Source organism: Streptomyces neyagawaensis, from assembly GCF_023516595.1.
GTDB lineage: Bacteria > Actinomycetota > Actinomycetes > Streptomycetales > Streptomycetaceae > Streptomyces > Streptomyces neyagawaensis.
This window is the reverse complement of record NZ_JAMGBG010000013.1, coordinates 226,489-283,781: the sequence shown is the minus strand read 5'-3', so window position 1 is coordinate 283,781 and position 57,293 is coordinate 226,489. Positions and strand designations below refer to the sequence as shown.

The following is a 57,293-nucleotide window of genomic DNA, read 5'->3' as shown; positions in this document are numbered from 1 at the left end:
CGCGGAGTTCCTGCTGGATGGTGCCGACAGGGGGCGGTTGCCCGGCGGGTGTGCCCGTAGGGCGCGAGGGCTCTCCCAGGGGCCGGCGACGGTGGCCGTCGGGTCGGCATGAGCCCAGGTCAGGACGTCGATGCGGGGCCGGACGCCGAAGCCGGCGGTGCCGCGAGCCCGAGCTGACCGCAGCACGGCCGGGGGCGGTCCACCCTCGGCCCGGACCTCGCCGGCGGCGCCTGGCGGGCGCCGGACGCCGGACGCCGGCTCAGCCCGGCCGCGGCGGGCTCTCCCCGCAGTCCGAGCACCGCCCTTGGCGTGGCGCAGCCCGTCGCGCCTCCCCCCGGCCACCCGTCGGGACTCGCGCGTCGCCCCGCGGAGCCCCGAGCACCGCCCGCCGGCCCTGCGCGCCGCCCCGCCCCACCTCCGCGCACCCGCCGTGAAGCCTCCCCGCGCACCCGCCACGAGCCCTCGCGCGCTCCGCCGTGAAGCCCCCCGCGCACCCGCCACGAAGCCCCCTGCCCGGACCCCGAGGCCCTGCGGGCCCACCCCGAAGCCCCCCACGCACTCGCCCCCCAAAAACCCGTGAGCGCCCCCCAACGGCACCCGGTGCCAGCCCCGATTCCGGTGCCCGGGGCGGCCCTTGAGGGTCCCCGAGCCGGGTCTCGTGGGCTCGGCGATGGTGTCGCGAACACCCCCGTGGTGCTTGTCCACGGCGGTGGTCCGAGGGGGCCGCGGCGGTGGTGGGGAAGCGGGGGGTCGTGGTGTCAACACCGCAGGACCTGGGCCTTTTTCATGGGCGTAACGTGCGTCCGGGAGGGGGCCCGGCGTGACCCCGGCGGGAGGTCGCGTTATTCAACCGTGACGACTTCCCTGACGCAGCCCTCTTGACCCGCAGGAATTGTTAGCGCTCACAATGACCTCCGCATTCACCAGTCGGTTCCCGACGGCACCCGAGGAGGTACGAGCGTCGTGCCAGCAGTACTCCAACCCGTTTTCCCCGCCGGTGCCATGGGAACGTCCGGAACCCCCGCGTGAAGCCGACGACGCGGAGCGCTCCGCCCGCAGCAGAGGTCTTATCCGCCGACGACCGCCGAGGAGGTGCGGCCGTGACCCACTCACCGCTCCGGCCGCCCACCATGGCGGACGTCGCCCGCCTCGCGGGGGTGTCCCACCAGACCGTCTCCCGGGTCCTGGGGGACCACCCCAACGTCCGGGACGAGACCCGCGCCAGGGTGCAGCGCGCGATCGAGGAGATGGGCTACCGTCGCAACTCCTCCGCGCGGGCCCTGGCCACCCGGCGCACCCGGACCCTGGGTGTGGTGGCCTCCAACACCACGCTCTACGGACCGGCCAGCACCCTGTTCGCGCTGGAGGAGGCGGCCCGGGCCGAGGGGTATCTGGTCTCGACGGTCAGTGTGCGCAAGCTGACCGTGGAGACCCTCTCCGAGGCCCTGGACCACCTCAGCGACGGCGGGGTGGAGGGTGTGATCGCCATCGCCCCGCAGCGGTCGGCGGTCGAGGCCCTCGCCGAACTCCGCCGCCCCTTCCCGGTGGTGGCCGTGGGCACGGGCTCCGCCTCCACGGTTCCGAGCGCCAACGTCGACCAGTACCTCGGCGCCCGGCTCGCCACCGGCCACCTGCTGGCCGCCGGTCACCGCACGGTCTGGCACCTCGCCGGACCCGAGGACTGGCAGGAGGCCGCGGACCGGGTCGCCGGCTGGCGGGACACCCTCGAAGAGGCAGGCGTGGAACCGCCGATGCCCCTGAGGGGTGACTGGAGCCCGCTCTCGGGTTACCGTGCGGGCCAGGAACTCGCCGGCTGGGTGGGCCGCGGTCTGACCGCCGTCTTCGTCGCCAACGACCAGATGGCGCTGGGGGTCTTGCGGGCCCTGCGTGAAGCAGGGGTACGCACTCCCCAGGACGTCGCGGTGGTCGGCTACGACGACATCCCCGAGTCGGAGTTCTTCGCACCGCCGCTCACCACGGTCCGACAGGACTTCTCCGCGGTGGGCCAACGGAGCATCGCCCTGCTCCTGGACCTGATCGAGGGCAGGACCCCCTCGGGTCCGACCCGCATCGCCATCGAACCCCAACTCGTCGTCCGGGCCAGCACCTACCCGTACGCGTCCCCGCCGGGGACCGCACCACCCGGCTGACCCGGCACCCCCAGATCGACCACAAGACCCTCAACCGTCACAAGCCACCAGCGTGGCCGACATTTCGAACGATGATCGACAGGCTGGACACAGTACGGCCGGTCCATCGAGTACCAGCAGGTCCGTCCCCGGATCGGCTCTTCAAAGGAGAAGACACATGCTCAACAGACGGAACTTCCTCACCGCGGCGGTCGGCGTGGCGGCAGCGGCGGGCCTGTCCGCCTGCGCCAAGGAGGACGAGGGCGGCTCCGGCGGCTCCTCCGGTGGCGGCAGCAAGAAGATCACCCTCGGCTTCTCCCAGGTCGGCTCCGAGAGCGGCTGGCGCAGCGCCAACACCGACTCCGTCAAGTCGGCGGCCAAGGAGGCGGGCTTCAACCTGAAGTTCTCCGACGCGCAGCAGAAGCAGGAGAACCAGATCTCCGCCATCCGCAGCTTCATCGCGCAGAAGGTGGACGTCATCGCCTTCTCGCCGGTGAAGGTCACCGGCTGGGACGCGGTGCTCCAGGAGGCCAAGGCCGCGAAGATCCCTGTGGTCCTCACCGACCGCTCCGTGGAGACCAAGGACGAGTCCCTCTTCGTGACCCTGGTCGGCTCCGACTTCACCGATGAGGGCCGGCGCGCGGCCAAGATCCTGGAGAAGGTCCTGGAGAAGGCCGGCCACAAGGGCAAGGTGAAGATCGCCCAGCTGGAGGGCACGACCGGTTCCGCCCCCGCGATCGAGCGCGCCAAGGGCTTCAAGGAGGTCATGGAAGCGGAGCACAAGGACGACTGGAAGATCGTCGTCACGCAGACCGGTGACTTCACCCGCGCCGGCGGCAAGCAGGTCATGGCCGCCTTCCTGCAGTCCAACCCGGACATCGACGTGCTCTACGCGCACAACGACGACATGGCCATCGGCGCCATCCAGGCCATCGAGGCGGCCGGCAAGAAGCCCGGCAAGGACATCCTCATCGTCTCGGTCGACGGCGTGAAGGACGGCTTCATCGCGATGTCCGAAGGCAAGATCAACGCCATCGTCGAGTGCAACCCGCTGCTCGGCCCCCAGCTGATGGAGGTCGTGCAGACGGTCAAGGACGGCGGCTCGGTCGAGCGCTGGATCAAGACCAAGGAGAGCGACTTCATGCAGGACCAGGCCAAGGACGCCCTCCCCACCCGCAAGTACTGACCCGCACCTTCCGGCAGGGAGCCTCCGGCCGACCGACCCCTCGGTCCCGGGGCTCCCTGCGGGCCTGAACGAAATCCAAGAGGAGCGCTGCCATGGCAGAGCCACGGCCCGTCCTGGAGATGACGGGCATAGTCAAGGAGTTTCCGGGGGTACGGGCTCTGTCGGGCGTCGACTTCCGGCTCTTCCCCGGCGAGATCCACGCCCTCATGGGCGAGAACGGCGCCGGCAAGTCCACCCTGATCAAGGTGCTGACCGGGGTCTACTCCCTGGACGGCGGCACGATCACCCTCGACGGGAAGTCCGTTCGGTTCGCCAGCCCCCTCCAGGCGCAGCAGGCCGGGATCAACACGGTCTACCAGGAGGTCAACCTCTGCGCCAACCTGTCGGTGGCGGAGAACATCTTCATCGGCCGTGAGCCCACCCGCTTCGGCCGCATCCAGTGGAAGCGGATGCGCAAGGAGGCCGCGGAGCTCGTCGACCGGCTCGGCCTCGACATCGACGTCTCCGCGCCGTTGTCCGCGTACCCGCTGGCCGTGCAGCAACTGGTCGCGATCGTACGGTCGGTGAGCACCGGCGACGGCGAGGGCCAGGGCACCAAGGTGCTCGTCCTCGACGAGCCGACGTCCAGCCTCGACCGCGACGAGGTCCTCGAACTCTTCCGCCTGATGCGGCGGTTGAAGGACGACGGCGTGGCGATCCTCTTCGTCTCCCACTTCCTCGACCAGATCTACGAGATCTGCGACCGCATGACCGTCCTGCGCAACGGCACCCTCGTCGGCGAGCACATGGTGAGCGACCTCGACCAGGTCGGACTCATCCAGCTCATGATCGGCAAGGAGCTGGACAAGCTGGAGGAGCTCCACGAGCACCAGCTGCGCGCGGACGTCGGCGAGACCCTGCTGCACGCCGAGGGACTCGGCCGCACCGGTGGTATCGCCCCCTTCGACCTGGAGATCAAGAAGGGCGAGGTCGTGGGCCTCGCCGGACTGCTCGGCTCCGGACGCACCGAACTCGCCCGGCTGCTCTTCGGCGCCGACCAGCCCGACAGCGGCAAGGTCACCGTGGGCGGCAAGCCGGTCCCGATGAACGCCCCCAACGACGCCATCGGCGCCGGGGTCGCCTTCTGCTCGGAGAACCGCAAGGCCGAGGGCCTCGTACCGGACCTGACGGTGCGGGAGAACATCATCCTCGCCCTCCAGGCGGCCCGCGGCTGGACCCGGCCCATCCCGGCAGCGCAGCGCGACGAACTCGTGGCCAAGTACATCAAGGCCCTCGACATCCGCCCCGCCAACCCCGAGGCCCGCGTCGGCCAGCTCAGCGGCGGCAACCAGCAGAAGGTGCTGCTGGCCCGCTGGCTGATCACCCAGCCCAGGCTGCTGATCCTCGACGAGCCCACGCGCGGCATCGACATCGGCGCCAAGGCGGAGATCCAGAAGCTCGTGGTGTCCCTCTCCGAGGACGGCATGTCCGTGCTCTACATCGCGGCCGAGCTGGAGGAGGTCCTCCGCCTCAGCCACACCATCGGCGTGCTGCGCGACCGCAAGCTGGTGGCGCGACTGACCAACGGGCCGGAGATCACCCCCAGCAAGATCCTGGAGACCATCGCGAGCGGAGAACACCAGTGAGCACCCCATCCGCAGCCACGACGTCCCGCTGGCGGGCGCTGACACACCACCACCTGTTCTGGCCGGTCGCGGTCCTGGTAGCCCTGCTGCTCGTCAACGTGCCCTTCACCCCCGACTTCTTCTCGATCAAGATGACGGACGGCCACCTCTACGGCAGCCTCGTCTCGATCGTGCTGTTCGGCTCGCCGCTGATCCTGGTGGCGGTCGGCATGACCCTGGTCATCGCCACCGGCGGCATCGACCTCTCCGTGGGCGCGGTCGTCGCCATCACCGGCGCCCTGACCTGCTCGTACATCAGTGACCAGGCCGACCAGAACGCGCTGTCCGGGGTGTTCCTGGCCATGGGCATCGGCCTCGTCGCGGCGGTGGTCTGCGGCCTGTGGAACGGCTTCCTGGTCGCCCGCATGGGCATCCAGCCGATCATCGCCACACTGATCATCATGGTCGCCGGGCGCGGTGTGGCCCAGCTGATCACCGACGGCCAGATCATCACCATCAACAGCGAGCCGTACAAGCTGATCGGTGGCGGCTACTGGCTGACGCTGCCGTTCTCCATCTTCGTCGTGGCGGTGGTCGTCGCCGTCACGGTCGCGTTGACCCGCCGCACCGCCCTCGGTCTGCTCGTCGAGTCCGTCGGCGGCAACGCCGAGGCCAGCCGCCTGGTCGGCATCCGCTCCCGCCGCATCAAGATCATGGTGTACGTCTTCTGCGCCCTGTGCGCGGGCATCGCCGGCCTGATGATCAGCTCCAACACCTCGGCCGCGGACGGCAACAACGCGGGCCTGTGGATCGAGCTGGACGCCATCCTCGCCGTCGTCATCGGCGGTACGTCGCTGCTGGGCGGCCGGTTCTCCATCGGCGGCACGGTGATCGGCGCCCTGGTCATCCAGACCCTCACGACCACGATCTACACGATCGGCGTCCCGACCCAGACGAACCTGGTCTTCAAGGCCGTCGTCGTCATCATCGTGTGCCTGCTCCAGTCCCCGAAGTTCCGCGCGAAGGTCTTCGGCGCCAAGTTCGGGCCCAAGTCCGGTGCGGCGAGCGGCGGCAGCGCCGCCACCGAGCCGGCGAAGACCGTCACGACCGCCGAGGCCGCCCCCAAGATGGAGGTGTCGTGATGAGCGCGACCACCCAGACCCCGACGGCCCCGGACAGCCGTACGACGCCGCCGTCCAAGCTCGCCACGCTGCTGGGCGACCGCCGACTGCCGGTCCTGGTGACCGCCACGCTCTTCCTCGCGATGTACATCGCGGGCCTGAGCCGTTACCAGAACTACGGCTTCGGCGAACCGCAGGTCTTCCTCAACCTGTTCATCGACAACGGCTATCTGCTGGTGGCCGCCGTCGGCGCGACCTTCGTCATCCTGTCCGGCGGCATCGACCTCTCCGTCGGCTCCGTCATCGGCTTCACGACGATGTTCACGGCCTGGATGGTGGAGCGCCAGGGGGTGCCGCTGCTGCTCGCCGTCCTCCTCGCCCTGGGTGTCGGAGCGTTCGGCGGCTTCCTGATGGGCTATGTGATCCAGAACTTCGAGATCCAGCCGTTCATCGTGACGCTCGCCGGGCTCTTCCTCTTCCGCGGACTGTGCCTGGTCATCACCGAGGAGTCGATCTCGATCAGTGACTCCTCGGTGAGCAGCCTGGCCCAGACGCGGGTGTCGCTGGGCCTCGGGGAGCTGTCGATCGGTGCGATCGCGGCCCTCGTGGTCATCGCCGTCGCGTTCTACGTGCTGCACTACACGCGCTTCGGACGCCGTGTGTACGCCATCGGCGGCAACGAGCAGTCGGCCATGCTGATGGGTCTTCCGCAGGGCCGCACCAAGATCGCCGTGTACACGGTGAGCGGCTTCTGCTCGGCCCTGGCCGGCCTGCTGTTCATGCTGTACATCCAGTCCGGCGACCCGCTGCACGCCGTCGGCATGGAGCTCGACGCGATCGCCGCGACCGTCATCGGCGGCACCCTGCTGACCGGCGGCTCGGGCTATGTGATCGGCACGCTGTTCGGCGTCCTCGTCCTCGGCCTCATCAAGAGCATCATCCAGTTCGAGGGCACCCTCAGCTCCTGGTGGACGAAGATCGCCACGGGCGTCCTCCTGTGCGCGTTCATCTTGATCCAGCGCGCGATGACGACCCGCAAGCAGACCTGACCGACAGCGAGAGCCGTCCTCGACACCGGAGCGGCCCGGCCCACGAACCCCGTGCGCCGGGCCGCTCCCGTTGTCGTCCCTCCCGGGGTCACGGCCGAGCCCCGACCGCACTCCCGGGCGAAGACGACAAGGCGCAGGACCGCGAAGCGGCCCACTCCGGCGAGTGCCGAGGCGGACAGGTAGACGGCCTGCTCCAGCAGGGCGCCCGGTGTCTCCACGACGTGCCGCAGGACCAGCATCGCCGCACAGGTCACCGCGTACGCCGCAGCCGCCGACCCGGCCGACTGCGCGTGCTGGCGCCAGGTCGCCCGCCCGCCCGCACCGAACGCGAAGCGCGCGTGCAGCTCGGTGGAGACGAGTGTGGACACCACGGTGATCAGCGCGTTGGCCAGGCCCCACGGCAGCAGGGCGGCGAGCGCCGCCACGGCGAAGCTGGAGGCGACCCCCACTCCACCGCCGCAGACCACGAAGCGGACGAAGGCACCGAAGGCCCCGGGTGCCGTCCCCCGCCGACTCTGTGCCGTCTCCATGGCCCGCCCCCCCGATCGCCCGCACCCATCGTTTCTGATGATGGAAACGCTACGTTGCGTTCGCTAGTCGGGCAATGAGGTTGTTGCGTGCGGCAGTTATGAGTGCAGGTCAGTGCTGATAAATCGTTGCAACGAGGTTGAACTTAACGCAATGGTCGGCCCATGCTTCATTGCAATGGATGTGAGTGAAGGCTACGGGTGCGCTACGCCTCCAGCATGCGCTGGAGCAGGTCCCGCAGGGACTCCCGCTCCTTCGTCGACAGGCCCGCCAGTGGCTCCCGGGCGAAGTTCAGGGACTCGCGCAGGCCGCGGGCGACCTGGCGGCCCTCCGTCGTCGCGGCGGCCAGCTTCACCCGGCGGTCCTTGGGGTCGGGGCGGCGCTCGACCAGGCCCCGGGCCTCCAGTCGGTCCACTATGCCGGTCACGTTCGACGGCTCGCAGCGCAACTTCTGGGCCAGCTGACGCATGGGGAGCGGTTCGAGGGAAAGGAGGCCGAGGAGGCGGGCCTGCGCTCCGGTGAGGGCGTGCTCGGCCGCGGCGTCCTCGTACTCCGCGTGGTAGCGGGCCACGACGGTGCCGATGAGTTCGACGACCTCGATGGTCAGGGGGTCGGCGCGGGGGGTCGTCCTCTGTGTGGCCATGCTCTCCAGGCTACCTCTTTACTTGACAGCATGAAATATTCAGGAGCATGGTTGTTTCACGTACTGAAGTAACCGCACGGTATGTACGGACGGCCCCGACGATCCGTACGCCGCACGCACCCGCAGGAAGGCCCCCCATGTCCGACACCTCCGCCCTCCCCGCCACCAGCCGCGAATGGCACCTGCTCAGCCGCCCCGTCGGCTGGCCGAAGTCCGAGGACTTCGCCCTGGTCGAGGCGGAGATCCGGCAGCCCGCCGCCGGTGAGGTCCTGGTCAGGAACAAGTTCCTCTCCGTGGACCCGTACATGCGCGGCCGCATGAGCGCCGCCAAGTCGTACGTCGCCCCCTTCGAACTGGGCAAGGCCATGCAGGGCGGCGCCGTGGGCGAGGTCGTCGCCTCCGCGGCGGACGGCATCGCCGTCGGTGACCACGTGCTGCACTTCGGCGGCTGGCGCGAGTACGCCACCTTCGACGCCAAGCAGGCCGTCAAGGTCGACCCCGACGCCGCGCCCCTGTCCACGTACCTCGGTGTCCTCGGCATGACCGGCCTCACCGCCTACGCCGGTCTGCTGCGCACCGCCTCCTTCAAGGAGGGCGACTCCGTCTTCGTCTCCGGCGCCGCCGGTGCCGTCGGCAGCCAGGTCGGCCAGATCGCCAAGCTCAAGGGCGCCTCCCGCGTCATCGGCTCGGCCGGCTCCGACGACAAGGTCAAGCTCCTCGTCGAGGAGTACGGCTTCGACGCGGCCTTCAACTACAAGAACGGCTCCGTCGCCGAGCAGCTGCGCGAGGCGGCGCCCGACGGCGTCGACGTCTACTTCGACAACGTGGGTGGCGACCACCTGGAGGCCGCCATCGGACAGCTCAACCGCGACGGCCGGATCGCCGTCTGCGGCGCGATCTCCGTCTACAACAACACCGAGCCCGCCCCCGGCCCGAAGAACCTCGCCCGCCTCATCCAGACCCGCGGCCGCATCGAGGGCTTCCTCGTCGGCGACCACTACGACCTCCAGCCGCAGTTCGTCCAGGAGGTCGGCCCCTGGGTCGCCTCGGGCGCCCTCAAGTACCGCGAGACCGTCGTCGAGGGCATCGAGAACAACCTGGAGGCCTTCCTCGGCGTCCTGCGCGGCGACAACACGGGCAAGATGATCGTCAAGCTCTGAGCCCGGCGTTCGTCCGACGAGCGGGTCAGCCGCCGAGCGTGCGGCCGAACTTGGCGTCCTTCTCGGGGGCGCCGAGCTTCACGGGGCTGAGCGTGCCGGCGCCCGTCGTGGTCAGGCCGCTCGCGGAGCCGTAGAGGTTCCACAGGGCACCCGAGTCGGCGAAGGCACCGTCCTCGCCGGGGGCCGTCGTGGTCAGGTCCGCCTTGCCGTCCTTGTTCAGGTCGGAGAGGCTCACCCGGCGGCCGAAGTCGTCGCCCGACTCGGAGACGCCCGGCACGCCCGCGGTGGACTGGTTGTAGGCGATCGCGCCCTTGCCGGTCATGCCACCGGCGGTCTTCGACGCGCCCTTGAGCAGGATCACCGCGCCGGTACCGGTGGCGGCGCCGAGGCTCTCCCCGGGGACGCCGACCGCGACCTCGGCCTTGCCGTCGCCGTTCACGTCACCGGCGCTGAGGGACGCGCCGAAGGCGTCGTGCGCCTCGCTTGCCCCGGGAACCCCCGCGGTGGCCTGGGTGATGACCTTCTTGCGCGTGTTGCTCGGTCCGGTGGAGCCGCCGTACTGGATGATGATGCGGCCCGGGGCGTCGTCGATGACCTCGCTGACGGAGCCGATGTCGCGGGTGATCAGGTCGCCGTAGCCGTCGCCGTCGACATCGCCGACGGTGCCGCTGTACGCCGTGCCGAGGGCCTTGGAGGTGTGGCCGACGCCCGACCGCGACCCCTTCCAGAAGCGGGCCTCGTGCTGCATCTCCTCGAAGCCGTGCGTGGTGACGATGTCGTCGACACCGTCGCCCGTGAGGTCACCGGTGATGAAGGAGCGCAGACCCGAGGAGCCGTCATCCGTGGTGATGCTGTCCCGGGTGCGCGTCCTGCCGTCGCGGGTGAACGGGCCGTACTGGATCGTCATACCGGAGATGTCCGGGTCGTCGCTGTGGGCGGAGTTCACGACGAGGTCGCGCTTGCCGTCGCCGTTGAAGTCACCGAGGGCGAACTCGGAGTACCGGTACGGCAGAACGGTGTTCTGGCCGGTGAGGCCGTCCTTGGAGCCCCAGAGCACGGTCGGCTCGCCGCCGTCGCCGCCGCCCGCCACGAGCAGGTCGGTGTAGGAGTCGCCGTCGAGGTCACCGGGGAGCGTCTGGACACCGAAGGCGAAGGTGTCCTGGAGGTCGCCGGGGACGCCGGGAGTGGCCCGGCTGATCATCTGGTGGCGCGCCGTTCCGGGTCCGGAGGCGCTGCCGTACACGACCGAGACGTAACCGGCATTCTCCACACCGCCGACGGTGCCGAAGGGCGCCGCGACCGCGAGGTCGGCGTGTCCGTCGTGGTCGAAGTCGGTCATCGGCGTGCGGGGCGGCATTGGCGCGGCCGACGCCGTGCCGGAGGTGGCGAAGAGCGCGAGGGGGGTCGCGAGCGCGGTGACGGCGATCGCGGCGGTGAGAGTGCGGCGGGGCACTGTGCCTCCTGTGCGGAACGGGTGTGACGCAACGGGAGACGGGCCACGTCGAGTGAAGGTTGTACACCGCAGGAACTCCGTTGCGAGACGCGGACGTCTCCTCGACCACGGCGGCCGTTCACCTCGCGACCGCCGGCCGACGTGGAGCACGGCGAGTCCCGCCACCGGGAGTGGGCTCCCCCGTGACGCGCCCCGGTCGCGTTCGTTGCACACGACGGAGTCCGCACCCCTGGACGTGGGGTGCGGACTCCGTCGCGTTCCGGCGGCTCGGTTTGTGCCGTTCGTCCGAGGCCGTTCGTCCGCGGTCGTTCGCTTCGTGCCGCCCGGGTCAGACCTTCAGGGCCGCCGCGTGGGCCGCCCGCACCAGACCCGCGTTCTCCGGCGCCGCCCCGCCCGGGTAGGCCATGCGGCGGCGGGTGTAGCCGTAGGCGAGGCCGCTGCGGGGGTCGGCGAAGGCCTGGGAGCCGCCGGCGCCGCTGTGCCCGAAGGCGCCGGCGCCGAGGAACGGGTAGGCGTTCTCGGCGGTCGCCTGGAAGCCCAGCCCGAACGCCTTGTGGGCGCGGGCGACCAGGTCGTGGCCGACGGAGTGGATCTGGCCGAACTCGGCGACCGTGTCCGGCTTCAGCAGCGGCGGACGGCCGTTCAGCCCGTCAACGGCCGCCGCGTACATTCCGGCGAGACCGCGGGCCGACGCCGTGCCGCCCGCCGACGACTGGCCCTTCTCCCGCACGAGACGGGAGTTGGGGAAGGAGGTCAGGTCGTCGGCCCCGGGGATGTGCGTGTTGAAGGCGATCGCCGCCAGCGTGTGCGGGCCCTGCTCCACCGCGTCCAGTTCCGCCTGCTGGGCGGGCGTCGGCAGCATCGGCTGGACGGAGCGGAAGCGCGGCTCCTCCTCGGCCGGCAGCCCCAGATGGAAGTCCAGCTCGTACGGGGCGCGGATCCGCTCCTCGTACACCTCCTGGAGCGAACGCCCCGTGGCGCGGCGCACGACCTCCCCCGTCAGGGCGCCGATGACGAGCGCGTGGTAGCCGAAGGCCACGCCGGGACGCCAGAACGGGCGCTGCCCGGCGAGGCGTTCGGCGATGACCCGGTCGTCGGCCAGCTCCTCGGCCGTGAACCCGGTGTCCGGGCCGAGGAGGCCCGCCCGGTGCGCCAGCAGCAGCCGCAGCGTCACCGCCCCTTTGCCTTCGGCCGCGAACTCCGGCCAGTAGTGGGCGACTTCGCGGTCCAGGTCGAGGACACCGTCCTGGACGAGGAGCGCGACCACGAGATGGGCGGCCCCCTTGGTGGAGGAGAACACCCCGTGCAGCGCGTCCGCGGACGCCTCACCGTCGGGGCCGACCCACAGGTCCACGACCCGCCGCCCGCGCACATGGGCACACAACTGGCCCTCGTAGTCGGGGCGTTCTCCCGCCACGAACGCGGTGAAGCGCTCCCGCACTTCCTCGAATCCGGCGGCCACCGTGCCATGGACGGTGACCGTCCGGTTCGCCTCGGTCATACCTGTGCTCTCCTTGCTCGGCCGACGACGGTCGGCTGCTGCCGCACTACCTCAGGACACCGTCAGCAACGCCCGCCCCACCTGCGGGAATTCCCCCTTCGGGTGGGCGCGGAAGAGCGGCTCGGTGCCGAAGAGGACCGCGTGCGGGCCGCGGACCACGGACGCCTGCCCCGCCGCGGCTGCCGGGCCCCCGCTCCCGTCGTCCCGGGGCCGCCAGTGCCCGGACACGAGGAGGTCACCCGTGCCGTACGACTGCTCCACGGTGACGTCGGGGCCGAGGCCGGTGAACCAGACGGGCGCGTAGACGAAGCCGTGGTCGGGGGCGCCGCCCGTCACCGGTCCGCCCGCGTTCACCGTGCGCACCACGCCGTTGGCGTCCCCGTTGCCCTCGACCGCCGTCGCCTTCAGCAGCCCGGTGGCGTTGCTCAGCGCGGCTCCGGCCGCGCCCCCGCCGACGAGGCCGTGACCGGCGAGGAAGCCGGTCAGCGCCGTCCGCGCGGACGCGTTCAGGCCGTCGTACGACAGACCCGACGACACGAACAGCACATCGGCCCGCGACCAGTCGAAGCCCGCGTTGAGGACCGCGGTCGACACGGGGACCACGTCGAAGCCCATCTCCCGCAGCGCGAACAGCTCGCCCGCCGAGACCGCCGCCGCGACCCGGACGGGCCGCAGCAGCGTGCCGCCGCTCGCCCTCGTCGACGCGAACACCACGTCGTGCGAGCGGGCGAGAGCCGCCGCCTTCCGGCGGGCCGAGGCCGGCACGAGGGCGCTGCCGTCGGCCGCCTGCCGGACCCGGACGCCGTCCCTCAGCAGGGAGTTGAGTGCGGCGATCTCCTGCGGGGAGTCGAGACGCAGACGGAGCGTCCCGCGCGGCGCCACCCGGCCGACGGGAGCCGCGGACCGCACCGGGCGCACCGGCAGCGCCGACACCCGGCCGCTCTGCGCCGCCACGACGGTCGCGCCCCACAGCCGGCCGAGACTCCAGCCGGAGATGTCGTACATCACCGACACCTTGTCGCTGATGTCCCGCCCGTCCGCCAGCAGCGCGTTGGCCATCCCGCGCTTGGCCTGGCGCATGTCGACGACGTACGACCCCTTCGCGTACGCCCGTCCGCCGAGCCGGAAGCCGGCCGTGGCGCGGGTGACGCGTATGTCGTTGGCGATCAGATGGTCGACGAGGCGCGCGGCGGCCGTGGCGGAACGCTGGGTACGGCCCGCCGGAACGACGTACGCGCGCGGGAACTCGGCGATGTAGACGTCCTCCGGGCCGATGCCGGGCACACCGGGCACGGTCTCCTCGGACACCGGCACCTGGGCGGCGCCCGCGGCACCGCGCCGGAACACCTCGATCTGGTCGGCGAGGAGCGAGGACCGCTTCTCCCGTACGAAGCCGAGGGTGGCCTCCATGGCCGCGCCCGCCACGTCCACGTTGATCGCGGACCGGCGGCGCAGCTCGGCGACCGGCAGCGACTCGTACGCCGCGTTGTTGACCTGGAGCGGTATCTCCACGGTGTGCGCGGCGACCGTGCCGTGGAAGGCCGCGTACTGCGGGGTGAAGACCGGCGGCCAGTCGTCCCAGCCCTCCTCCGAGTCGCGGAAGGGGATCTGGGCGGGGTCCACGCCGTCCTTGTCGTGGGTGTAGCCGAGGCCGTTGACGGCGGCCTCCATGCGCAGGGCGTTGGCGTAGGAGTTCTTCAGGAAGAGGTCGTACTCGTAGTTCTCGCCGTGCGGGGGAGTGGTCGGCTCGATGAGGGTGCCGTTGACGTAGCCGTGCAGGTCGAGCATGACGGCGGGCTGCTTGCCGATCTGGATCCGCCGCATCGCCCGCACCTCGGGCTGCGAGGCGGTCACGAAGTCACGGTTCATGTCGAAGCCGCTCGCGTTGGTCCGGGTGCCGGTGATCCGGCCGTCCGGGTTCGCCGTGATGTTGAAGTACAGCCGGCTGTGGGCCAGCAGGTCCTTCGTCCGGGTGTCCTTCGCCTTCGCGAGCCGCTCGATGAGCCGCAGGGCCGCGTCGGTGCCCTCCCACTCGTTGCCGTGGATGTTGTTGTTGAAGAAGACGGGCGTCTTGTACGTCTTCTTCAGGGTCCGGTCCTTGGCCGCGAGGCGGGGCGCGTTCTCGATGCGTTCGCGCATCCGGGCCTGGGCGCGGGCCTGCCGTGCGGTCTCCGGGGCGGTCACGGTGACCAGGTAGAGGCGGTGGCCGCCGGCCGAGCGCCCGGCGATCTCGACGCTCACCCGGTCGCCGAGCCTCTGGAGCGCGTTCAGCTTCGGGGCGATGGCGTGGTACGGGGTGAGGCCCAGCTTGATGGACTTGTCGGCGGGGTTCTCCGGGTCCGGGGCGAGGACCTGCTCGCGGGGGTAGCCGCGGACGGCGCGCCCGGCGTCGTCCGCCAGGTCGGTCTCGGGAGCGGTGAGGGCCCGTCGTGCCGCGCTCGCGGGGGCGTCGGACGCGCCCTTGGGGAGCGGGCTGCCTTCACGGACCGTCGGCCGGGGGTCGGCGCCCGCGGGATACGGGGCGATGAGCAGCGCGCCGGCGGTGACGGCGACGACGGCGGCACTGAACAGCGTGGATCTCGGACCGGGTCGGGGCGGACGCACACTACCTCCTGGAGTGGGGGATCCTTGACGGCCGGTGAGCGGGTGCCGACCACAGGTGGTCTACATGTTCGACTCCCGCGCAACAAGAGGGCCCCTGCGTCACGCACGTCTCGAACAGGGTTGTGGCGTAGGCGTGTTGGGGGTGCGGGACGGGCAGGACGGCACGGTGAGCGGACGTCATGGGGAAGTGCCGGACGGCGGGGGACTCGGGGATGCGACGATGCGGGTGCCGTCGCACGACGTACGAACCCGTTCGAGAGGTCCCTGGATGTCTGGTGAGGCGCGGAAGCACCGCGAAGTGGGCGCTGTGATAAGGCCGTTGGGCGCGCGGGCGGAGGGCGGGCGATGGTGAACCGCCGAGAAGACGTCTGGCTGCGCCGCTTACCGCAGGCGTGGAGCACCCCCACGGACCCCGGTAACGGCCCCGGCGCCGGCGCCGAATGCGAACTGGTCTGCTTCCCGCACGCGGGCGGCTCAGCCTCCTACTGGCGGCCCCTGGCCGTCGCCCTCGCCCCGGCCGTGGACGTGGCGGCCGTGCAGTACCCGGGTCGGCTCGACCGGCTGTCCGAGGCGCCGGTCGAGGATCTGCACCGGCTGGCCGATCTGATCGCCGAGGCGCTGGGCCCGCCGGGCGACCGGTCCCGCGCGCTGCTCGGCCACAGCATGGGGGCCTCCCTGGCGTACGAGGTGGCCGTACGGCTCGCCCGGCTGCCCGGGGGTGAGCCGCGGCTGCTCGTCGTGTCGGGCCGCCGCGCGCCCTCCGCGGCCCGGCGCCGGAAACGCAACCTGAACTGGCCGGTGGACGACGCCGAACTCGTCAGCCGCATCCGGGGGATGGGCGGCACCGACGCCATGATCCTCGACGACCCGGAGCTGCTGGAGCTGATCCTTCCGGCGCTGCGCAGCGACTACCGGGCCCTCGCCTCCTACGAGGACACCCCCGGCCGCCCCCTGTCCTGCCCCGTGATCGCCCTGGCCGGCGACCGGGACCCGCATGCGACCGTCGAGGAGGTCGGGGGCTGGGGCGAGCAGACCTCGGGCGACTTCCGCACCTGCGTGTTCGAGGGCGGCCACTTCTTCCTCAACGACCACCCCGAGGACATCGTCGCCCTGATCCGCGGACTGCTGCCGACCCGCGCCGGCTGACGGCATCCGGCAGACGGCCTCAGGTGGACCGCCTCCGGCTCCCCTCGGCCGTCACGCCGGTACGAGGGTCAAGGCCGGACTGCCGCACGCCCACGCAACCTAAAACCCATGCCTGCTTGCCTAATGCCTTTAGGCAACTCCATAATCGATTCCACTCGGTGGGAGGAAGACCATGGCGCGCGTGGGGCTCACCCCGGAACGTCTCGTCCGGGCGGGCGCGGAGCTGGCCGACGAGGTCGGCTTCGACGAGGTGACCGTCTCGGCGCTGGCCCGGCGGTTCGACGTCAAGGTGGCCAGCCTGTACTCGCACGTGCGGAACTCCCACGACCTGCGGACCCGTATCGCCCTGCTCGCCCTGGAGGAACTCGCCGACCGGGGCGCCGCCGCGCTCGCCGGACGCGCCGGGAAGGACGCCCTGGCCGCCATGGCGAACGTGTACCGCGACTACGCCCGCGAACACCCCGGCCGCGCCACCGCCGCCCGGATGCGGCTCGACCCCGAGACGGCCGCCGCCGGCGCGGGCGTCCGGCACGCCCGGATGACCCGGGCGATCCTGCGCGGCTACGACCTGGAGGAACCGGACCAGACCCACGCCGTCCGGCTGCTCGGCAGCTTCTTCCACGGCTATGTCAGCCTCGAACTCGGCGGTGGGTTCAGCCACAGCCTCCCCGACTCCGAGGAGACCTGGACCCGGCTGCTCGACGCCCTCGACGCGCTGCTGCGCAACTGGCCCGCCCCGTCCGCCCCTTGACCCCAGGTGAGGCATGCACACCGACGACCACTGGATCAGCACCCCCCTCACGGCCGACCTGCTGCGCGGCGCCCTCGACCTGGAGCGCACCGAGCACGGCCTGCTCCCGCACCGGCTCCCGGCACGCGCCCGCGCCCAGTGCGCCGACCCCCAGCTGGCCATGGCGGAGGCCCAGCCCTCCGGCGTACGCCTGGTGTTCCGTACCCGCGCGACCGCCGTCGAGCTCGACACCCTGCCCACCAAGCGGAACTACGTCGGCGTCCCGCCCCGCCCGGACGGCGTCTACGAACTGCTCGTGGACGGCGTTCCGACGGGCCGGGGGAGCGTCACCTCGGGCCACACCCTCACCATCGACATGACGGCCGGAACCACCGAGCGTGAACCGGGAGCCCCGGGCACCGTCCGCTTCACGGACCTCCCGGACGCCGACAAGACCGTCGAGATCTGGCTCCCGCACAACGAGACCACCGAACTGGTCGCGCTGCGCACCGACGCCCCCGTGGAGCCCGCCCCCGACCCCGGTCGCCGGACCTGGCTGCACCACGGCAGCTCGATCAGCCACGGCTCCGACGCCACCGGCCCCACCGGTATCTGGCCCGCCCTCGCCGCCTCCCTCGGCGGCGTCGAACTCATCAACCTGGGCTTCAGCGGCGGCGCCCTCCTCGACCCGTTCACCGCGCGCACCATCCGTGACACCCCCGCCGACCTGATCAGCCTCAAGATCGGCATCAACATCGTCAACCACGACCTGATGCGCCTGAGGGCCTTCGCCCCCGCCGTCCACGGCTTCCTCGACACCATCCGCGACGGCCACCCCACGACGCCCCTCCTCGTCGTCTCGCCCATCCTGTGCCCCATCCACGAGACGACCCCCGGCCCCTGCGCCCCCGACTTCACCGGCATCGGGGAGGGACGCCTGCGTTTCCGCGCCATGGGCGACCCCGCCGAGGTGCCCCTGGGCAAGCTCAACCTCGAGGTGATCCGGGCCGAACTCGCCCGCCTGGTCGCGGACCGGGCCGAGAGCGACCCGAACCTCCACCACCTGGACGGCCGGGACCTGTACGGCGAGCAGGACGCCGAGGCCCATCCCCTCCCCGACGACCTCCACCCGGATGCCGACACCCACCGGCTCATGGCCCGCCGCTTCGCCGCCCGCGCCTTCACCGCCGAGGGCCCCTTCGCACCCTGAAGGGCCGCGGCCCCCCTGGCCCTCCCCGCCCACTCCCTGGATAAAGTGCCCCCATGCGCGATCTAGGGGTGGGTTTCCAGTATCTCGTCCAGGGCCAGAAGTGGGTGGCCCGGCACGGCAGGCAGTACGGCTTCGGCCTGATCCCCGGCCTGATCACCCTGGTCCTCTATCTGGCCGCCCTGACCGCCCTGGCGGTGTGGGGCCCGGACTTCGTCGCCTGGTGCACCCCCTTCGCCGACGACTGGTCCAGCCCCTGGTCCGGCCTCTTCCGCGGCTTCCTCACCGCCGTCCTGTTCGCGCTCGCCCTCCTCCTCTCCGTCGTGACCTTCACGGCCATGACCCTCCTCATCGGCCAGCCCTTCTACGAGAACCTCTCCGAGAAGGTCGACCGCGACGTGTCCCCCGACGGCACCGCACCCGAGTCCGGTCTGCCGTTCTGGCGGGAGCTGTGGATCTCGGCCCGCGACAGCCTCCGTATCGTCGTCAGGGCGGCCCTGTGGGGCGTCCTGCTCTTCGGCCTCGGCTTCGTCCCGTTCGTCGGGCAGACGGTCGTCCCCGTCGTCGGCTTCTTCGTGACCGGCTTCTTCCTCACCGAGGAGCTGACGGCGGTCGCCCTCCAGCGCCGCCGAGTCGAGGTCCGCGACCGTCTCCGGCTGCTCCGCTCCCGCAGGATGCTGGTCTGGGGCTTCGGCACGCCGCTCGCCCTCGCCTTTCTCGTCCCGTTCGTCGCCGTCTTCCTGATGCCGGGCGCCGTCGCGGGCGCCACCCTGATGGCCCGCGACCTCCTCGGTGAGGAGACGACGGGCGGCGACGACGACCACGACGACAACGACGGCCGGAGCGGTGGCGGCCCCGGTGGCGGCCACGCGCCCCGGCCCCGGCCGGCGGACCCCTGGACCAAGCCCCAGGTGCGGTGACCGCCGGGGTGGGTCACGACGCGTCCGCGGCCACCCCCACGATGGCGCGCACCTGCGCGATGATGTCCAGCCGGTTCCGCACGAACTCGGGGTCGGTGACCGTCCCGGTCGCCGGGTCGGTGTTGCCCGTCCCGAACTGCAGCACCGGCGTGTGCACATGCCCGCCCGGCAGCGTGGCGTGCAGCCCCAGCCGGTCCCGCAGCAGCGTCGCCCGATAGGCGATCTCGTTGGAGAGGTAGTCCCCGCCGCCCCCGGCCCTGGCGGTCGAGCCCGCGGTCGGCCCCTCCGGCCGTACGACCGCCGTGGTGCCGCCCGCCGGTATCTCCGTCACGCTCGTGTTGTCGTACACCGGGAAGCGGCCCGTGGCGGCGGCGACGACGGCCGCGTACGGCAGGGTGGTCGACGTCCACTGCGGCTGTGTGGCGGGGTCCGTCACCGGGATGGTCTCGGTGCGCGCGATGTTGTCGTTGTCGGGGAAGCCGCCCCGCCAGGCCCCGTTGGTGCGCTCGATGTCGAAGCGCCCGACCCGGCCCTGGCTGACGGTGGCGAAGAGGTCCACCCGGGGCAGCTGCCCGCGCAGGGTGCGCTCCACCGTCCCGTCGGCGAAGTCCTGCCAGCGGACGGGGAAGACGACCGTCTCGATGCGCGCCGGTCCGTCGGCGGTACGGATCACCGTGCCGTCGAGCGCGAGCGCCGTCGCCCCGGACGGGTTGGAGATCCGGATGTCCCGGTCCAGGGTGAACGGGTCGAACCCGGTGACGAGGATCCGCTTCAGCCCCTTCCCGTCGGCGGAGCGGGGGTAACTGATCGCGTCCTGCCCCCGCGACGCCTGCTCCAGCCTCCCCAGCAGCGCGGCCCGTCGGGCGTCGGTCAGCTCGAATCCCGGTGCCCACGCGCGGACTTCCCGCGTCATGCCCAACCGGGCCCAGTACAGCGGCCGGTCGTCGTCCCGGCTGAGGTCACCGCCCGCCGGCCCCCGCCCCTGCGCCCGGTCCACCGCACGCGTCCACAGCCGCGATCCCTCACGGACGACGATCCGCTCCGCCTGCTCGTACGACCGTGCCCCGGCGAGCGCCCGCTCCAACTCCGGTGCGACGCGGTCGAATCCGGACCGCCGCAGAATCTCCTGGGGCACCGCACGGTCGAGCCGCTGCTCCTCGACGGTGAGGGACGCCGCGGTCCCCGGGGCCGCGTCCGGACCCGAGCCGGAAGCCGCGGCGGGCCCGGGGACGGCGAGCCCCGCGAACAGGGCCACCAGCCCCACCGCTCCCCGCGCTCCGGTCCTGCCGCGCCGCCTCAACCTGAAACCAAGTCCTGTGGAATACAAGGGAGTTCGAGTCCTTCCGTAGCTGTGACGCGATCGCGCCGTGGGGGGTGTGCCCGGACGGCGGCAGTATCGCGTGACGGAAGGGACGCACGCCATTCCGCGCGCCGCGAGGGATCGGTCCGGCTTGGCCGGGGCGGCGGGCGGCGGACGGCGGGTGGCGGGCTCGGCGGGCGGTGGGTCCGGCCGGGGGCTCAGCCCTACCGCTCCGCCCCGCCCACCCTGTGCTCCCCGCTCTGCTCGCTCCCCCCGCTCTCCCCGAGCAGGGTCAGGAAGTCGCGGAACGCGCCCGGCATGTCGACCCCCTCCGGGTCCAGCAGCCACTGGTACTGCAAGCCGTCCATCACGGCCACCAGCAGCGGCGCCGTCCGCTCGGGGGTGAGGCCGTTCGGCAGGCGCTCCCCGTACTCGGCGCGCAGGAGCTCGGCCATGGTCGCCCTGACCTTCCCGTACCGCTCCGTGAAGTACTCCCGCGCCGGATGCCCCTCGGTGACGCTCTCGCCCAGCAGTGCCGAGAAGGTCTGGACGATGCCGGGCCGCATCGCGTTGTACTCCACCAGCGAGGCCAGCAGCTCCAGCCGCCACCGGCTGTCCGGCACCGCGTCCCACTGGTCGCGCTCCTCCAGCACGGCGACGAGCAGCGCCTCCTTCGTCGGGAAGTGGTGCAGCAACCCCTGCTGGGTGAGCCCGACGCGCTCCGCGACCGCCGCCAGGCTCGCCGCGCGGTAGCCGCGCCCGGCGATCACCTCCAGGGCCGCCCGGACGATCTCGGCGCGCCGCTCCTGGCTCCTGAGCCTCGCGTTCATGGCGTCACCGTACGGCATCCCCATGACCTGAATGTTACGGGAAGATAACGTAACCTACCGATCAACAGGTAACGGGGTCACGATGAGGGCAGCGCACGGACCCGAGACCCAGGAGGACCCCATGGCGGGCACCCACGCCACTCCGGCCGACGAGGCGGCCCGCGAGGCCGTCGTCGACGCGGCCCTCGCCGCCCTCGACCTCGACGCGAAGACCCGGCTCCTCGCCGGCCAGGACTTATGGACGCTGCCCGCCCTCCCCGAGATCGGCCTGCGGTCCCTGGTGATGTCCGACGGCCCGATCGGCGTACGAGGCGTCCGCTGGACCGCCGACGACCCCTCCGTCGCCCTGCCGTCCCCGACCGCCCTCGCCGCCACCTGGGACCCCGAACTGGCCCGCCGGGCCGGTGTGCTGCTCGCCCAGGAGGCCCGCCGCAAGGGCGTCCACGTGCTGCTCGCCCCCACGATCAACCTGCACCGCTCACCGCTCGGCGGCCGCCACTTCGAGGCGTACAGCGAGGACCCGTACCTCACCGGAGAGATCGGCACCGGCTATGTGCGGGGCGTCCAGTCCGGCGGCGTCGGCACCACCGTCAAGCACTTCGTCGCCAACGACGCCGAGACCGACCGCTTCACCGTCGACAACCTGGTCCCCGAACGCGCCCTGCGCGAGCTGTACCTGGCGCCCTTCGAGGCGATCGTGGAGAACGCCCACCCCTGGGGCATCATGACCGCCTACAACACGGTCAACGGCACCACGATGACCGAGCACCACCACCTTGTGAACGAGGTCCTGCGCGGCGAATGGGGCTTCGACGGCTTCAACGTCTCCGACTGGACGGCCGCCCGCTCCACCACCGACGCCCTCACCGGCGGCCTCGACGTCGCCATGCCCGGCCCCGTCACCGTCTACGGCGAGGCCCTCGCCGCCGCCGTACGCGCCGGTGAGGCCACCGAGGCCCAGGTCGACCAGGCGGTCCGCCGCGTCCTGCGGCTCGCCGCCCGCGTCGGCATCCTGGAGGGCGCCGACCCGGTCGTCCCCGAGCCGCCCGCACCCGTCGACGGCGCCGCCCTGGCCCGCGAGATCGCCCGCCGCTCCTTCGTCCTCGTACGCAACGAGACCCGCGGCGAGCGGCCCGCGCTCCCCCTGGAGCCGGGCGCGACGGTCGCCCTCATCGGCGCCGCCGCCCGCGACGCCCGGATCCTCGGCGGTGGCTCCGCCACCGTCTTCCCCGCCCGGGTCGTCTCCCCGCTCGACGGCCTCACCGCGGCCCTCCCGGAGGGCGCCCTGACCTACGCGGTGGGCGCCGACCCCAACGAGGAACTCGCCGTCGCCGACCAGGGGTTCGTCCTGCGCGCCGTCTGCCGTGCCGCCGACGGCACGATCCTCGGCACCGCCTCCGCGCCCAACGGCCAGATCCAGTGGACGGGCTCGGACCTCCCCGACGGGGTCACCCCCGAGGCCCTGCACACCGTCGAGCTGACCGGCACCTTCACCCCGCGCGAGACGGGCACCCACACCTTCGGCATCAAGGGCCTCGGCACGTTCACCCTCACCGTCGACGGCACCACCCACTTCGACGCCGTCCAGGCCGCCGGCAAGGACGACCCCTTCGGCGCGTTCTTCAGCGCCCCCGTGCCCCGCGCCCAGCCCGACCTGACGGCCGGCACCCCGGTCGAGGTCTGCCTCACCCACGTCGTCACCCTCCCGGACAACGTGCCGTTCACCGCCGTCGGCTTCTCCCTCTGCCACCAGGAGCCGCAGCGCGACCCCGACGAGCTGATCGCCGAGGCCGTCGAGGCCGCCCGCGCCGCCGACACCGCCGTCGTCGTGGTCGCCACCACGGAACGCGTCGAGTCCGAGGGCTTCGACCGGGCGGACCTCCGTCTCCCCGGCCGCCAGGACGACCTGGTCCGCGCCGTCGCCGCCGCCAACCCCCGCACCGTCGTGGTCGTCAACTCCGGCTCCCCGGTGGAACTCCCGTGGCGTGAGGAGACCGCCGCGGTCCTCCTCACCTGGTTCCCCGGCCAGGAGGGCGGCGCCGCCCTCGCCGACGTCCTCACCGGCGCCCACGAGCCCGGCGGCCGCCTCCCCACCACCTGGGGCCCCCTCGCCGACGCCCCCGTCACCCGGGTGACCCCCGCGGACGGCGAACTCCCGTACAGCGAAGGCGTCTTCATCGGCTACCGCGCCTGGGACCGGGCCGGCGCGACCCCCACGTACCCCTTCGGGCACGGCCTCGGCTACACCGACTGGACCTATGAGTCCATCGAGGTGACCGGTACGACCACGGCGACGGTACGCCTGCGCAACACCGGCACCCGCCCCGGCCGCGAGGTCGTCCAGCTCTACCTCGCCCCGACCACGCCCGACGCCGACCGCCCGGCGCGCCGGCTGGCCGGCTTCGCCACGGTGGAGGCGGCCCCCGGCGAGACGGCGGAGACGACCGTCGAACTCCCGCGCAGGGCCTTCGAGACCTGGGACGAGGCGACGGACTCCTGGGCGTACGCGAAGGGTTCGTACGAGGTGGCGGCGGGCCGCTCGATCGCCGACCGCCGCGTCAGCGCCACCATCGAGGCGTAGCCGCAGGGGCGCCGCCGCGAAAGGCCCAAGGGCCAAAGGGCCCCTAAGGGCGCACCCCGAACCCGTAGACCGTCTCCGACCGGTACACGTCGCCCGGCCGCAGTTCCGTACTCGGGAACCGCGGCCGGTTCGGCGAGTCGGGGAAGTGCAGGTCACTTGCGCCGCGTCGATCCGCAGCTCGTGCCCGCCCGCGTTCCCCGAGTGCGCGCCGGCGAGGTTCCAGGACGCGTGGTTGGTCAGGTTCACCACGGCCGGCGCGTCGGTCACCGCCTCGTACGCGATCCGCGGCGCCCCGCCGTCGTCGTCCAGCGTGTACGCGACGGCCACCTCCAGCCGCCCGGGGAAGCCCTGCTCCCCGTCGGGGCTCACCCGCGACAGCCGCACCCCGCCCTCGACGGCCTCCGCGTCCCGAGATCCGAGAACCCCAGCAGGCCCTGGGTCACTACCCCTTCCGGCTGACGATCCGGTAGGCGATCTCCGCCAGCCGTGCCTGGCCGTCCACGCTGGGGTGGAACCAGTCCCACTGGCTGAGCTGGGCCTGCCCGAAGCGGTAGTCGAAGACCGCGTCCCCGTCGTACCGGCAGTGCCGGTCCTCGGCGCACACGTCCCGCAGCACGTCGTTGTACGCCTCCACACGGTCCTGGACGGCCTCCCGCCGCTCCGTCGCCGCCGTGGTCAGGACATCCGGGTCGGCCAGCATGGACGGGCAGATGCCGAGCTTCCACACCTGCTTGCCGAGCGGGTTCGTCCGGCCCTCGGACCACAGCCGCTTCAGATCGGGCACGCTCGTCACGAACACCTGCGCCTTGGGCAGGCTGTCGCGCAACGTGTCCATCGCGTCCTCGAAGTCCGCGCGGAAGTCCGCGACGGGGGTCATCTCGTCGGCGGTCGCCCGGCACGCGTCGTTCGCGCCCATCATGACCGTGACCAGCTCCGGCTTCCGGGTGACCGCCCGCGCCACCTGGTTCGGCAGGTCGGCCATCCGGGCCCCGGTGACCGCGTAGTTCCAGCTGCGCTCGGCCGCTCCGGTCCGGCCGAGCAGCCGTACGGCGAGACTGTCCACGGAAGCGTCGCTGCCGGTCGCCCATGACACCTCGGGGCAGTCCGACAGCACCGAGCACGCGTCGAAGCCACGGGTGATGGAGTCCCCGACGGCCACCAGCGAGCGCGGGGTGCTGTCCCAGGCGGGGGTCGGCGACGCGGAGGGCCGGGCCTTCGTGCCGGTGCCCTCGGGGCCGGGGGAGCTGCCGCCGGTGGCGTCGCAGCCGGTCACCGCCAGCAGCGCCGCCGCCAGCACGGCACCGGACACCGCCCTCGAACGGTGGCGTCGCTTCCGCATCCCCTGGTCCCCTCTTCGGTCATCCCCATGCAAGTTCCCACCCTTCCCAACGCGCGAGGGTTCCCGACACGGACGGCGGCCGGGACGGATGTGGCGGACGACGCAACTGATCCAGCCATTCCGGACGTCTCCTCAGATGGCCGAGTTCTTCCGGGGGTCCACCCCCGATGGCCCAACCGAAGGGTCGGACACGCGTCCCGCCGGGTGAAACCGCGCTGCTTCCCGGCGCCGGCTCCGACGGTACGTCACACTCCCCGCCCCGCCGCACGGTAGCCTCGGCCCGTGGCCGCTCGGCCACTGCCGATCCGTCAAACTGCAAGACGTCCCGCTCTGTGGAGGCCCCGGTGACGACACGTGGAGTTCTGTACGTGCACTCCGCGCCGCGTGCGCTGTGCCCGCACGTCGAGTGGGCCGTCGCGGGCGTCCTGGGCACCCGGGTGAACCTCGACTGGATCCGCCAGCCGGCCGCGCCGGGCACCTGGCGCTCGGAGTTCTCCTGGCAGGGCCGGGCCGGTACCGCCTCCCAGCTCGCCTCCGCGCTCCGCGGCTGGCACCTGCTCCGCTTCGAGGTCACCGCCGAGCCCTGCCCCACCGCCGAGGGCGAGCGCTACAGCTGCACCCCCGACCTGGGCATCTTCCACGCGGTCACCGGCATCCACGGCGACATCCTCATCCCGGAGGACCGCCTGCGCGCGGCCCTGACGAGATCCCGCGGCGGGGAGACGGACCTGGAGGCGGAGATCGCCAAGCTCCTCGGCAAGCCGTGGGACGACGAACTGGAGCCCTTCAGATACGCGGGAGAGGGCGCCCCGGTCCGCTGGCTCCATCAGGTCGTGTAGACAGAGCCGGGCCGCGGCACCGGTCCCGAAAGGGGGCGCGGGGCACTGAGCGACCAGCCCCGGACGGCCCGCACCTGGCCGAAACGCGGTCCATCAACGGCGAACAATCCGGACTCTTCCCACAACGGCGAATGGCCCGAACTCTTCCCAGAGTCCGGGCCATCGTCATGCGAAGCCGGTGTCAGATCGTCCTGAACGCCAGCACCACGTTGTGCCCACCGAAGCCGAACGAGTCGTTCAGCGCGGCGATCCGGCCCTCCACGGGCAGCTTGCGGGCCTCACCGCGCACCACGTCCGCGTTGGCCTCGGCCTCCGGGTCCAGGTCGTCGACGTTGATCGTCGGCGGGGCCACCCGGTGGTACAGCGCGAGCACCGTCGCGACGGTCTCCACACCACCGGCGCCACCCAGCAGATGCCCGGTCATGGACTTCGTACCGGAGACGGCCATGTGGTCGGTGTCGTCGCCGAACACCTTGCGCAGCGCCTTCAGTTCGGCGATGTCACCGGCCGGCGTCGACGTCGCGTGCGCGTTGACGTGGACGATCTCCGCCGGGTCCAGGTCGGTGCGCTCCAGCAGGTGCTCCAGGGCGGCGGCGATGCCCCGCCCCTCCGGCTCGGGCTGCACGATGTCGTGGCCGTCGGCGGAGATGCCCTGCCCGACCGCCTCGGCGTACACCCGGGCGCCACGGGCGGCGGCGTGCTCCGCGGACTCCAGGACCACGACGCCGGCGCCCTCACCGAGGACGAAGCCGTCACGGGCGGTGTCGTACGGGCGCGACGCGGCCTGCGGGTTCTCGTTGTTCTTGGACATCGCCATCATGTTGCCGAACGCGGCGATGGGCAGCGGGTGGATCGCCGCCTCGGTGCCACCGGCGACCACGATGTCGGCGCGGCCGGTGCGGATCATCTCGATGGCGTAGCCGATGGCCTCGGCGCCCGACGCGCAGGCGGACACGGGGGTGTGCACACCGGCACGGGCCCCCACGTACAGACCGACGTTGGCGGACGGGCCGTTCGGCATCAGCATGGGCACGGTGTGCGGGGACACACGGCGTACGCCCTTGTCCTTCAGCACGTCGTACTGGTCGAGCAGCGTCGTCACGCCACCGATGCCGGAGGCGATGACCGCGCCGACCCGGTCGGCGTCGACGGTGCCGTCGTCGGCGGAGGTCTCGGTGAAACCGGCGTCGGCCCACGCCTCCTTGGCCGCGATCAGCGCGAACTGCGCCGAACGGTCCAGCTTGCGGGCCTGCGGCCGGGGGATGACCTCGGTCGGCTCGACGGCGATCTGCGCCGCGATACGGACCGCCTGGTCGGCGGCCCAGTCCTGCTCCAGGGGGCGGACACCGGACTTGCCGGCCACCAGCCCCTCCCAGGTGGAAGTCGCGTCGCCACCCAGCGGTGTGGTTGCGCCGATACCGGTGACGACCACGGTGCGATTGGTCGAACTCACGGGAATGTTCTCCAACGGTTACGAGGATTCAGCGGCGCCACCGCCGGGTGGCGGGGCATGCGGACCGATGCCCGGGACCGGGCGGCCGGACGGCCGGTCCCGGTCCCGGTGGATCAGGCCTGGTGCTTGAGGATGTAGTCGGTCGCGTCGCCGACGGTCTTGAGGTTCTTGACGTCGTCGTCCGGGATCTTGACGTCGAAGCGCTCTTCGGCGGCGACGACGACCTCGACCATGGACAGGGAGTCGACGTCCAGGTCGTCGGTGAAGGACTTGTCCAGCTGGACGTCCTCGACCGGGATGCCGGCGATCTCGTTCACGATGTCGGCGAGACCGGCGACGATCTCTTCCTGAGTGGCGGCCATGTCAGGCGCTCCTTCGTAGATATCCAGAGGGTGGGCGTCCGCCGCGTCAGCGGCAGGTGTTGCTGTACCGCGCCGGACCACAAGATCCGGAACGGTTGCCTAGGGGAGGGTAACGACCGTCGCTGCGTACACGAGACCCGCCCCGAAGCCGATGACGAGCGCGGTGTCGCCGCTCTTCGCCTCTCCGGTCGCCAGGAGCCGCTCCATCGCGAGCGGGATCGAGGCGGCCGAGGTGTTGCCGGTGGTGCGCACATCACGGGCGACCGTGACGTGTTCCGGCAGCTTGAGTGTCTTCACCATCGAGTCGATGATCCGCTCGTTGGCCTGGTGAGGGATGAAGACGTCCAGGTCGTCCGGGCTGATCCCGGCCGCGTCCAGCGCCTGCTGAGCGACCTTCGCCATCTCGAACACGGCCCAGCGGAACACCGCCTGGCCTTCCTGGGTGATCGCGGGGAACTTGACGTTGCCCTCGCTGTCCAGCGGGAGCTGGGCGACGTCACCGATCCGGTACTCGTCCCACGGCACCGTCTGCTTGATCGTTCCGGCCTTGTCGCCCTCGGAGCCCCAGACCGTGGGGCCGATGTGCGGCTCCTGGGAGGGGCCGACGACGACCGCGCCGGCGCCGTCACCGAAGAGGAACGCGGTGGCCCGGTCCTCCAGGTCGGTGAGGTCCGACAGCCGCTCCACGCCGATGACGAGGACGTACTCCGCGGAGCCCTCGACGACCATGCCCTTGGCGAGGGTCAGGCCGTAACCGAAGCCCGCGCAGCCGGCCGAGATGTCGAAGGCGGCGGCCTTCGCCGTGCCGAGCTTGTCGGCGATCTCCGTGGCCACGGCCGGGGTCTGGCTGAAGTGCGAGACGGTGGAGACGACCACGGCGCCGATCTGCTCGGCGGTGATGCCGGCGTCCGCGATGGCCTTGCCGGACGCCTCGATCGACATGGCGGCGACGGTCTCCTCGTCGTTCGCCCAGTGCCGGGTCTCGATGCCGGAGCGGGAGCGGATCCACTCGTCGGAGGAGTCGATCCGCTCCAGGATCACGTCGTTGGGCACCACTCGGACCGGGCGGTAGCCGCCGACGCCGAGGATGCGTGCGTACGGGGCGCCCTTGCTCGGCCTGATCTTCGACATTTCTGTCTGGCTCCTAAGGTCTCAGGCGCCCGCCGCGTCAGCGGCAGGTGTCGATGTCTCGGCGATGAGCTCACGAGCGGCGTCGAGGTCGCCGGGAGTCTTGAGGGCCACCGTCCGTACGCCAGGCAGCGCGCGCTTGGCGAGACCGGTGAGAGTACCGCCGGGGCAGACCTCGATCAGGCCGGTCACGCCCAGCTCCTTGAAGGTCTCCATGCACAGGTCCCAGCGGACCGGGTTGGCGACCTGTCCGACCAGCCGCTCCAGCACCTCGGCGCCGGTCGCGACGGTCTTGCCGTCCTTGTTGGAGACATAGGTGACGGTCGGGTCCGCGGGCGTCAGGGCCTCGGCGGCCTTGGCGAGCGCGTCCACGGCCGGGCCCATGTGGTGCGTGTGGAAGGCGCCGGCGACCTTGAGCGCCACGACCTTGCGGACGCCCTCGGGCTTGTCCTCCGCCAGGGCGGCCAGCTGCTCCAGGGTGCCCGCGGCCACGATCTGACCCGCGCCGTTCATGTTCGCCGGGGTCAGCCCCAGCTTCTCCAGGTGCGGCACGGTCGTCGCCGGGTCGCCGCCGAGCAGCGCGGACATACCGGTCTCGGTGATCGCGGCGGCCTCGGCCATGGCCAGACCCCGCTTGCGCACGAGGGTCAGCGCGGCCGTGTCGTCGAGGACACCGGCGAAGGCGGCGGCGGTGATCTCACCGACGCTGTGGCCCGCGACCGCACCGGGAAGGACGTCCCCGAGGGCGGTGGCGGACAGCAGACCGGCGGCGACCAGCAGCGGCTGGGCGACGGCGGTGTCCCGGATGTCGTCGGCGTCGGCCTGCGTCCCGTAGTGGGCGAGGTCGAGTCCGATGGCGTCCGACCACGCGGCGAGGCGGTCGGCGGCACCGGGGAGTTCGAGCCAAGGGTTCAGGAAGCCAGGCGTCTGGGCGCCCTGGCCGGGAGCGACGAGTACGAGCACTCTCACACTCTCTCTTGGGGACGGCCGAAGCCGCCCGTGAGGACAGGGACGAAGAACAGCAGGGCCTTTTGTAGCCCTTCGACAAAACCCTAGAGCTGGTGATCCCCATCGACCAGACGCCCCAGGATCAACGCGATCCGCAACGTGAACGCAGAGCGTACATCGGAGGGCGACCAGCCGGTGACGTCAGTCACACGTCGAAGCCGGTAGCGCACGGTGTTGGGGTGGACGAACAGCATCCGCGCCGCGCCCTCCAGACTGGACGCCTGTTCGAGATAGACGCTGAGCGTCTCCAGGAGCGCGGAGCCGGCCTCCTCCAGTGGTCTGTAGATCTCCTCCACCAACTGCTCGCGCGCGTTGGGGTCGCCGGCGATCGCGCGCTCCGGAAGCAGGTCGTCCGCCAGCACGGGGCGGGGCGCGTCCTGCCAGGCGGAACAGGCCTTGAGGCCTGCGGCCGCCGCCTGCGCGGACCTGGTCGCGGCCAGCAGGTCGGGCACGATCGGCCCCGCCACGACCGGGCCCGCCGCATACGGGCCGATCAGCGACTTCGCCACCTGCAAGGGGTCGTTGTTGCCGCCCGCGATCACCACGAGCCGGTCGCCGAGCACACCCGTGAGCACCTGGAGCTTGGCGTGCCGGGCCGCCCGGCGGATGGCCTCCACGGTCAGCTCGCTGTCACCGTCGGGGGCCGTGCCGAGGACCACGCACACATGCTCCGGCGAGTTCCAGCCGAGGGCGGCGGCCCGGCTCACCGCGCCCTCGTCGGCCTCGCCGCTGAGCACCGCGTTCACGACCAGGGACTCCAGGCGGGCGTCCCACGCGCCCCGGGCCTCGGCGGCCTGCGCGTACACCTGGGCGGTGGCGAACGCGATCTCCCGCGCGTACACGAGCAGCGCCTCGCGCAGCACGCTCTCGTCGCCGGGGGCCGCGACCTCGTCGATCGCGGACTCCATGACCTCGATGGTCGTGCGCACCATCTCGACGGTCTGGCGGAGCGTGATCGCCCGGGTCAGTTCGCGCGGCGCGGTCCCGAACACGTCCGTCGAGATCGCCTGGGGGGCGTCGGGGTGCCGGAACCACTCCGTGAACGCCGCGATACCCGCCTGGGCGACCAGTCCGATCCACGACCGGTTCTCGGGCGGCATCGCCCGGTACCAGGGCAGCGTCTCGTCCATCCGCGCGATGGCCTGCGCGGCGAGGCTTCCGGACGACTTCTCCAGCCGCTTCAACGTCGCGGAGTGCGCGTGGACGTACGGTGCGGTCTCGGACTTGCTGGCTTCTGGTTCGGGCACGGGACCAAGAGTGCCTCATCCACGGCCCGACATGCGGCGCGGGTCGCTACCGTGGAGTACGTGATGGACGTCAGACGCGCCGGTACGCGCTACCCCGGCGGTGATGCGGAGGCCGGGATCGTCTCCCGGCACGCGTTCTCGTTCGGGGCGCACTACGACCCGGACAATCTCCGGTTCGGGGCGATGATCGCGTGCAACGAGGAGCGGCTCGCACCGGGCGCCGGGTTCGACGAGCACCCGCACAGCCACACCGAGATCGTCACCTGGGTCGTCGAGGGCGAGCTGACCCATCGCGACACCACCGGCCACGAGACGGTGGTCCGCCCCGGCGACGTCCAGCGGCTCAGCTCGGCGGGCGGCGTCCGGCACGTGGAACGCAACGACGGCACCGAGCCGCTGACCTTCGTACAGATGTGGCTGGCCCCGACGGCCCCCGGCGGCGACCCCGCCTACGAGATCGTCCGCGGCATCGCCGACTCCACCCCGTACGCGGTTTCCGAGGCCGGCGCCATGCTCCACGTCCGCCGCCTGACCACCCCGACCGAGCGCACCGCCGTCCCGGACGCCCCCCGCACATACGTCCACATCGTCCACGGCACGGTCCGGCTCGGCCCCCATGAGCTGGGGGCCGGCGACTCGGTGCGGGTGGAAGAGGAGAAGGGGCTGGAGCTGGTCGCGGTCACCGCCCCGGTCGAGGTGCTCGTCTGGGAACTCGGCGACTGAACCGCGTCGCCTTGCCGGTGGTCGCCCACCGGCGGTCCGAGCGACCGGGGTTCAGGCGGCTCGCCCCGCCTCGGCGAGCACCGCGTCCGTGAACGGCGTCCACGCCTCGAGCGCCCACGGCCCGAACGCGCGGTCCGTCAGGGCGACGCAGGCGAGACCCGCCGTCGGGTCGATCCACAGGAACGTGCCCGACTGGCCGAAGTGGCCGAACGTGCCCGGCGAGGACGTCGTCCCGGTCCAGTGCGGTGACTTGGAGTCCCGGATCTCGAAACCGAGCCCCCAGTCGTTGGGGTTCTGGTGCCCGTAGCCCGGGAGCACGCCCTTCGTGCCGGGGTACTGCACGGTCATCGCCTCGGCGACCGTCCGCGAGTCGAGCAGCCGGGGCGCCTGCACCTCGGCCGCGAACCGGACGAGGTCGTCGACGGTGGACACGCCGTCCTTGGCCGGTGACCCGTCGAGCGTGGTGGCGGTCATCCCCAGCGGCGCGAGGACCGCCTGCCGCAGATACTCGGCGAACGGGATGTCCGTCGCCTTCGCCACATGGTCGCCGAGCACCTCGAACCCGGCGTTGGAGTACAGCCGCCGCTCCCCGGGCGCCGACATCGCCCGGTGCTCGTCGAAGGCCAGCCCCGAGGTGTGCGCCAGCAGATGCCGTACGGTCGCCCCCGCGGGCCCGGCCGGTTCGTCCAGCTCGATCGCCCCCTCCTCGTACGCGACGAGCACCGCGTACGCGGCGAGCGGCTTGGTGACCGAGGCCAGCGGGAAACGGTGCCCGGTGGGGCCGTGCGACCCGAGGACGGTGCCGTCCGCCCGGACGGCGGCCGCGGCGGCCGTGGGGACCGGCCAGTTCTCGATCAGGGAGAGGCTCTGCAAGGACATACGACGAGCCTATGCGGGCCCGAGGAGCAGACGCATCGAGGGTCCGTGTCCCGGGTGAACCCGAGGGACGCGTACAGCGGTTCCGCGTCCGGTGATGCGGTGAGCATGACATACCCGGCGCCTCGTTCCCGGAACCAGTCCAGGAGCTCCTCCACGCATGCGCGGGCGTACCCCCGGCGGCGGGCGCCCGGGTCCGTGGCGACGCTGAAGACGTACCCGATCAGCCCGTGCGGATTGCCGGTCCGCCCGATCCGGTACTCCAGCGTCCCCGCCGCCAGCGCGGCCAATGTGCCCGGCCGTTCGGGGAGGTCGACGACGAACGCGGCGAACCTGCCGCCGTGGTCGGCGAGTTCGGAGGTCAGGGTGGGCAGCGCCGCGGCGTGCCAGTCCGTGGCGCCGGGCGTCCCGGCCAAGGAGTCGATCATCACCTGACGCAGTCGGAGCACTTCCGCCGCGTCCCCGTCCGTGGCACGCCGTACGAGACCCATGCCCCGCACGCTAGCCAGCGGGCTCCTGTCACGTCCTCATGTTTTCTCACCGCATTCGCTTGCTTGGAGCACACTCCAAGGTTTTAGCGTGGTGGGCATGACGGTGATGGAGACCACGAGTACCACCAGCACTGCCAGTGCCGACAGTTGTGCCGGACCGCCGCGGCAGCCCCGGCGGCCGGACGGGCAGGACAAGTACACGATCAGCGAGGTCGTCACCCTCACCGGTCTGACGGCGCACACCCTGCGCTGGTACGAGCGGATCGGCCTGATGCCGCACATCGACCGCTCGCACACCGGCCAGCGCCGCTACCGCAACCGCGACCTCGACTGGCTCGACCTCGTCGGCAAGCTCCGGCTCACCGGGATGCCGGTCGCCGACATGGTCCGGTACGCGGAGCTGGTGCGCGAGGGCGACCACACCTACGCCGAGCGCTTCGACCTGCTCAAGTCGACCCGGGACGACGTCCTGTCCCGGATCGCCGAGCTCCAGGACACCCTGGCCGTGCTCGACCGGAAGATCAATTTCTACGCGGACGCCGGGCAGGCCCTGGCGTCGGAGAGGGCTTCATGACGAACGGCGTGAACGGCTCGAACGGCGTGAACGGCGCGCACGACGCGATCCCGAAGGCACGACTGGGAGCGAACGGCCCCGAGGTCGGCGTACAGGGCCTCGGCTGCATGGGCATGAGCTTCGCGTACGGCCCCTCGGACGCGGCGGAGTCCCGGGCCACCCTGGAGCGGGCGCTGGAACTGGGCGTCACCCTCTACGACACGGCCCACGCCTACGGCGCGGGCGAGAACGAGAGGTTCCTCTCCCCGTTCCTCAAGGCGCACCGCGACGACGTCGTCATCGCCACGAAGTTCGGCCTGGCCGTGCACCCGGACGACCCGACCAGGCGGATCATCCGCAACGACGCCCCGCACATCCGCGAGTCCGTCGAGGGCAGTCTGCGCCGGCTCGACGTCGAGGCGATCGACCTCTACTACATGCACCGCCGGGACGTGGACGTCCCCATCGAGGAGACCGTCGGCGTCATGGCCGAACTGGTCCGCGAGGGCAAGGTGAAGCACCTGGGGCTCAGCGAGGTCACGGCCGGGGAACTCCGTGCCGCGCACGCCGTGCACCCCATCGCCGCCCTCCAGTCCGAGTGGTCCCTCTTCAGCCGGGACATCGAGGCCACCGTGGTCCCCGCGGCCCGCGACCTCGACGTGGCGCTCGTGGCGTACTCCCCGCTCGGCCGGGGCTTCCTCACCGGTTCCTTCGCCAAGGCCGAGGACCTCACCGCCGACGACTTCCGCCGCCACCAGCCCCGCTTCACCGGCGACAACGCCGCCGCGAACGCGGCCCTCCTGGACCCGATCCGCCAGGTCGCCGAAGCCCACGGCGCCTCCCTCGGCCAGGTGGCCCTCGCCTGGGTCCACCACCAGGCGTCCGTGCACGGCCTCCCGGTCGTCCCCATCCCGGGCACCCGCAAGCCGGGCCGGGTCGAGGAGAACGCCGCGGCCACGAGGCTCGCCCTGACCGAGGCGGACCTGGCCGTACTGGAGCCGATAGCGGCCGAGGTGGCGGGCGACCGCTACGCGGACATGAGGTTCACGTCGGCAGGCAGGGAGTAGCAGGGCGGGAGCAACAGGCAGGGAGTGACAGGCAGGGAGTGAAAGGCAGCAGCAACAGGCAGGGCGTACGAGGCAGGGAGGAGTCCGGGCCTCATAGTTCCGCGAGGAGTCCGGGGAGGAGTCCGGGCCTCACAGTTCCGCGAGGAGTTCCGCCTTCTTCGCGCTGAACTCCTCGTCGGTGACCAGCCCCGCCTCGTGCAGCTCCCCGAGGTGCCGGATCCGGTCGGCGATGTCGGCCGGGTCCCGTCGGGGCCCGGCCGCGACCGGAGCCAGGGCCCCGGCGCCCGTGGACCGCGCCGCCGCCAGGACCGCCGCGGCGAACGGCAGCGACTCGTGGACCGGCCCGTACCCCAGCCCGAACACCACGGCGGCCGGATCATGGTCCGCCTGGGGCGGGCGCTCACCGGCGGTGTCCCGCCGAAGCAGCCGCAGATACCCCTCGAAGACCTCCGGCGACCGCCACTCGACGCCGCTCAGCTCGCTCACCGGAAAACTCTGGTCCCCGGCCTTCCACTTCGCCGAGGAGGCACCCGTCCAGGACCACCGGAACGACACCGACCGCCCGTCGAACGACGCCTTCCCGTCGTACGCCTTGAACTGCAACGGCACCTCCGGCGCCGCCACCAGGAACCGCTCGGCCGGCCCCGACCCGTTCAGCCGGGCCCGCAGTTCGTCCGCGTAGTACTCGGCGAGGGTCTCCCGCTCGGCCGGCAGCACCAGCCGGTACGGGTCGGAGCCCTCCTTCAGCTGCTCCGCCGCCGCCTCCATCAGCGGGTCGGCGCCCGGCCGCGGCACGGCCCGCAGGACGACGGTGCCCCGCTTGCCCGGTGTGAGCGTCACCCCCGCGATCGCCTCCAGGGGGACGCGCCGCTCACCGAGCGCCTGGAACAGTTTCGGTGTTCGAATCCCCCGTTCGAAGCGGATGAGCACGGAGTCGGACTCGAACTCCCAGGCGGCATGAAATCCGGCCAGTACGTCACCCATGCGGCTCATCGTATGCGGACGGGGCGGTGAAGTCCCGACCCATGGCGAACCGCACTTTTACGGCCTCTACGCGCGTCAGGCGGCGGTGGCGTCCGGCAGACCCGCCCGGCACCCGTCGTTCTTCCGCGCGCACTCCACCAAGTGGTAGGCGCCGATCCCGATCTCCGCGAAGTTGTACAGGCTCACGGTCCCGGGCTCGAAGTAGCCGCTGTGCCCCTCGGCGTTGGACGCCGACAGCAGGCGCGCCCCGAACTCCGCCGACATCGGGTCGGTGCCGTGGCCGAGCCCGCCGACCTCCAGGTACGGCACGTCCTGGACCCAGTCGTCGGCGTCCCGCATGGCCCACACCCGGGCCGCCGTGCGCAGCGCGGAGACCTTCTCGGTCCGCATGCCGGGGCTGCCGGCGACCGCGATGTCCGTCACCCGCGACGGCAGGGAGCGCGCGGCGACCCCGCACACCACCGAGCCGTAGCTGTGGCACACCAGAGCGACGGTGGACCCGCCGGGCAGCGCCCTGACCAGCGTGTTCAGCCGGATCGCACCCTGCTCGGCGCGGAGCGCGGTGGCCGAGTCGAGGCCGAGGCCGTCGGGCGCGGTGTAGTCGGCCCAGGCGATCACGGCGGTACGCGTCCGGCTGCTCGCCGTGCGCTCCGCCCGGTACAGCGCCTCGGCCATGCCGACGGGCGCCGAGTACCGGCGGTTGGTGCGCTGGAAGTTGAGGATGTCGGTGTCGACGCCGGGGACGACGACCGAGACGCGCTCCGCCTTGTCGAGGTCGCCGAAGACCTCGGCGACCCGGCCGGAGCCGGCGGGGTCGAAGGCGAGGATCTGCCGGTCCTCGTCCGCCAGCGAGACATAGCGGTGCATGCGCCGGGTCGCCTCGTACTGGCCGGTCGTGGAGAGCCGTTCGTCGTGCGTGCGGGCCCGTTCGCGCTTGCTCTGCTGCCGGAGCGCGATGCGGTTGGCGCGGTAGCGCAGCTCGACGGGGGCGCCGTTCATGTTGCCGACCGCGAGCGGGTAGCGGTGGGCGAGCCGTCGCTGCTGCCGGTCGTCGAGCGAGGCGAAGAAGGCGGCCAGCCGGTGCGGGGACGACTCCGCGTCGGGCAGCTCACGCCCGTCGAGGTGTCCGTGCCGCCACGCGGAGAGCGACGCCTGCAACGGCGACTCCCCTCGATGACTGCGGATCGCCGTCCAGCCGGTGGTCGCCAGCATGACGAAAACGACGGCCAGCGCCAGCAGTGCGCGCCAGACGTTCAGTTGCGGGGAGGAGTCGAAGGAAGTCACTGAAAGGACACACTAAGAGAACGGAAGGGTCTCGCGTTAACCGAGTGAGAGGGATCACGTTTCGAGCGCACCTGTTCCACGTGGTGCGCAAAGAACGTCCCAGCGGTGGTGCTATGAGGGTATTTCAGCCGCTTCGCCACTTCTCGGCGAGTGAGGGCCGTAGGGCGTCGAGGTGAGCGGCGGTCAACTCCCGCATCGCCTCCATGCTGAGGTCGCCGCCCATGGCCCACAGGCGTTCGGTGACGCGCATCACCCCGGCGAAGACGGCCACCGCCACCCGCGGCCGGGGGTCGGCGCGGACGTCGAGTCCCTCGCGCTCGGCGACGATCGCCTCGATCTCGCGGGCCACCTCGTCCGCGCGGCGCAGATGGGCGGCGAGCAGTGCGGGCGTCGACTCGATCATCCCATAGCTGCGCAGATAGAGGTCGACGGGGACGATCTGCGCGACGGCCTCGCCCATGGCGTCCCAGCCCTCCAGGACGGCGTTGCGCAGGGCCTCCAGCGGGGCCTCGTGCGCGGGCCGGGCCCGCAGCGCCGCGACGAAGTGCTCGTGGGTGAGGTCGATGATCGCGAGGGCGGCCTCCTCCTTGCCGGCGAAGTAGCGGAAGAAGGTGCGCTGCGAGACGTCCACGGCCTCGGCGATCTCGTCGACCGTCGTCGCCTCGTACCCCTGGGTCGTGAACAGTTCCAGGGCGGCCCGCAGCAGCGCGTCGTGGGTGCGCTGCTTCTTCCGTTCGCGCAGCCCCGGGCGTTCCGCCGCCGTCGCCTCCGCCGTCTCCATGAACCCTCTTCTCCACCCGGCCTGTGCTCCGAGTGACGTGACAGTTACCGACTAGTGAACTCGTTTGTCAACTGTCAGTGGCTGACATTAGCCTCGCACGCATGACTAGTCAGACCACTGTCGACAAGACGGGACCGGGGGACCAGACGCCAGCAGCCCCGTCGGACCCGGCACCGAGCCAGGGGCGGGGCCTGCGCGGCCACCCGTGGTTCACCCTCCTCACCGTGGCCGTCGGCGTCATGATGGTCGCCCTCGACGGCACCATCGTCGCCATCGCCAACCCGGCCATCGCGGACGACCTCAAGGCGAGCTTCGCCGAGGTCCAGTGGATCACCAACGCGTACTTCCTCGCGCTGGCGGTCACCCTCATCACCGCGGGCAAGCTCGGCGACCGCTTCGGCCACCGCCAGACCTTCCTCATCGGTGTCGTCGGCTTCGCCGCCGCCTCCGGTGCCATCGGCCTGTCGAACTCGGTCGCCTTCGTGGTGACCTTCCGGGTCTTCCAGGGCCTGTTCGGCGCGCTGCTCATGCCGGCCGCGCTCGGTCTGCTCCGCGCCACCTTCCCCGCCGAGAAGCTCAACATGGCGATCGGTATCTGGGGCATGGTCATCGGGGCCTCCACCGCGGGCGGCCCGATCCTCGGCGGCTTCCTCGTGGAGAACGTCAGCTGGCAGTCCGTGTTCTGGATCAACGTCCCCGTCGGCGTCCTCGCCGTCGCCCTCGGCGTGTGGATCCTCCTCGACCACCGCGCCGAGAACGCCCCGCGCTCCTTCGACGTCCTCGGCATAGCCCTGCTCTCCGGGGCCATGTTCTGCCTGGTCTGGGCACTCATCAAGGCCCCCGAGTGGGGCTGGGGCTCCGGCACGACCTGGACCTTCGTCGCGGCGTCCCTCGTCCTGTTCGCCCTGTTCGCCTTCTGGGAGACGAGGGTCAAGGAGCCCCTGATCCCGCTGGGCCTCTTCCGCTCCGTACCGCTCTCCGCGGGCGTGGTCCTGATGGTCCTGATGGCCATCGCCTTCATGGGCGGCCTGTTCTTCGTGACGTTCTACCTCCAGAACGTGCACGGGATGAGCCCCATCGACGCCGGTCTGCACCTGCTGCCGCTCACCGGCATGATGATCGTCGGCTCGCCCCTGGCCGGCGCGCTGATCACCAAGGCGGGACCGCGTATCCCGCTGGCCGGCGGTATGGCCTGCACGGCGATCGCCATGTACGGCATGTCGACCCTGGAGACCGACACGGGCAGCGCCGTGATGTCCCTCTGGTTCGCCCTGCTCGGCCTCGGCCTCGCCCCGGTGATGGTCGGCGCCACCGAGGTCATCGTCGGCAACGCGCCGCTGGAGCTGTCCGGTGTCGCCGGTGGTCTCCAGCAGGCCGCCATGCAGATCGGCGGCAGCCTCGGTACGGCCGTCCTGGGCGCCGTGATGGCCTCCAAGGTCGACGGCGACCTGCCGGGCAACTGGGCCGACGCCGGTCTTCCGCCGCTCAAGGACGCCCAGCTCGACCAGGCGTCCGAGGCCGTCCAGGTCGGTGTGCCCCCGGTCGCGCCGGGAACCCCGCCGGAGATCGCTGCCAAGATCGCCACGGTCGCGCACGACACGTTCATGTCGGGCATGGCGCTGGCGTCCCTCGTCGCCGCCGGTGTGGCCGCCGTCGCCGTGCTGGTCGCGTTCCTGACCAAACGGGGCGAGAACGCGGAGGCGGGCGCCGGGGCGGCGCACATCTGATCTCCCCGGCGCTTCATGCGCGGGTTTCCGCCCACGTTCGCCTATCAGGGTGACAAAGCTGAAGATCACTTCCACGCGATACGCCCCGCAGGTCACAGTAAGTCAAGTCCTCCGCACGGCCTGGGTGTTCGACGGCGGGGGGCTGGGGGTCCGGGGCGCGCTGCCGGAGGGGGGCGGCGCGCTCGGGCACGTCCGTCAACACTCCGTGGTTTCGACCCTCATCGGGGGGTACCCGGCACTTCGTACCCGAACTGACGGCGAAGTTCAGGGAGTTGTTGGCGATGGCGGGTTTCGGACACAGTACGCGCAGGCACCCCCGCTCACGTGGCCGGACGTGGTCACGGACCGGGCCGGATCGCGCGACCCTCGGCATCATCGGAGTCATCTGCGCGATCGCGGGATTCTTCGTCCTGGGGATCATCCTCGGTCCCGTCGCGATCGTCTGCGGCTGGCTGGCCATGAACCGCAGCTGGTCCGGCACCCGCTCCGTCCCCGCCCTCGTCGCGGTCGTCCTGGGTGCCATAGACACGCTCCTGGCCATCCTCTGGCTGGCCGGCACAGCCACTCCGGGGGCCGGACTCTTCTGACCGTTCCTAAAGACTGAGCGGGTGTGGGTCCTGTTGCCAGGACTCATGCTCAGCCGGACGCCCCGAACGGTGTTGGGTGTCCTGGTCGCCCGCTTTCGCTCCGCGTCCGGCGCGCACGGATCGTGTCCGTGGTCCGGGAACGCGGGGGCGGGTTCCCTCACGCCCCGGGACACCTGGTGGGGCCTGGACGGTCCGATGCCCCTGCTCATCACTCCGGTGAGCAGGGGGCGGTGCCGTCCGTCGCCGGACCGGGTGCCCGAGGGCGCGCCTTCCGATCGCCACGGCGGCCGCGTCGTGGCGGGTGGGTTTCCTTGTCTTGCTGGTGAGGGGTTGTTGCCAGTGCTGGGCGCCCCAGCGGCTGGTGTAGGCGGGGTCGACGGCGACGACGGGAATGCCGAGTGCGGCGGCCATCGACACCAGCCGGGCCCGCAGCCTGGCCACGGGCATACCGGAGACCAGCCTGCGGAACCGCTTGCGGCGTCCGTGTTTCTCGCGGGTCGTCTCGCCGGTGAAGTCGAGGTCCTCGACGGCGATGGCGAGGTGATGCCGGCGGGCCCAGTGCAGCAAGCGGATCAGCGCGTGCCGGATCTGGGCGTCGCGGTGGGCGGCGCTGCCGGTCAGGTCGTAGCCGAACCGTCGGGGTGCGCCGACCGGGTTGCCGTGAGCGTCGAGCCGCCAGCCCGCCAGGTGGTCGGCGTTGGTGTCGACCCCCACCAGGCCACCCGCGCGGACCACGGCCAACGGCACACTCTGCACCACAGGGGTCGTCCAGGAGGCAGTCAGGTACCAGCGGCCGCGTGCGCTGTCCTCGTGGATGCGGTAGGCCACAGCCCGGTTCGCGTGGACGCGGTCGGCCCACTGCTCACCCCGGTGCGCGAACCTCACCCGGGCGGCGAGGACGTACCGGCCGTGCGGGGCGTTCGCCAGATACGCCAGCGGGGCAGGGAGTTTGAGGGAGACCTCGCCGTCGGGGGTGACGCGGATGGTCTCGTTGCCGAACCGTCTGCCGGACTCACCATCGGCCTGGAAGAAGCGCCGCTCCGCCTGCCACCGGGTGCGCCACTGCTCCTCGGCGAGCCGGGCGGCATCCAGGTGGTGGCGGGTGGTCAGCAGCCGCTTCCCACCCCGCACCACGCCCACGACCCCGGCCTCCCAGTCAGCCCGGAGGGCATGGAGCCGGTCGGTGAGCACGTGCAGACGGCGTGACTTCGCATGCCACTCCCGCCTGCTCGCATAGCCACCCGGAGCGTGCTTGCCGCCCTTCTCGCCCACCGGCAGCGACAGCCGGTGCGCGATCATGCGCACTCCCGCTTCCAGCTGCTGGATGTGTGCGAGTTGCCCGCGCCGGGCCAGTGCCCATTGATCATGCGTGGCCTTGGTGATCGACCCGGCCCAACGGGAGGACGACGCCCCCGTCAGCGCCCGCTTACGCGCGGCCCACCCTTCGGCGTCATGGTCCAGCCCCACCGCGCACCGGACCTTCAGATCCCGGGAGGCGAGAGTGCCCAGATGATCGCCGACCAGGCGCAGTACGGTCTCGTCCTCGGCCGTCAGGTGCCTGAGCCGGTCACGGACCGCCACCCCCGACGGGCCGACGGCGACGAACGGCGCCGCCAACTCCCGCACTCCACCCATCCCCAATCACCCCCCCGTCCGCGCACCGGCCGAACCCTCACCACGCTCCTCAACGACCCACCCAGGCGAAGGTCACACATTCGACTGAGGAACCTCCGTTCCGCCCGGAGGTCATGGAAGCAGTCCGGGCACTCACACTCGGCGACAGCAGCCGAGGGTGCAGAGCAGAGTCAGGGGCGGGGGTATGCGCAATCGGCCGACGACAGCCGAGGGTGCCCTTTACCGGCACCGGGCAGTGCGGCAGGCCCAGGGGCGCGGGGAACTGCGCGACCGGCCACGACGCACCCGCACCCGCCCAAGCAAAGACACCTCCACGGCCCCCGCGGCGCCCCCAAGGCCCCCGGCGCTCTCAAGGCACTCCCGTCAGCGCCGCTGCTCCGGCACCCCCCTCCCCGCCCGCAGCGCCATCACCTCGGCCCGCAGCAGCCGTACCTCCTCGGTCAGCTCCGCTATCGCCGCGGTCTGCCGCCGCTCCTCCGCGTCGTCCTTCTCGAACCGCGCTATGAACCACGCCGCGATGTTCGCGGTGACCACACCCAGCAGCGCGATCCCCGACAGCATCAGCCCCACGGCCAGCACCCGCCCCAGCCCGGTCGTCGGCGCGTGGTCCCCGTATCCCACGGTCGTCATCGTCGTGAACGACCACCACACGGCGTCGCCCAACGTGTGGATGTTCCCGTTCGGGGAGTCCCGCTCCACGGAGAGCACGGCCAGCGACCCGAACATCAGCAGCCCGATCACCGACCCGCCGATATAGGTCGTGAGCCGTATCTGTGAGGCCATCCGCGCCCGCTGCCCGACCAGCAGCAGCGTCGCCACCACCCGCAGCAGCCGCAACGGCTGGACCATCGGCAGCACCACCGCGCACAGGTCCAGCCAGCGCGACCGTACGAACTCCCGCCGCCGTTCGGCGAGGCCGAGCCGTATCACGTAGTCGAGCGCGAAGGCCGCCCACACCGTCCACTCGGCGACCTCGCACCACCACTTCACGTCCGCGCTCGCGTCCGGCCGGACGATCGGCACGGCGTACGCGACGGCGAACACCGCGGCCAGACCGAACAGCGGCCGCTGCGTGTTGTGCTCCCACCGGACCTGTGCCGAGGTGACTCGCTCCTTCATGGGCGCATCGTAGGAAACGTGAAGGGGTGGTGAACCCCCAGGTTCACCACCCCTTGACGGGTCGCCCCGTGCTATGCGTCGCCGCCGGCGGCGCCGGGGTCGGCCGCGGAGACGTCCAGCAGCTGGTAGCGGTCGATGGCCTGCTTGAGCACCGAGCGGTCGACCTTGCCCTCACGCGCCAGCTCGGTCAGCACCGCGACCACGATCGACTGGGCGTCGATGTGGAAGTACCGCCGCGCCGCGCCCCGCGTGTCCGCGAAGCCGAAACCGTCCGCGCCGAGCGACTGGTACGTGCCCGGCACCCACCGCGCGATCTGGTCCGGAACCGACCGCATCCAGTCGGAGACGGCCACGAACGGCCCCTCGGCGCCGCTCAGCTTCCGCGTCACGTACGGGACCTGCTGCTCCTCCTCCGGGTGGAGCAGGTTGTGCCGCTCCACCTCGACCGCCTCGCGGCGCAGCTCGTTCCAGGAGGTCGCCGACCAGACGTCCGCCTTGACGTTCCACTCGGCGGCGAGGATCTGCTGCGCCTCGACCGCCCAGGGCACCGCGACACCGGACGCGATGATCTGCGCCGGGACGGCACCCGACTCGCCGGCCTTGAAGCGGTGGATGCCCTTGAGGATGCCGTCGACGTCGACGTCGGCGGGCTCGGCCGGGTGCTGGATCGGCTCGTTGTAGACGGTGAGGTAGTAGAAGACGTCCTCGCCGGGCTTGCCGTCGGCGGTCTCGCCGTACATCCGGCGCAGACCGTCCTTCACGATGTGCGCGATCTCGAAGCCGAACGCCGGGTCGTAGGCGACACAGCCCGGGTTGGTGGAGGCCAGCAGCTGCGAGTGCCCGTCCGCGTGCTGGAGACCCTCACCGGTCAGCGTCGTACGCCCCGCGGTCGCGCCCAGGACGAAGCCGCGCGCGAGCTGGTCGGACATCTGCCAGAACTGGTCGCCGGTGCGCTGGAAACCGAACATCGAGTAGAAGACGTAGACCGGGATCAGCGGCTCGCCGTGCGTCGCGTACGCCGAACCGGCCGCGATCAGCGACGCCGTGCAGCCCGCCTCGGAGATGCCGTCGTGCAGCATCTGACCCGTCGGCGACTCCTTGTACGCGAGCAGCAGGTCACGGTCGACCGCCTCGTACTGCTGCCCGAGCGGGTTGTAGATCTTCGCGCTCGGGAAGAACGAGTCCATGCCGAAGGTGCGGTACTCGTCGGGCGCGATCAGCACGAACCGCTTGCCAATCTCCTTGTCCCGCATGAGGTCCTTCAGCAGTCGTACGAACGCCATGGTGGTGGCGATCGACTGCTGACCGGAGCCCTTCTTCACACTCGCGTACGTCTTGTCCTCGGGCAGGGGCAGCGGCTTCGCCCGTACGACGCGGGTGGGCACATAACCGCCGAGCCCCTTGCGGCGGTCGTGCATGTACTGGATCTCGTCGGAGTTCCGCCCGGGGTGGTAGTACGGCGGGAGCCCGCTCTCCAGCTCCTTGTCGGAGATCGGCAGGTGCAGACGGTCGCGGAAGCCCTTGAGGTCGGCGACGGTCAGCTTCTTCATCTGGTGCGTGGCGTTGCGGCCCTCGAAGTTCGGCCCCAGCGTCCAGCCCTTGATGGTCTTGGCCAGGATGACCGTCGGCTGGCCCTTGTGCTCGTGGGCCGCCTTGTACGCCGCGTAGATCTTGCGGTGGTCGTGACCGCCGCGGCCCAGGTGCAGGATCTGGTCGTCGGACATGTTCTCGACCATGGCGCGCAGCCGGTGGTCGTCGCCGAAGAAGTGGTCGCGGATGTACGCGCCGGTCTCCGTCGCGTACGTCTGGAACTGGCCGTCCGGCGTGGTGTTCATCTTGTTGACGAGCACACCGTCGCGGTCCTGGGCGAGCAGCGGGTCCCAGCTGCGGTCCCACACCAGCTTGATCACGTTCCAGCCGGCGCCCCGGAAGACCGACTCCAGCTCCTGGATGACCTTGCCGTTGCCGCGCACCGGACCGTCGAGGCGCTGGAGGTTGCAGTTGACGACGAAGGTCAGGTTGTCGAGGCCCTCACGGGCGGCGAGCGTGAGCTGGCCGAGCGACTCCGGCTCGTCCATCTCGCCGTCGCCGAGGAACGCCCAGACATGGGACTTGGAGGTGTCCGCGATCCCGCGCGCCTCCATGTAGCGGTTCATCCGCGCCTGGAAGATCGCGCCCAGCGGGCCGAGGCCCATGGAGACGGTCGGGAACTCCCAGAAGTCCGGCATCAGCCGCGGGTGCGGATAGCTGGACAGGCCGTACGGCGCCTTCGACTTCTCCTGGCGGAACGCGTCGAGCTGCTGCTCGCCGAGCCGGTCCAGCAGGAACGCGCGGGCGTAGATACCGGGGGAGGCGTGCCCCTGGAAGAAGATCTGGTCGCCGCCGTCGCCCTCCTCCTTGCCCCGGAAGAAGTGGTTGAAGCCCACGTCGTAGAGGGAGGCGGACGACGCGAAGGTCGCGATGTGGCCACCCACGCCGATGCCCGGGCGCTGGGCCCTGGACACCATCACGGCGGCGTTCCACCGCGTGGCGTTGAGGATCTTCCGCTCGATCTCCTCGTTGCCCGGGAAGAACGGCTCCGCCTTGGTGGGGATGGTGTTGACGTAGTCCGTGCTGCGCATCTCGGGCACGGCCACGCGCTTCTCGCGGGCCCGCTCGATGAGCCGGAGCATCAGGTAGCGCGCGCGCTCACGCCCGCGCTGGTCCACGGCGGCGTCGAGCGAGTCGAGCCACTCCTGGGTCTCCTCGGGATCGAAGTCAGGGACCTGACTCGGAAGGCCGCCAATGATGATCGGATTGCGATCGGATCCGGAAGCCACGCTGTTCCTTAGCTGTCAGAGGGCCACTCTTCATGGGTTCTTATGGGTGCCTGCACCGCCCCCCATCGTGTACCTCGAGGGCGCAAACGTCATCTCTACCGAGAGGTAACCAAGCTGGTCATCCGCTCTGTCACAGTAGGAAGGACATGCGGCACTCGTACCCCCGAGCGGTTGCCGAATGCGCAAACCGGACACAATGGTGTGGTGTGCGTCACCCGGTGCTGGGAATCGATGCCTGGAGTTGCGTGGACACGGCCCGGATCGTCACCGTTTCGGCGGTCTCGCAGGCTGGGTACTTGCGCGATCCGTCCCGCCCGTGTGGACTACGGCCAACGCTTCGCGTACGCGCGTGGCTGATTCCCCGGGGGCGACCCCACCCGAAACATGATCAGGAGGCAACCCGTGAGCGCGACCGCGGACCACGCGGAGGAGCGGACGAACCCTGCCGCGAGGCTGGGGTTCCAGCCCGAGCAGGTGGTCCAGGAGATCGGCTACGACGACGATGTCGACCAGGAGCTCCGCGAGTCCATCGAGGAAGTCATCGGCAGCGATCTCGTCGACGAGGACTACGACGACGTGGCCGATGCCGTCGTGCTGTGGTTCCGTGACGACGACGGCGACCTGACGGATGTGCTGGTGGACGCCACCACGTACATCGAGGAGGGTGGCTCGATCCTGCTGCTGACGCCCAAGACAGGGCGCGACGGCTATGTGGAGCCCAGTGACATCTCGGAAGCCGCGACGACCGCGGGGTTGTCCGCGTCGAAGAGCGTCAGCGTCGGCAAGGACTGGAGCGGAAGCCGTCTGGTGACGCCGAAGGCGGCGAAGTCCGGCAAGAAATAGAGCGTCGCCCGAGAACTCGGTGGGTTCTGCGTCGAGGCGGTCGCGGCTTGTCGTGGCCGGTCGCGCAGTTCCCCTCGCCCCTGGACGGGCGCCCCTACAGGGCCCGTCCAGGGGCGCTCCGTTTTCCCGCCCGGTCACCTGCGTAGGCTGGGTCACCCGAACAGCCCTACGAAGGGACGCAGGAAATCATGGCGATCCAGGTCGGCGACAAGGCACCCGACTTCGAGCTCAAGGACAACCACGGCGCCACGGTGAAGCTCTCGGACTTCCGCGGCGAGAAGAACGTGGTGCTGCTCTTCTACCCGTTCGCCTTCACCGGGGTGTGCACGGGTGAGCTGTGCGAGCTGCGGGACAACCTGCCGAAGTTCGTCAACGACGACGTCCAGCTGCTGGCCGTGTCGAACGACTCCATCCACACCCTGCGGGTCTTCGCCGACCAGGAGGGGCTGGAGTACCCCCTGCTGTCGGACTTCTGGCCGCACGGCGAGGTCTCCCGTGCGTACGGCGTCTTCGACGCGGACAAGGGCTGCGCGGTGCGCGGGACGTTCATCATTGACAAGGAGGGCGTCGTGCGCTGGACGGTCGTCAACGCCCTGCCGGACGCCCGTGACCTGAACGAGTACGTCGCCGCGCTCGACACCCTGTGATTCTTCGGTTCCAAGGCCTGCGGTTCTCGGGAACCCGTCACTAGGATCGACACGTTGATCCGATACCAACGCACGACGGGGCTCCCCGCCCCAGACATCTATGGGAGGACTTCGTGGGAGTCAGCCTCAGCAAGGGCGGCAACGTATCGCTGACCAAGGAGGCCCCGGGCCTGACCGCGGTCATCGTCGGTCTGGGGTGGGACATCCGCACCACCACCGGCACGGACTTCGACCTCGACGCCAGCGCGCTGCTGCTGGACGCGTCGGGCAAGGTCAGCAGTGACGCCAACTTCGTCTTCTTCAACAACCTCAAGAGCCCCGACGGCTCCGTGGAGCACACCGGTGACAACCTCACCGGTGAGGGCGAGGGCGACGACGAGCAGATCAAGGTCAACCTCGCCGCCGTGCCGGCCGAGATCGAGAAGATCGTCTTCCCGGTCTCGATCTACGACGCCGAGAACCGCCAGCAGTCCTTCGGTCAGGTCCGCAACGCCTTCATCCGCGTGGTGAACCAGGCCGGCGAGGCGGAGATCGCCCGTTACGACCTGTCCGAGGACGCCTCCACCGAGACCGCCATGGTCTTCGGTGAGCTCTACCGGCACGGCGCCGAGTGGAAGTTCCGCGCCATCGGCCAGGGGTACGCCTCGGGTCTGCGCGGTATCGCCCAGGACTTCGGTGTGAACGTCTGAGCCACCGGGGAAGAACCATCCGGCTCACCGCTCCGGCGCCGCAGTCGTCCTCGACCGCGGCGCCGGACGCGCTCGTACACCACAACTGAACACTTGCGAAGCCAGACATCGGGGAGGACCAGCACCATGGGCGTCACGCTCGCCAAGGGAGGCAATGTCTCCCTCTCCAAGGCCGCGCCGAACCTCACTCAGGTGATGATCGGACTCGGCTGGGACGTCCGGACCACCACCGGAGCCCCTTTCGACCTCGACGCCAGTGCGCTGCTGTGCCAGGGGGGCCGGGTGCTGGGGGACGAGTGGTTCGTCTTCTACAACAACCTGACGAGCCCCGACGGCTCGGTGAAGCACACCGGTGACAACCTCACCGGCGAGGGGGAGGGCGACGACGAGTCGATCATCATCGACCTCTCCATGGTGCCCGCGACCGTCGACAAGATCGTGTTTCCGGTCTCCATCCATGACGCGGACAACCGCGGCCAGTCCTTCGGACAGATCAGCAACGCCTTCATCCGCGTCGTCAACCAGCTCGACGGCCAGGAACTGGCCCGCTACGACCTCTCGGAGGACGCCTCCACCGAGACCGCGATGATCTTCGGTGAGGTCTACCGATACGGCGGGGAATGGAAGTTCCGCGCGGTCGGTCAGGGGTACGCGTCAGGCTTGCGCGGTATCGCCCTGGATTTCGGGGTCAATGTGTCGTAGGGCCCTTCCGGTGGGTCCAGCGCTATATGCGCAAAACCTGGGGCCTGGTGGGGGACGAGGGGCGCCCGACTAGACTTCGGCTTCGGAGTCAATGTTTGGTAAAGCCGCGCGCGGCGCGGGGGAACCCCGTACACACACGATTGGGTAGCCAGTGGTTCTGAAAACCTTCGGCTGGTCGTTCGCGGTCACCGCGCTCGGCTTGGTTGCAGCGGTTCTCTACGACGGGTGGACGGCGCTCGGGCTCGTCGCCATCCTGTCCATCCTGGAGATCTCGTTGTCGTTCGACAACGCAGTGGTCAACGCCGGGATCCTGAAGAAGATGAATGCCTTCTGGCAGAAGATCTTCCTCACCATCGGCATCCTCATCGCCGTCTTCGGCATGCGCCTGGTGTTCCCCGTCGTGATCGTCGCGATCAGCGCCAAGCTGGGCCCGATCGAGGCCGTCGACCTGGCGCTCACCGACAAGGACCAGTACCAGCAGTACGTGACCGACGCCCACCCGTCGATCGCGGCGTTCGGCGGTATGTTCCTGTTGATGATCTTCCTCGACTTCATCTTCGAGGACCGGGACATCAAGTGGCTGGGCTGGCTGGAGCGTCCGCTGGCCAAGCTCGGCAAGATCGACATGCTGTCCGCCTGCATCGCGATGATCGTCCTGCTGATCACCTCGATGACCTTCGCGACCCACGCCCACCAGCACGGCGGCACCCATGTCGACAAGGCGCAGACCGTGCTGATCTCCGGTCTCGCGGGCCTCATCACCTATCTCATCGTCGGCGGTCTCTCCAGCTTCTTCGAGAACCGCCTGGAGGAAGAGGAGGAGCGCGAGCACGAGGCGGAGGAGGAGGCGGAGCGCAGCGGCAAGCCGCGTTCGGCCGTCGCCCTCGCCGGCAAGGCCGCGTTCTTCATGTTCCTCTACCTGGAGGTCCTGGACGCGTCGTTCTCCTTCGACGGCGTGATCGGCGCGTTCGCCATCACCAACGACATCGTCCTGATGGCGCTCGGCCTGGGTATCGGCGCGATGTACGTCCGGTCGCTCACCGTCTACCTGGTCCGCCAGGGCACCCTCGACGACTACGTCTACCTGGAGCACGGCGCGCACTACGCGATCGGCGCCCTCGCCGTGATCCTGCTCGTCACCATCCAGTACGAGATCAACGAGATCATCACGGGCCTCATCGGTGTCGTCCTGATCGCCTGGTCCTTCTGGTCCTCGGTCCGCCGCAACAAGGCGCTGGCGGCCGCGGAGGGAAAAGCTGAGTCCTCCAAGGAGGAGGTGGCGTCCGGCGTCTGACCCCGAGGCGGGTACGACCCGGAAGCCGGGGCCGGTGTGACCGGTTCCGGAGTGTGACTGCCCTCCAGGTGAGGGAACGCTCTGAGCGGGGCGGCCGACGAGGACTCGTCCTCGTCGGCCGCCCCGCTGGTGGTTGACGCGACGACACGGCAGTTGTGGGGCGGGCATGAGTTTTCTGGACAACCTCTGGCGCGGACGGGCCACGGAGTTCGACGCGGGCAACGCGGCGACCAACGCCATCGAGCTGACCAAACGGCACCAGAAGGTCTCCCTCAGCAAGCAGGGCGCCGCCACCGGCCATCTGCGCGTCAACCTGTCCTGGCGGATGCGGACCTCCGACATAGGCGGACCCAAGCGGCAGAGCGTGCTCCGGCACCCCTTCAGGGCGCTCAAGCCGGAGCAGGTGGTGGCGCACAGCCAGAGCATGGTCAACGTCGACCTCGACCTCGGCTGTCTGTACGAGCTGGCCGACGGGACGAAGGGGGTCGTGCAGCCGCTGGGCGGCTTCCTCGGCGACATCAACGACCCGCCGTACATGCGGCTCAGCGGCGACGACCGGTTCGGGTCGGGGTCCGGCGAGACCATGTACATCAACCTGGACCATCGCGACGACTTCAAGCGGATGCTCGTCTTCGTCTACATCTACGACCAGACGCCGGCCTTCGACCGCACGCACGCGGTCGTGACGCTGTACCCGAGCAACGGCCCCCGGATCGAGATCGGGCTCGACGAGCGCCACCCGCAGGCCCGCTCGTGCGCGGTGGTGATGATCGAGAACGTCAAGGGGGAGATCATCGTGCGCCGGGAGGTGAAGTTCGTCTACGGCTTCCAGGCGGAGCTCGACCGGCTCTACGGGTGGGGCCTGCAGTGGGGGCGCGGCTTCAAGACCAAGGCGGAGCGCTGACCGGGGCCCCGCCCGCCCCCGCGTCCTCCCGCGCCCCGCACAGGGCCTTCCCCGGCTCCCGGACGCTCACCTGCCGATGAACTGCGGGCCCTGCGGAGGGAGCCGGACGTCGGAGCCCGGGCCGGCGCCCGTGGGCTGCGGGTAGCCGTAGGCGGCGCCGGCGGTCGCGGGGGCCTGCTGGGTGTGCGGATAGCCGTAGGCGGGCTGCGGCTGCTGGGTCGGCGCCGCCGGGGGGTAGCCGTACCCCGGCTGGGACGGGACCCCGCCGGCCGGCTGCTCCGGGGGGAGCGGGGCCGACACCTCGGGTGCCGGGGCCTGAGTCGTGGACGTCTGGTTCGCCGCGGCGGCCGCCGCCTCCGACTCGTCGACCGAGATGCCGAAGTCGGTGGCGAGGCCCTGGAGGCCGTTGGTGTAGCCCTCGCCGAGGGCGCGGAACTTCCAGCCGCCGCCCCGGCGGTACAGCTCGCCGCAGATCAGCGCGGTCTCCTCGCCCGTCTCCGGCTTGATGTCGAAGTACGCCAGCGGTTCCGCGTCGGAGACGGTGGCGTCGTACAGCAGGATGCGCAGGGAACGTACGTGGTCGAAGGTGACGTCGTCGGCGGAGGCCACGAGGAGAATCTGGCCGACGGCGGACTCGACACCGGCCAGGTCAGTCTGGATGGTGTCCGTGAGGCCGTCGGCGACGCGCTTCTTGCCGAGCCGCCACACCTTGCCCGAGGGGTGGCGCGGCTGGTTGTAGAACACGAAGTCCTCGTCGGACCGTACCCGTCCGTCGGGGCCGAGGAGCAGCGCCGAGGCGTCGACTTCCGGGGCACCCTGTCCGGGCGCCCAGCGCAGCACGGCGCGGACCGCCGTGGCTTCGATCGGGACGTTCGACCCCTTCAGCATCGCGTGCGTCATGACGTTCATCCTGCCCTCTCGGTCCTGATCACGACAACGCGGGGGCGCGGACGGGCCGGTTGAGTCGTCGAGCGGCCGACATGGCCGGGTTACCAGAACTTCACGCCCGGAGGGAACTGAAGACACACATTTGTACGTACTATTACCGGCCACCTTCACGACCGGCCGCCCAGCAGCCACGGGGGATCTCCATGCGTCACTTCGGGCATATCGCCCCTGAGGAGCGTCAGCGCCTCTTCTTCCGCGAGCCGGGTTCCTTCACCGCCGACTCGCCGGCCCGTGTCCTCGCCGCCGCCCTCGGCGCCACCCTCTACAGCCCGGCGACCCGCGAGCGGCTGGCCGACGACATCGTCAAGCAGGCCGGGCGCGGTGTGGTCTCCATGGTGCTGTGCCTGGAGGACTCCATCGACGACGCGGAGGTCGTGGGCGCCGAGGAGAACCTCGTCCGGCAGTTCGCCGACCTCGCCGCGCGCCCCGACGTCGATCTGCCGCTGCTGTTCATCCGGGTCCGCTTCCCCGAGCAGATCCCCGACCTCGTACGGCGGCTCGGCCCGGACGTGACGCTGCTGTCCGGATTCGTACTCCCGAAGTTCACCGAGGAGCGTGGCATCGCCTTCCTGGAGGCGCTCACCGCCGCCGAGGCCGCGAGCGGGCGGCGGCTGTTCGCGATGCCCGTGCTGGAGTCGCCCGAGCTCATGTACCGGGAGACGCGCGTAGAGGCCCTCCAGGGCATCGCCCACACCGTCGACAAGTACCGCGACCGCGTCCTCGCCCTGCGCCTCGGCGTCACCGACTTCTGCTCCTCGTACGCCCTGCGCCGGGCACCCGACATGACCGCGTACGACGTCCAGATCGTCGCCTCCGTGATCGCGGACGTGGTGAACGTGCTGGGGCGGGCGGACGGCACCGGGTTCACGGTGACCGGGCCCGTGTGGGAGTACTTCCGGGTGCAGGAGCGCATGTTCAAGCCGCAGCTGCGCACCAGCCCGTTCCTGGAGAACCGCGCCGGGCGGCTGCGCGAGACACTGATAGAGCACGCCCTGGACGGACTGCTGCGGGAGATCTCCCTCGACCAGGCCAACGGTCTGCTCGGCAAGACCTGCATCCACCCCTCGCATGTGCTGCCCGTGCACGCGCTGTCCGTGGTCAGCCACGAGGAGTTCAGCGACGCCGAGGACATCCTGCGCCCCGAGCGGGGCGGCGGCGGGGTCCTGCGCTCCGCCTCCCGGAACAAGATGAACGAGGTCAAGCCGCACCGGGCCTGGGCCGAAAGGGTTCTGCAGCGGGCCGAGGTCTTCGGTGTGGCCAACGAGGACATCGGCTTCGTGGACCTGCTGGCCGCGGGGCTCGCCGACTGAGGAGCGCCGCCCGCACCCGCGGTGGCCGCCCGCACCTGTCGTAACCGACGAAGGAATCGATGAACAACGCAGTGAACCACCCGATCTGGTCCGGGACCTGGGTCGCCGAGCGGCTCGGGGTCGAGCTGGTGGGTGACGAGGAGCTGAGCGGTCTGCTGGGGCTCGCGCTGCGGCGCAACCCCAAGCGGGCGCATCTGCTCGTGTCGAACGTGCTCGGCAAGCATGTGCCGCAGTCGCCGGCCGTCGTGCACGGACACGGGGTCGCCCTCGGCCGCCGGGTGCGGGACCTGCTGGGGGCCGACGGGGCGCGGGCCTCGGTCGTCCTCGGGTACGCCGAGACCGCGACCGGGCTCGGGCACTCCGTCGCGGACGGCCTCGGCGACGCGCCCTACCTCCACTCCACCCGGCGGCCCGTCGACGGTGTCGCCCAGGCCGGCGGCTTCGAGGAGTCCCACTCCCACGCGACGTCGCACCTGCTGCTGCCGGAGGACCCGGAGCTGCTGGCCGGGACCGGGCCGCTGGTCCTCGTCGACGACGAGTTCTCCACCGGCAACACGGTCCTCAACACCATCCGCGCGCTGCACGAGCGGTACCCGCGCGAGCGGTACGTCGTCGTGGCCCTGGTCGACATGCGGTCGGCCGAGGACCAGGGGCGGCTCGCCGGGTTCGCCCGGGAGATCGGGGCGCGTGTGGACCTGGTGACCACCGCCAAGGGGACCGTGCGGCTCCCGGAGGGCGTGCTGGAGAAGGGGCAGGCGCTGGTCGCCGAGCACGAGGGGGCGCCCGCCGCCCCGGTGTGCGCGGGGTGGGTCGGCCGGGTCGAGCTGGGCTGGCCCCACGGGGTGCCCGACGGCGGGCGGCACGGCTTCGCCCCCGTGCACCGGGAGCGCCTGGAGGCCGCGCTGCCGGGAATGGCCACACGCCTCGCCCGGGCCCTGCCCGAGGGCGCCCGACGGGTGCTCGTCCTCGGCTTCGAGGAGCTGATGTACGCGCCGCTGCGGCTGGCGACGGAGCTGGAGCGGCTGGCGGACGGGGTGGAGACACGGTTCTCCACCACGACGAGGTCCCCCGTGCTGGCCGTCGACGATCCCGGCTACGCGATACGCAGCCGTATCGTCTTCCCCGCCCACGACGGGCCCGCGGACGGGCCGGGGGAGCGGTACGCGTACAACGTGGCCGGCGGCGGCTTCGACGCGGTGATCGCCGTCGTCGACTCGACCGCCGACACGCCCGCCCTCCACGCGCCCGACGGCCTCCTGGCCACCCTCGCCGCCCACACCCCGACCGTCCTCCTCGCGGTCGTCCCGTCCTACGTCCCGTCCCCTGCCCCGTCGAAGGACGGGGCGCCGCCCCCGCACCGCACCGAAAGGCCCTTCATGCTGCCCGAGCCCCTGCGCGGCCCCGCGTTCTCCTCCTATGCGGCCGAGGAGGTCGGGTGGCTGCTGCAGGACCTCTCCGAGGTGACCCTGGAGGCGCCGACCGAGGAGCGCGAGGAGGCCATCCAGAGCGGCGGGGCGCACTACGCCGAGTCGCTGCCGGTCGAGTACCAGCCGAGCGAGCAGTATCAGGCCCTCTTCCACAGCGCCCTGGACGCCTCGGCCGAGCGGATCGCCGTGGCCGTCGGGGTCGTCACCGAGACCGTGCTCGCGGAGCGGTCCCCGCGCCCCGTCCTGGTGTCGCTCGCCCGCGCCGGGACGCCCGTGGGCGTGCTGATGCGCCGGTGGGCGCAGCAGCGGCACGGCCTCGAACTGCCGCACTACGCCGTCTCGATCGTGCGGGGCCGCGGCATCGACGCCAACGCGCTGCGCTGGCTGGCCGCCCACCACGACCCGGCGGACGTGGTGTTCGTCGACGGCTGGACCGGCAAGGGCGCGATCACCCGGGAACTCGCCGTCGCCATCGAGGAGTTCGAGCGGGCCGAGGGCGTCACCGGGTTCGACCCGGAGATCGCGGTGCTCGCCGACCCCGGCTCCTGCGTGCGCACCTACGGCACCCGCGAGGACTTCCTCATCCCCTCGGCGTGCCTCAACTCGACCGTCTCCGGACTGATATCGCGGACCGTGCTGCGCGCGGACCTCGTCGGACCCGACGACTTCCACGGCGCCAAGTTCTACCGCGAGCTGGCCGGCGCCGATGTGTCCGTGGAGTTCCTGGACGTCGTCTCGGCCCGCTTCGCCGACGTCACCGACACGGTCGACGCCCGCACCAAGGAGCTGCTGTCCGCCGACCGCACGCCCACCTGGGAGGGCTGGGCGGCCGTCGAACGGATCAGCGAGGAGTACGGGATCCACGACGTCAACCTGGTCAAGCCCGGTGTCGGGGAGACCACCCGGGTGCTGCTGCGCCGGGTACCGTGGAAGATCCTCGCGCGGGCCGGGGCGGGCGCGGACCTCGACCACGTACGCCTGCTCGCCGAACAGAGAGGGGTACCGGTGGAAGAGGTGGCGGAGCTGCCGTACACCTGTGTGGGACTGATCCACCCCCAGTACACGCGGGGCGCGACCGGTGCCGACGGCAAGGCGGTGGCGGTCTGATGCCCGGCCCCCGTGTGCTCGTCGCGAGCGATCTCGACCGTACGCTCATCTACTCGACCGCCGCACTCGCGCTGACCATGCCGGACGCGCGGGCGCCCCGGCTGCTCACCGTCGAGGTGCACGAGAACAAGCCTCTGTCGTATCTGACCGAGACGGCGGCCGGGCTGCTCACGGAGCTGGGGGACGCGGCGGTGTTCGTGCCGACGACGACCCGGACCCGCAAGCAGTACCAGCGGATCAATCTGCCGGGGCCCACTCCCACGTACGCGATCTGCGCGAACGGCGGGCATCTGCTGGTCGACGGGGTCTCGGACCCCGACTGGTACGCGGGCGTGACCGCGCGGCTCGCGGACGAGTGCGCGCCGCTGGAGGAGGTCCGGGACCATCTCGCCGCCACCGCCGACCCGACCTGGGTGCGCAAGCACCGCATCGCCGAGGACCTCTTCGTCTATCTCGTCGTCGAGCGCGAGCTGCTGCCCGAGGAGTGGGTGAAGGGGATCGCGGTGTGGGCGGAGAACCGGGGCTGGACGGTGTCGCTCCAGGGCCGGAAGCTGTACGCCGTGCCGAAGCCGCTGACGAAGAGCGCGGCGATGCGGGAGGTCGCGCGGCGGACCGGGGCGCAGCTGACGGTGGCCGCGGGCGACTCGCTGCTCGACGCGGATCTGCTGCTGGCGGCGGACCGGGCGTGGCGGCCGGGGCACGGAGAGCTGGCGGACGCCGGCTGGTCGGGGCCGACGATCACGGCGCTGCCGGAGCGGGGGGTCATGGCCGGGGAGCGGATCCTGCGGGAGTTCCTCCGGGCCGCGCGGGAAGGGTGACGCGGGGGGCCGCCGGCCGGGCATGATCTCCGGTCCGGTCCGGTCCGGTCAGTCCTGTCCGGTCAGGGGGTGGGGGTGCCGCGGTCCGCGGGCTGCCGGTCGTCGGTGGTCGGGCGCGCAGTTCCCCGCGCCCCGTTGGCGCTGCCCTGCTTCAGGAGGCGGAGCAATACGAAGGCCAGCACGGCCAGCGCGGCGGCCGCCAGGACGATCTTCGAGTACGTCGAGACGACCGCCGTCACCTCGGTCCAGTTCGCGCCCAGGAAGTAGCCGGCCAGCACGAAGAGCGTGTTCCAGATCGCGCTGCCCAGGGCGGTGAGGAGCGTGAAGACGGGCAGGGGCATGCGTTCGACGCCGGCGGGGACCGAGATCAGGCTGCGGAAGACCGGGACCATCCGGCCGAAGAAGACCGCCTTGGTGCCGTGCCGGAGGAACCACGCCTCCGTCCGCTCCACGTCGGAGACCTTGACCAGGGGCAGCTTCGCCGCGATCGCCAGGGTGCGGTCGCGGCCCAGGAGGGCGCCCACGCCGTAGAGGGCGAGGGCGCCGATGACGGAGCCCGCCGTGGTCCACAGCAGCGCGGCGTAGAGGTCCATCCGGCCCGTGCTCGCGGCGAAGCCGGCGAGAGGGAGGACGACCTCGCTGGGGATCGGCGGGAAGAGGTTCTCCAGGGCGACGGCCAGACCGGCCCCCGGTGCCCCCAGCAGATCCATCAGTCCTATGATCCACAGGGGTGCGCCGCTCATCGACTCCGCTTGCATGGCTGTCATGGGCGCAGGCTAGGGGAACGAAGCTGAAGGGAGCCTGAGGTGCGGATGAACGCTCCCGGGCCGGAGGCCGTTGAACCCAGTGTGATCAACCGCAGCATCCGCCGCCGCAGCATCCACCGCCCC

General features: G+C 71.1%; 49 protein-coding genes and 2 pseudogenes (1 of these 51 running past the window's edge). 26 read left to right on the top strand and 25 right to left on the bottom strand.

Translation table 11 applies throughout. The annotated features are described in order from the left end of the window. Positions 1-1,100: 1,100 nt before the first annotated feature. From M8J73_RS09540 to yjfF, 5 genes are all read left to right on the top strand, one after another. Positions 1,101-2,150 (top strand): LacI family DNA-binding transcriptional regulator, encoded by a 1,050-nt coding sequence (locus M8J73_RS09540; RefSeq protein ID WP_055539374.1) that lies wholly within the window; start codon positions 1,101-1,103, stop codon positions 2,148-2,150. Between the two features lie 157 nt (positions 2,151-2,307). Continuing rightward, on the top strand, positions 2,308-3,315 hold the full coding sequence (locus tag M8J73_RS09535) for an ABC transporter substrate-binding protein (protein ID WP_055539373.1): 1,008 nt from the start codon (positions 2,308-2,310) through the stop codon (positions 3,313-3,315). Positions 3,316-3,407: 92 nt separating this feature from the next. Next, on the top strand, positions 3,408-4,940 hold the full coding sequence (locus M8J73_RS09530; protein WP_055539372.1) for a sugar ABC transporter ATP-binding protein: 1,533 nt from the start codon (positions 3,408-3,410) through the stop codon (positions 4,938-4,940). Next, on the top strand, positions 4,937-6,061 hold the full coding sequence (locus tag M8J73_RS09525) for an ABC transporter permease (protein WP_055539371.1): 1,125 nt from the start codon (positions 4,937-4,939) through the stop codon (positions 6,059-6,061). Before M8J73_RS09530 ends, M8J73_RS09525 begins: the two co-directional genes overlap by 4 nt. Continuing rightward, positions 6,061-7,089, top strand: a complete 1,029-nt coding sequence (yjfF, locus tag M8J73_RS09520) for a galactofuranose ABC transporter, permease protein YjfF (RefSeq protein ID WP_055539370.1) — start codon at positions 6,061-6,063, stop codon at positions 7,087-7,089. Before M8J73_RS09525 ends, yjfF begins: the two co-directional genes overlap by 1 nt. Positions 7,090-7,181: 92 nt before the next feature. On the opposite strand, the pseudogene M8J73_RS09515 reads toward yjfF, so the two are convergent. After that, a pseudogene (locus tag M8J73_RS09515) lies at positions 7,182-7,619 on the bottom strand (hypothetical protein); the annotation flags it as partial. 203 nt (positions 7,620-7,822) lie between these two features. Then, a complete protein-coding gene (locus M8J73_RS09510; RefSeq protein WP_055539778.1) occupies positions 7,823-8,260 on the bottom strand; it encodes a MarR family winged helix-turn-helix transcriptional regulator in 438 nt (145 codons plus the stop codon). A gap of 137 nt (positions 8,261-8,397) precedes the next feature. On the opposite strand from M8J73_RS09510, the gene M8J73_RS09505 reads away from it, so the two are divergent. Further along, complete coding sequence (locus M8J73_RS09505; RefSeq protein WP_055539779.1) at positions 8,398-9,420, top strand: NADP-dependent oxidoreductase; 1,023 nt, start codon at positions 8,398-8,400, stop codon at positions 9,418-9,420. 25 nt (positions 9,421-9,445) lie between these two features. On the opposite strand, the gene M8J73_RS09500 is transcribed toward M8J73_RS09505, so the two are convergent. From M8J73_RS09500 to M8J73_RS09490, 3 genes are all read right to left on the bottom strand, one after another. Continuing rightward, positions 9,446-10,873, bottom strand: coding sequence for an FG-GAP-like repeat-containing protein (locus M8J73_RS09500; protein ID WP_055539780.1), 1,428 nt, complete (start codon positions 10,871-10,873; stop codon positions 9,446-9,448). Positions 10,874-11,201: 328 nt separating this feature from the next. Beyond that, positions 11,202-12,374, bottom strand: a complete 1,173-nt coding sequence (locus M8J73_RS09495) for a serine hydrolase domain-containing protein (protein WP_055539781.1) — start codon at positions 12,372-12,374, stop codon at positions 11,202-11,204. Positions 12,375-12,425: 51 nt separating this feature from the next. Then, on the bottom strand, positions 12,426-14,978 hold the full coding sequence (locus tag M8J73_RS09490) for a M14 family zinc carboxypeptidase (protein ID WP_249828464.1): 2,553 nt from the start codon (positions 14,976-14,978) through the stop codon (positions 12,426-12,428). 345 nt (positions 14,979-15,323) lie between these two features. On the opposite strand from M8J73_RS09490, the gene M8J73_RS09485 reads away from it, so the two are divergent. The 4 genes from M8J73_RS09485 (at position 15,324) to M8J73_RS09470 (ending at position 18,981) form a co-directional block, all read left to right on the top strand. Then, positions 15,324-16,124: a thioesterase II family protein gene (locus M8J73_RS09485; protein WP_249828463.1), complete on the top strand. Its 801-nt coding sequence runs from the start codon at positions 15,324-15,326 to the stop codon at positions 16,122-16,124. Between the two features lie 172 nt (positions 16,125-16,296). Continuing rightward, positions 16,297-16,875 carry a TetR/AcrR family transcriptional regulator gene (locus M8J73_RS09480; RefSeq protein WP_249828462.1) on the top strand — a complete coding sequence of 193 codons (579 nt, stop codon included), beginning with the start codon at positions 16,297-16,299 and terminating at the stop codon, positions 16,873-16,875. A gap of 13 nt (positions 16,876-16,888) precedes the next feature. Continuing rightward, positions 16,889-18,064: a GDSL-type esterase/lipase family protein gene (locus tag M8J73_RS09475; RefSeq protein ID WP_249828461.1), complete on the top strand. Its 1,176-nt coding sequence runs from the start codon at positions 16,889-16,891 to the stop codon at positions 18,062-18,064. A 53-nt stretch (positions 18,065-18,117) separates the two neighbouring features. Next, a complete protein-coding gene (locus tag M8J73_RS09470; RefSeq protein ID WP_249828460.1) occupies positions 18,118-18,981 on the top strand; it encodes an EI24 domain-containing protein in 864 nt (287 codons plus the stop codon). A gap of 13 nt (positions 18,982-18,994) precedes the next feature. Here M8J73_RS09470 and M8J73_RS09465 read toward each other — a convergent pair whose 3' ends face one another. Then, a complete protein-coding gene (locus tag M8J73_RS09465; RefSeq protein WP_249828459.1) occupies positions 18,995-20,245 on the bottom strand; it encodes a pyroglutamyl-peptidase I in 1,251 nt (416 codons plus the stop codon). A gap of 260 nt (positions 20,246-20,505) precedes the next feature. Next, positions 20,506-21,129, bottom strand: a complete 624-nt coding sequence (locus tag M8J73_RS09460; RefSeq protein ID WP_249828478.1) for a TetR/AcrR family transcriptional regulator — start codon at positions 21,127-21,129, stop codon at positions 20,506-20,508. 103 nt (positions 21,130-21,232) lie between these two features. Here M8J73_RS09460 and M8J73_RS09455 point away from each other — a divergent pair, with 103 nt between their 5' ends. Then, positions 21,233-23,692: a glycoside hydrolase family 3 protein gene (locus tag M8J73_RS09455; protein WP_249828458.1), complete on the top strand. Its 2,460-nt coding sequence runs from the start codon at positions 21,233-21,235 to the stop codon at positions 23,690-23,692. Positions 23,693-23,735: 43 nt separating this feature from the next. On the opposite strand, the pseudogene M8J73_RS09450 reads toward M8J73_RS09455, so the two are convergent. Together M8J73_RS09450 and M8J73_RS09445 are read right to left on the bottom strand one after the other, a co-directional pair. Beyond that, a pseudogene (locus M8J73_RS09450) lies at positions 23,736-24,100 on the bottom strand (aldose epimerase family protein); the annotation flags it as partial. A 34-nt stretch (positions 24,101-24,134) separates the two neighbouring features. Continuing rightward, positions 24,135-25,031: an SGNH/GDSL hydrolase family protein gene (locus M8J73_RS09445; RefSeq protein WP_055539649.1), complete on the bottom strand. Its 897-nt coding sequence runs from the start codon at positions 25,029-25,031 to the stop codon at positions 24,135-24,137. Between the two features lie 344 nt (positions 25,032-25,375). On the opposite strand from M8J73_RS09445, the gene M8J73_RS09440 reads away from it, so the two are divergent. After that, positions 25,376-25,870, top strand: coding sequence for a DUF3145 domain-containing protein (locus M8J73_RS09440; protein ID WP_055539650.1), 495 nt, complete (start codon positions 25,376-25,378; stop codon positions 25,868-25,870). Between the two features lie 181 nt (positions 25,871-26,051). Here the strand turns inward: M8J73_RS09440 and M8J73_RS09435 are convergent, their stop codons facing one another. The 5 genes from M8J73_RS09435 to fasR all read right to left on the bottom strand — a co-directional run bounded on the left by M8J73_RS09435 (position 26,052) and on the right by fasR (position 31,068). Then, positions 26,052-27,323, bottom strand: a complete 1,272-nt coding sequence (locus M8J73_RS09435) for a beta-ketoacyl-[acyl-carrier-protein] synthase family protein (RefSeq protein ID WP_055539651.1) — start codon at positions 27,321-27,323, stop codon at positions 26,052-26,054. 113 nt (positions 27,324-27,436) lie between these two features. Further along, positions 27,437-27,685: an acyl carrier protein gene (locus M8J73_RS09430; RefSeq protein WP_007381745.1), complete on the bottom strand. Its 249-nt coding sequence runs from the start codon at positions 27,683-27,685 to the stop codon at positions 27,437-27,439. A gap of 99 nt (positions 27,686-27,784) precedes the next feature. Further along, positions 27,785-28,816: a ketoacyl-ACP synthase III gene (locus M8J73_RS09425; protein WP_055539652.1), complete on the bottom strand. Its 1,032-nt coding sequence runs from the start codon at positions 28,814-28,816 to the stop codon at positions 27,785-27,787. 21 nt (positions 28,817-28,837) lie between these two features. Beyond that, positions 28,838-29,776, bottom strand: coding sequence for an ACP S-malonyltransferase (locus M8J73_RS09420; protein ID WP_055539653.1), 939 nt, complete (start codon positions 29,774-29,776; stop codon positions 28,838-28,840). Positions 29,777-29,865: 89 nt separating this feature from the next. Beyond that, entirely contained in the window at positions 29,866-31,068 is a 1,203-nt protein-coding gene (gene fasR / locus M8J73_RS09415; protein WP_055520196.1) for a fatty acid biosynthesis transcriptional regulator FasR, read from the bottom strand. Positions 31,069-31,131: 63 nt separating this feature from the next. Between fasR and M8J73_RS09410 the strand changes: the two genes are divergently transcribed. Next, the gene (locus tag M8J73_RS09410) at positions 31,132-31,791 is read left to right on the top strand and encodes a pirin family protein (RefSeq protein WP_107424001.1); all 660 of its coding nucleotides are present in this window, start codon (positions 31,132-31,134) and stop codon (positions 31,789-31,791) included. Positions 31,792-31,842: 51 nt separating this feature from the next. On the opposite strand, the gene M8J73_RS09405 is transcribed toward M8J73_RS09410, so the two are convergent. Together M8J73_RS09405 and M8J73_RS09400 are read right to left on the bottom strand one after the other, a co-directional pair. Continuing rightward, positions 31,843-32,670: a serine hydrolase domain-containing protein gene (locus M8J73_RS09405; RefSeq protein WP_055539654.1), complete on the bottom strand. Its 828-nt coding sequence runs from the start codon at positions 32,668-32,670 to the stop codon at positions 31,843-31,845. Beyond that, entirely contained in the window at positions 32,646-33,158 is a 513-nt protein-coding gene (locus M8J73_RS09400) for a GNAT family N-acetyltransferase (protein ID WP_079054934.1), read from the bottom strand. The genes M8J73_RS09405 and M8J73_RS09400 overlap by 25 nt, the downstream gene beginning before the upstream one ends. Positions 33,159-33,255: 97 nt before the next feature. On the opposite strand from M8J73_RS09400, the gene M8J73_RS09395 reads away from it, so the two are divergent. Next, positions 33,256-33,732, top strand: a complete 477-nt coding sequence (locus tag M8J73_RS09395) for a MerR family transcriptional regulator (protein ID WP_055539661.1) — start codon at positions 33,256-33,258, stop codon at positions 33,730-33,732. After that, the gene (locus M8J73_RS09390) at positions 33,729-34,778 is read left to right on the top strand and encodes an aldo/keto reductase (RefSeq protein ID WP_055539655.1); all 1,050 of its coding nucleotides are present in this window, start codon (positions 33,729-33,731) and stop codon (positions 34,776-34,778) included. The genes M8J73_RS09395 and M8J73_RS09390 overlap by 4 nt, the downstream gene beginning before the upstream one ends. A 129-nt stretch (positions 34,779-34,907) precedes the next feature. Here the strand turns inward: M8J73_RS09390 and M8J73_RS09385 are convergent, their stop codons facing one another. From M8J73_RS09385 to M8J73_RS09375, 3 genes are all read right to left on the bottom strand, one after another. Next, complete coding sequence (locus M8J73_RS09385) at positions 34,908-35,762, bottom strand: DUF4429 domain-containing protein (protein WP_055539656.1); 855 nt, start codon at positions 35,760-35,762, stop codon at positions 34,908-34,910. A 75-nt stretch (positions 35,763-35,837) separates the two neighbouring features. Then, entirely contained in the window at positions 35,838-37,046 is a 1,209-nt protein-coding gene (locus M8J73_RS09380) for an alpha/beta hydrolase (RefSeq protein ID WP_055539657.1), read from the bottom strand. 124 nt (positions 37,047-37,170) lie between these two features. After that, a complete protein-coding gene (locus M8J73_RS09375; RefSeq protein WP_055539658.1) occupies positions 37,171-37,827 on the bottom strand; it encodes a TetR family transcriptional regulator in 657 nt (218 codons plus the stop codon). 101 nt (positions 37,828-37,928) lie between these two features. On the opposite strand from M8J73_RS09375, the gene M8J73_RS09370 reads away from it, so the two are divergent. Further along, entirely contained in the window at positions 37,929-39,554 is a 1,626-nt protein-coding gene (locus M8J73_RS09370; RefSeq protein WP_055539659.1) for an MFS transporter, read from the top strand. A 281-nt stretch (positions 39,555-39,835) separates the two neighbouring features. Then, positions 39,836-40,141 (top strand): hypothetical protein, encoded by a 306-nt coding sequence (locus M8J73_RS09365; protein ID WP_055539647.1) that lies wholly within the window; start codon positions 39,836-39,838, stop codon positions 40,139-40,141. Between the two features lie 6 nt (positions 40,142-40,147). On the opposite strand, the gene M8J73_RS09360 is transcribed toward M8J73_RS09365, so the two are convergent. The 3 genes from M8J73_RS09360 to aceE form a co-directional block, all read right to left on the bottom strand. After that, positions 40,148-41,776 (bottom strand): transposase, encoded by a 1,629-nt coding sequence (locus tag M8J73_RS09360; protein ID WP_249828457.1) that lies wholly within the window; start codon positions 41,774-41,776, stop codon positions 40,148-40,150. Between the two features lie 363 nt (positions 41,777-42,139). Beyond that, a complete protein-coding gene (locus tag M8J73_RS09355) occupies positions 42,140-42,895 on the bottom strand; it encodes a potassium channel family protein (RefSeq protein ID WP_055540010.1) in 756 nt (251 codons plus the stop codon). Between the two features lie 71 nt (positions 42,896-42,966). Next, positions 42,967-45,714 (bottom strand): pyruvate dehydrogenase (acetyl-transferring), homodimeric type, encoded by a 2,748-nt coding sequence (gene aceE, locus M8J73_RS09350; RefSeq protein WP_249828456.1) that lies wholly within the window; start codon positions 45,712-45,714, stop codon positions 42,967-42,969. 402 nt (positions 45,715-46,116) lie between these two features. Between aceE and M8J73_RS09345 the strand changes: the two genes are divergently transcribed. The 6 genes from M8J73_RS09345 (at position 46,117) to M8J73_RS09320 (ending at position 50,793) form a co-directional block, all read left to right on the top strand. Then, positions 46,117-46,557, top strand: a complete 441-nt coding sequence (locus M8J73_RS09345; RefSeq protein WP_055520217.1) for a DUF3052 domain-containing protein — start codon at positions 46,117-46,119, stop codon at positions 46,555-46,557. 188 nt (positions 46,558-46,745) lie between these two features. Beyond that, positions 46,746-47,204, top strand: a complete 459-nt coding sequence (locus tag M8J73_RS09340) for a peroxiredoxin (protein ID WP_055540009.1) — start codon at positions 46,746-46,748, stop codon at positions 47,202-47,204. A 113-nt stretch (positions 47,205-47,317) separates the two neighbouring features. Next, entirely contained in the window at positions 47,318-47,893 is a 576-nt protein-coding gene (locus M8J73_RS09335; RefSeq protein ID WP_159767118.1) for a calcium homeostasis/redox stress adaptation protein, read from the top strand. A gap of 126 nt (positions 47,894-48,019) precedes the next feature. Next, complete coding sequence (locus tag M8J73_RS09330; RefSeq protein ID WP_055540007.1) at positions 48,020-48,595, top strand: TerD family protein; 576 nt, start codon at positions 48,020-48,022, stop codon at positions 48,593-48,595. A gap of 151 nt (positions 48,596-48,746) precedes the next feature. After that, on the top strand, positions 48,747-49,889 hold the full coding sequence (locus M8J73_RS09325; RefSeq protein WP_055540006.1) for a DUF475 domain-containing protein: 1,143 nt from the start codon (positions 48,747-48,749) through the stop codon (positions 49,887-49,889). Between the two features lie 166 nt (positions 49,890-50,055). Further along, complete coding sequence (locus M8J73_RS09320) at positions 50,056-50,793, top strand: TerD family protein (RefSeq protein ID WP_249828455.1); 738 nt, start codon at positions 50,056-50,058, stop codon at positions 50,791-50,793. A gap of 66 nt (positions 50,794-50,859) precedes the next feature. Here M8J73_RS09320 and M8J73_RS09315 read toward each other — a convergent pair whose 3' ends face one another. Then, positions 50,860-51,693: a TerD family protein gene (locus M8J73_RS09315; protein ID WP_249828454.1), complete on the bottom strand. Its 834-nt coding sequence runs from the start codon at positions 51,691-51,693 to the stop codon at positions 50,860-50,862. 191 nt (positions 51,694-51,884) lie between these two features. Here M8J73_RS09315 and M8J73_RS09310 point away from each other — a divergent pair, with 191 nt between their 5' ends. The 3 genes from M8J73_RS09310 to M8J73_RS09300 are packed head-to-tail and all read left to right on the top strand — an operon-like array spanning position 51,885 to position 56,403. Beyond that, on the top strand, positions 51,885-53,051 hold the full coding sequence (locus tag M8J73_RS09310; protein ID WP_055537775.1) for an HpcH/HpaI aldolase/citrate lyase family protein: 1,167 nt from the start codon (positions 51,885-51,887) through the stop codon (positions 53,049-53,051). 59 nt (positions 53,052-53,110) lie between these two features. Then, positions 53,111-55,585, top strand: coding sequence for a phosphoribosyltransferase (locus M8J73_RS09305; protein ID WP_055537774.1), 2,475 nt, complete (start codon positions 53,111-53,113; stop codon positions 55,583-55,585). After that, positions 55,585-56,403 (top strand): HAD family hydrolase, encoded by an 819-nt coding sequence (locus M8J73_RS09300; protein WP_055537773.1) that lies wholly within the window; start codon positions 55,585-55,587, stop codon positions 56,401-56,403. Before M8J73_RS09305 ends, M8J73_RS09300 begins: the two co-directional genes overlap by 1 nt. 62 nt (positions 56,404-56,465) lie before the next feature. Here M8J73_RS09300 and M8J73_RS09295 read toward each other — a convergent pair whose 3' ends face one another. Continuing rightward, positions 56,466-57,161 carry a DedA family protein gene (locus tag M8J73_RS09295; protein WP_055537772.1) on the bottom strand — a complete coding sequence of 232 codons (696 nt, stop codon included), beginning with the start codon at positions 57,159-57,161 and terminating at the stop codon, positions 56,466-56,468. Between the two features lie 94 nt (positions 57,162-57,255). Continuing rightward, positions 57,256-57,293, bottom strand: partial view of an FmdB family zinc ribbon protein gene (locus M8J73_RS09290; protein WP_079054728.1) — the end only. 187 nt of this gene lie beyond the right edge of the window; only the last 38 of its 225 coding nucleotides appear in the window; the start codon falls outside the window, past its right edge; its stop codon occupies positions 57,256-57,258.

What these genes read in the sequence shown, in the direction of transcription:
- M8J73_RS09535 (WP_055539373.1), top strand. Translation starts at nt 2,308, where the DNA reads ATGCTCAACAGACGGAACTTCCTCACCGCGGCGGTCGGCGTGGCGGCA.
- M8J73_RS09530 (WP_055539372.1), top strand. Translation starts at nt 3,408, where the DNA reads ATGGCAGAGCCACGGCCCGTCCTGGAGATGACGGGCATAGTCAAGGAG.
- yjfF (WP_055539370.1), top strand. Translation starts at nt 6,061, where the DNA reads ATGAGCGCGACCACCCAGACCCCGACGGCCCCGGACAGCCGTACGACG.
- M8J73_RS09510 (WP_055539778.1), bottom strand. Translation starts at nt 8,260, where the DNA reads ATGGCCACACAGAGGACGACCCCCCGCGCCGACCCCCTGACCATCGAG.
- M8J73_RS09505 (WP_055539779.1), top strand. Translation starts at nt 8,398, where the DNA reads ATGTCCGACACCTCCGCCCTCCCCGCCACCAGCCGCGAATGGCACCTG.
- M8J73_RS09495 (WP_055539781.1), bottom strand. Translation starts at nt 12,374, where the DNA reads ATGACCGAGGCGAACCGGACGGTCACCGTCCATGGCACGGTGGCCGCC.
- M8J73_RS09485 (WP_249828463.1), top strand. Translation starts at nt 15,324, where the DNA reads ATGGTGAACCGCCGAGAAGACGTCTGGCTGCGCCGCTTACCGCAGGCG.
- M8J73_RS09480 (WP_249828462.1), top strand. Translation starts at nt 16,297, where the DNA reads ATGGCGCGCGTGGGGCTCACCCCGGAACGTCTCGTCCGGGCGGGCGCG.
- M8J73_RS09475 (WP_249828461.1), top strand. Translation starts at nt 16,889, where the DNA reads ATGCACACCGACGACCACTGGATCAGCACCCCCCTCACGGCCGACCTG.
- M8J73_RS09470 (WP_249828460.1), top strand. Translation starts at nt 18,118, where the DNA reads ATGCGCGATCTAGGGGTGGGTTTCCAGTATCTCGTCCAGGGCCAGAAG.
- M8J73_RS09460 (WP_249828478.1), bottom strand. Translation starts at nt 21,129, where the DNA reads ATGCCGTACGGTGACGCCATGAACGCGAGGCTCAGGAGCCAGGAGCGG.
- M8J73_RS09455 (WP_249828458.1), top strand. Translation starts at nt 21,233, where the DNA reads ATGGCGGGCACCCACGCCACTCCGGCCGACGAGGCGGCCCGCGAGGCC.
- M8J73_RS09445 (WP_055539649.1), bottom strand. Translation starts at nt 25,031, where the DNA reads ATGCGGAAGCGACGCCACCGTTCGAGGGCGGTGTCCGGTGCCGTGCTG.
- M8J73_RS09430 (WP_007381745.1), bottom strand. Translation starts at nt 27,685, where the DNA reads ATGGCCGCCACTCAGGAAGAGATCGTCGCCGGTCTCGCCGACATCGTG.
- M8J73_RS09425 (WP_055539652.1), bottom strand. Translation starts at nt 28,816, where the DNA reads ATGTCGAAGATCAGGCCGAGCAAGGGCGCCCCGTACGCACGCATCCTC.
- M8J73_RS09410 (WP_107424001.1), top strand. Translation starts at nt 31,132, where the DNA reads ATGGACGTCAGACGCGCCGGTACGCGCTACCCCGGCGGTGATGCGGAG.
- M8J73_RS09405 (WP_055539654.1), bottom strand. Translation starts at nt 32,670, where the DNA reads ATGTCCTTGCAGAGCCTCTCCCTGATCGAGAACTGGCCGGTCCCCACG.
- M8J73_RS09400 (WP_079054934.1), bottom strand. Translation starts at nt 33,158, where the DNA reads ATGGGTCTCGTACGGCGTGCCACGGACGGGGACGCGGCGGAAGTGCTC.
- M8J73_RS09395 (WP_055539661.1), top strand. Translation starts at nt 33,256, where the DNA reads ATGACGGTGATGGAGACCACGAGTACCACCAGCACTGCCAGTGCCGAC.
- M8J73_RS09390 (WP_055539655.1), top strand. Translation starts at nt 33,729, where the DNA reads ATGACGAACGGCGTGAACGGCTCGAACGGCGTGAACGGCGCGCACGAC.
- M8J73_RS09385 (WP_055539656.1), bottom strand. Translation starts at nt 35,762, where the DNA reads ATGGGTGACGTACTGGCCGGATTTCATGCCGCCTGGGAGTTCGAGTCC.
- M8J73_RS09375 (WP_055539658.1), bottom strand. Translation starts at nt 37,827, where the DNA reads ATGGAGACGGCGGAGGCGACGGCGGCGGAACGCCCGGGGCTGCGCGAA.
- M8J73_RS09370 (WP_055539659.1), top strand. Translation starts at nt 37,929, where the DNA reads ATGACTAGTCAGACCACTGTCGACAAGACGGGACCGGGGGACCAGACG.
- M8J73_RS09365 (WP_055539647.1), top strand. Translation starts at nt 39,836, where the DNA reads ATGGCGGGTTTCGGACACAGTACGCGCAGGCACCCCCGCTCACGTGGC.
- M8J73_RS09360 (WP_249828457.1), bottom strand. Translation starts at nt 41,776, where the DNA reads ATGGGTGGAGTGCGGGAGTTGGCGGCGCCGTTCGTCGCCGTCGGCCCG.
- M8J73_RS09355 (WP_055540010.1), bottom strand. Translation starts at nt 42,895, where the DNA reads ATGAAGGAGCGAGTCACCTCGGCACAGGTCCGGTGGGAGCACAACACG.
- M8J73_RS09340 (WP_055540009.1), top strand. Translation starts at nt 46,746, where the DNA reads ATGGCGATCCAGGTCGGCGACAAGGCACCCGACTTCGAGCTCAAGGAC.
- M8J73_RS09330 (WP_055540007.1), top strand. Translation starts at nt 48,020, where the DNA reads ATGGGCGTCACGCTCGCCAAGGGAGGCAATGTCTCCCTCTCCAAGGCC.
- M8J73_RS09320 (WP_249828455.1), top strand. Translation starts at nt 50,056, where the DNA reads ATGAGTTTTCTGGACAACCTCTGGCGCGGACGGGCCACGGAGTTCGAC.
- M8J73_RS09315 (WP_249828454.1), bottom strand. Translation starts at nt 51,693, where the DNA reads ATGACGCACGCGATGCTGAAGGGGTCGAACGTCCCGATCGAAGCCACG.
- M8J73_RS09310 (WP_055537775.1), top strand. Translation starts at nt 51,885, where the DNA reads ATGCGTCACTTCGGGCATATCGCCCCTGAGGAGCGTCAGCGCCTCTTC.
- M8J73_RS09305 (WP_055537774.1), top strand. Translation starts at nt 53,111, where the DNA reads ATGAACAACGCAGTGAACCACCCGATCTGGTCCGGGACCTGGGTCGCC.
- M8J73_RS09300 (WP_055537773.1), top strand. Translation starts at nt 55,585, where the DNA reads ATGCCCGGCCCCCGTGTGCTCGTCGCGAGCGATCTCGACCGTACGCTC.
- M8J73_RS09295 (WP_055537772.1), bottom strand. Translation starts at nt 57,161, where the DNA reads ATGCAAGCGGAGTCGATGAGCGGCGCACCCCTGTGGATCATAGGACTG.